This window comes from Burkholderia arboris (assembly GCF_902499125.1).
Lineage (GTDB): Bacteria > Pseudomonadota > Gammaproteobacteria > Burkholderiales > Burkholderiaceae > Burkholderia > Burkholderia arboris.
The window spans coordinates 172412-230082 of sequence record NZ_CABVPX010000009.1 but is presented as its reverse complement, the minus strand read 5'-3'; the positions used below and the strand labels follow the sequence as shown (position 1 = coordinate 230082).

The following is a 57671-nucleotide window of genomic DNA, read 5'->3' as shown; positions in this document are numbered from 1 at the left end:
CAATCCGCTGTCGTACCGGATTCCGAAGAGCGACCGCGCGAGCATCAAGCCCGAGCCTTACTCGGGCTTCCTGATCGCGTTCAACCCGTGCCGGCCGACGAGCCGCGGCATGATCGAGATCGCGTCCAACCGCGCGGAAGATGCCGCGAAGATCCACGTCAACGCGCTCACCACGCAGAAGGATCTCGACGAGGCCGTGCAGGGCAGCAAGGTGATTCGTGCACTGATGCGCGCACCGGCGCTGAAGTCGATGACCGTCGAGGAAATCTCGCCGGGGCCGCAGGTCGATTCCGACGACGCGATGCTGCAGTATTTCCGCGAGCAGTCGGGTTCGATCTACCACCTGTGCGGCTCGTGCGCGATGGGACCGGACGCGGCGACCTCGGTGGTCGATGCGTCGCTGCGCGTGCACGGGTTGCAGGCGCTGCGGATCGTCGATGCGTCGGTGTTTCCGAACATCACGTCGGGCAACATCAACGCGCCGACGATGATGGTCGCGGAGAAAGGCGCGGATCTGATTCTGGCGGATGCGAGGCACGGCGAAGCGTCTGCCGTGCGGGTAAGCGAACGGGAAACGGTCCCGCATTGAGGCGGCTGCGTTCCCGCCGATGCGGGCCGGCGCGCACGATGCGCTTGCATGCCGGCCCGCCGATCGGCGTCACGACGCAACTCAACGCAACGTCAACGCCACGACTACGCCCAATACGACAAGACGATCAACGGATCGCCGCCGTCCTTCGTCGCGCGCCAATTGATGAACGCGCTGCACGCGACGAGTGCGGCGAATATCTCCGGATTGCGATCCTTCAACGCTCCCGCGTCGTCGATCCGCAGCGACACGATGCCGTGCTCGTAGCAATAGTCGCTCATGCAATCGTTCCATGCGTCCATGTTCCGGCCGTAGTAACCCGGAAATCCGAATTCGCTCGCGAAGTAGTCGTGAAACTTCTTCCAGTCGCAAAGCGTTGTTCCGTCCACACTGAATCGATTCATCGAGCCCCCTCACTCCCTTGAGAATCGTTGCGACCATTCGGCGGACGACACGAAAGGCCCGTTCACCCGCAGCGGAATCGGATGCGCCTGCCGCACGAATCTCGTCGATCCCCAATGCATCGACGCGCGCCGCGCCTCATCCGTCGATGCACCCTCAATCCCCTGCCCCGCTCCGCCCCTCCACCTCGTCGAACACCCGCACGATGTGGTCGATCATCGCGCTCATCCGCGCGGTATGCCGCAAATCCTTGTGCGTCACCATCCAGACTTCGTAAGGACGCGCCGACGTACGTGCCGGCCACACGCGCACCAGCGCGTCGCGCTCCGCGATCGGCACCGGGAGTTCGGCGAGCCCGAGCCCGGCGCGCGCCGCCGCGCGCAACATCAGATTCGAATTCAGCCCCGACACGATCCGCCCCGCGCGCACCGGCTCGCCGACCACCGTGAGCGGGCTGCGCGCATTCAGGTGCGGCAGGAAGCACACGAGGTCATGCCCTTCGAAGCCGGTGCCGGGCACCGGCTCGCCATGCCGCTCCAGGTATTCCTCCGACGCGTACAACCCCGTCGGCCACGCGGCCAGCCGGCGCGTGAGCAGATCGGGATTGTCGGGCTTGATCGTGCGGATCGCGATGTCCGCCTCGCGCTTGGCCAGGTTCTCCACCTGCGTCGACGTGTTGAGCAGCACGCGCACGTCCGGATGCTCGTCGTGCAGGTCGCGCATCGCGCGCATCACGAATTCGAGCCCGATCGTATCGGTCGTCGTCACGCGCACGTCGCCCGCCAGGCGCCGGTCGACGCCCTGGGTCTGCCGCACCAGGTCGATCGCCGACTGCTCCATCTTCTCCACGTTGCGCAGCGCGACCTCGCCCACCGCGGTCAGCACATACCCGGCCGACGTGCGCAGGAACAGCGTCGCGCCGAGCGCGCGCTCGAGTGCCGCGAGCCGCCTGCCGACCGTCGCCTGGTCGAGCCCGACCGCCCGCGCGGCGCCGCGCAGGCTGCGTTCCCGGTGGATGGCGAGAAAGATCCGTGCGTCGTCCCAGTTCAAGCGGCTTCTCCGGTGTGATGCGAATTTGCATCGGTGGTTGTGAAAATCGCTGCGCGAATTCATCAATGCCCAAGCCTATACTTTTTTCACCGACCACTCACCTGTCTTTTGGAGGCAAACATGTCCGATACGCTTTCCCCCGTTCCCGCCGACATGGCGGCAGTCGAAATCACCCGGCCCGGCGGCCCCGACGTCCTCGCGACCGCACGTCGCCCGGTGCCGCGCCCGAAGGCCGACGAAGTGCTGATCCGGGTTCACGCCGCCGGCGTAAACGGCCCGGACGTGCTGCAACGCAAGGGGCTCTACAACCCGCCGCCCGGCGCATCCGACATCCTGGGCCTGGAAATCGCGGGCGAAGTCGTCGCGACCGGCGAAGCCGTGCACGGCTTCGCGCCGGGTGACCGGGTCAGCGCGCTGGTGACGGGCGGCGGCTATGCGGAATACGCGGTCGCCCATCACCTCACGACGATGAAGCTGCCGCCCGGCCTCGACATGATCGAAGCCGCGGCGATGCCGGAAACGTTCCTGACGGTCTGGCTGAACCTGATCCAGCGCGGGCGGCTGCAGGCGGGCGAATCGGTGCTGATTCACGGCGGCGCGTCGGGCATCGGCACCACCGCGACGATGATCGCGAAGGCGATGGGCGCATCGACCGTCATCACGACGGTCGGCTCGGACGCGCATCGCGCCGCGAGCCTGCGGCTCGGCGCGGATCACGCGGTGCACTACCGGGAAGAAGATTTCGTCGCCGAAGTCGACAGGATCACCGCCGGCAAAGGCGTGGACGTGATCCTCGACATCATCGCGGGCGACTACGTCGCGCGCAATTACCGGGCGGCGGCGATGAACGGGCGGATTCTGCAGGTCAGCGCGCTCAACGGGCCGGCGAAGGAACTCGACGTGTGGCCGATGATGACCAAGCGCCTCACGCACATCGGTTCGACGCTGCGCTCGCGCACGCCGGAGGAGAAGGGCGCGCTCATCGCCGAACTCGAACGGCACCTGTGGCCGCACGTCGCGGCGGGCACGGTCAGGCCGCAAGTGTTCCGCACCTTCCCGCTCGACGACGCACGCGGCGCGCACGTGCTGATCGACTCCGGCGTGCACGTCGGCAAGATCGTACTGACGACGTCCGCGCACCGCGCGCAGTGAGCGCGGTACGCGGCCTGGGCGGCGTGACGCGCGTCAGTTCACGCTCGTGCGCTTCTCGACGAACCGACGCACGTAATCGTCCGCCGGGCGCGACAGGATGTCGTCCGGCGTGCCGACCTGCACAAGCGTGCCGTCACGCAGGATCGCGATCCGGTCGCCGATGCGCAACGCTTCGTCGAGATCGTGCGTGATGAACACGATCGTCTTCGACAGCGTCGCCTGCAGTTCGAGCAGTTGATCCTGCATCTCGGTGCGGATCAGCGGATCGAGCGCGGAGAACGCCTCGTCCATCAGCAGCACGTCGGTATCGGCCGCCAGCGCGCGCGCCAGCCCGACACGCTGCCGCATCCCGCCCGACAGCTCGTCCGGGTAATGATCGCCGTAACCGTCGAGCCCGACCTTCGTCAGCCAGTTGCGCGCGGCATCAAGCGCGTCGTGCCGTTTCTCGCCGCGCGTGCGCAACGCATACGCGGCGTTGTCGAGCACGGTCTGGTGCGGCAGCAGCCCGAAGTTCTGGAACACCATGCTGACCTTGAAACGGCGCAGCTCGCGCAGCCCGTGCGCGTCGAGCTTGATCACGTCGCTGCCGTCGATCACGATCTCGCCGGCCGTCGGCTCGATCAGCCGGTTGAAGTGCCGCACGAGCGTCGATTTCCCGGAACCCGACAGCCCCATGATCACGAAGATCTCGCCCGACTCGATGCCGAGGCTCACGTCGTTGAGCCCGACGTTGCAGCCCGTTTCGGCCAGCACGTCGGCCTTGCGCTTGCCCGAGCGCAGCAGGTCGAGCACGCGCGCATGCGCGGCCTGCGGCCCGAACAGCTTGTACACGTGTTTGACGTCGATGGTCGTCATGTCTGCCTCCGTTCCTATGCGCGCGACGATTGCGTCGCCTGATTCGAATCGACGCCCGCCGACTGCGCCTTGCGCGGCAGCCGGTACGGCACGCGCGATGCGCCCTTCTGCCGGCGCTGCTGCGCGAGCCTGCGGCGCGCGCGCCGCTCCTGTCCGAAGCCCTGGCTGATCCGGTCGATCACGATCGCGAGGATCACGATCGCGAGGCCGGCCTGCGTGCCCTTGCCGACATCGAGCGTCTGGATGCCCGCGAGCACGTCCTCGCCGAGCCCGCGCGAGCCGATCATCGACGCGATCACGACCATCGACAGCGCCATCATCGTCGTCTGGTTGATGCCGGCCATGATGCTCGGCCGCGCAAGCGGCAACTGCACGTTGACGAGCAATTGCCAGCGCGTCGTGCCGAACGCACGCGCGGCTTCCGTCACGTCCGGATCGACCTGGCGGATGCCGAGATCGGTCAGGCGGATCAGCGGCGGCAGCGCGTAGATGATCGTCGCGAGAATCGCGGGCACCTTGCCGAGACCGAACAGCATCAGCACCGGGATCAGGTACACGAAGCTCGGCAGCGTCTGCATCACGTCGAGCACGGGCAGCAGCATCCGGCGCAGCCACGCGCTGCGCGACGCGAGGATGCCGACCGGCACGCCGATCGCGACCGACAGCACCGTCGCGACGAGCATCAGCGCGAGCGTCTGCATCAGCTTGTCCCACAGGCCGAAGCAGCCGATCGCGTAGAGCAGCAGCATGAAGAGCGCGCCGAGGCCGATACGGCGCGTCGCGTTCCACGCGATTGCGCCGACGACCAGCAGCACGAGCCACGGCGGCGCCACGCGCAGCGCGCCTTCGAGCGGCACGAGCAGGTAGCGCAACACGAGCACGCTGAAGTGATGGAAGCTGTCGCCGTATTGCGCGACGAACCTCTCGAGCGCGCTGTTCACCCAGTCGGCGATCGACAGGTGCAGAAAGAAGCCGTTCATGTTGATTCTCCGTCGCGCCGCGAAGGCGCGTGACGGCGGCGGCGAGCCCGAGCCCGGGCCCGCCGCCGCGCGCAGGTTACGCGCCCTTCAGGCTGCCGGCGATCTTCTGCGCGACGTCGGCCGGCACCCATTGCTTCCACATGTCCTGGCGGGTCTTCAGGAACTGCGTGGCCATCGCCGCGCCGTCGATCTTCTTCGTCGTCATCTCGAGGATCGTCTGGTTCAGGAAGTCCATCGGGAAACGCACCTTGCCGAATACGCCGACGAGATCGGGGTTCGCATCGGCGAACGGCTTCGACACGCCGACCGTCAGCCGCGACACCATGTACGACGACGCGCACTGGTGCGTGCTGCTCTCGTCGCGCAACGTCTTCCAGCATGCTTCGTTATAGGCCGGCATCTTCAGCGCGGTGAACTTGTATTTCGCCATCAGCGCGGCCGGGCCCCAGTAATAGAACACGATCGGCGCGCCGCGCTGGTACGCGGACGCGATCGCCGCGTCGAGGGCCGCGCCGGTGCCCGGATGGAAGTTCGTGTACGACTGATCGAGCTTCAGCACCTTCAGCAGGCGCGTGTTCACGCGCTCGCAGTCCCAGCCCGTCGGGCAGTTCAGGAAACGGCCCTTGTCCGGTTCCTCCTCGTCGGCGAACACCTGCTTGAACTTCGGCAGATCGTCGACCGACACGAGCCCGGGCGCGACCGGCTTGATGTTGCGCGCCGGATCGCCCTTCAACACGTAGTCGGGCACGAACCAGCCTTCGGTCGTGCCGCCCGGCAGCGTGTCGCCAATCAGCTTCACTGCGCCCGACGAGACGGCCTTCGCGGTGATCTCGCTGCGGCCCGTCCACTGCTCGGCCCAGATCTGCAGGTCGTTGCGCGCGAGCGCCGTTTCGGTCGCGGCCGTGCTGCCCGGCACGACGTCGGTCTTGCAGCCGTAGCCCTTCTCCATGATCTGCCGCAGCACTTCGGTCGCAAACGACCCGCTCTCCCACGTGATGCCTGCGAAATGGACCGTCTTGCCGTCGGCGCACGCGCCGCCGGCCGCGTGCGCCGCGGGCGCGGAAAGAATCGCCGCGGCGGCGAGAAGGACCGTTTTCAGTCGTCGAATCTGCATGGTGGGTCGTCTCCAAATCGAATCTGTTGTTTGTGCGTCGCGGCATGCGCGGCGACCGGCGAATCGTGCATCCCGCCACGTCCGGTCAGCCTGCATGTTTCCGTCGCCAATTTGTTTAGGGAAACGAGTAATTCCGATCAGTGCAATCGGCTGCGCCAATCGATCGCCGGACGGCCTGCCAGGCAGGCTGGACGGGCGTCGGCCGGGATTCCGGGAGGCGCAAGCCCCCGCCCGGACCGCATCGTGGCGCTGGCCCGGCCAGCCTTGAACCACCGCGCCGCGCACACCGTTTCGACTGTCGAAACGAGCTGTCGCGCCCCCATTGGCGAACCCGATCCCATCCATCGAAATTACTCGCTTTCGATTCCTTTTCGGCTTCGGAAGAATGCGCGGAGTCATCGGAGGAGACACGACCCGTCGCAGCCGGTCGCCGCGCCGCCGCGCATCGCGCGTTTCCGGCGCCGCGCGCGCTGCGCCGGAAACGCCCCGGATGACGGGGCGCGCCTCGCCGGACGCGCTCACGACAACCGATACAAGCTGGACATCCCGGAGATCTCTCAATGAAAAAGACCCTGACGGCGCTCGCCGTAACGGCAACCTTCGCAGCCCCCGTGTTCGCGCAAAGCAGCGTCACGCTGTACGGCGTGATCGACGAAGGCCTGAACTACACGAACAACGTCGGCACCGGCCACGTCTACGAGATGGCGAGCGGCTACGCGCAGGGCAGCCGCTGGGGCCTGAAGGGCAGCGAGGATCTTGGCGGCGGCATGAAGGCGATCTTCCAGCTCGAGAACGGCTTCGACGTGAACACCGGCCGGCTCAACCAGGGCGGCCGCATGTTCGGCCGCCAGGCGTACGTCGGCCTGAGCCAGACGCAGTACGGCACGCTGACGTTCGGCCGCCAGTACGATTCCGTGGTCGACTATCTCGCGCCGACCACGGCCAACGGCAACTGGGGCGGCTACCTGCTTGCGCACCCGTTCGACAACGACAACACCGACAACTCGTTCCGCCTCGACAACACGGTGAAGTACGCGAGCCCGAACTTCGGCGGCTTCCAGTTCGGCGGCGCGTACAGCTTCAGCAACAGCACGAACTTCTCGGACAACCGCGCGTACAGCTTCGGCGCGCAATACCAGAACAACGGCCTGCTGATCGGCGCCGCGTACCTGCAGGCGAACCATCCGGGCGATGGCTCGGCCGGCGCGATCACCGCGAACGACGCGAGCTACATCGCCGAGCGCATGCGCGTGTTCGGCGCGGGCATCAACTACACGTTCGGGCCCGCGACGGTCGGTTTCGCGTACACGAACTCGAACTACAAGAACCCGACCGGCAACGGCTACCTCGGCACGCCGGGCGCGATCATCGCACCGGGCGCGACGGTCAGCGCGATCAAGTACCAGAACTTCGAGGTGAACGGTTCGTACCAGATCACGCCGGCGTTCATGGTCGGCGCACAGTACGTGCTGTCGCTCGAGAAATACGACGCATCGACCGGCGACGCGAAGCCGAAGATCCACTCGGTCGGGCTGATGGCCGACTACAACCTGTCGAAGCGCACCGACGTGTACGTGCAGGCCGCGTACCAGCACATCGCCGGCGACAAGACGAACTCGATCCTCGACAACGCGTTCATCCCCGGCACCGACGCGCCGTCGTCGACGTCGAACCAGGTGGCCGTGCGGCTCGCGCTGCGCCACAAGTTCTGACGCAACCCGGCGCTCCGTTCTTCACGCGACACCCGCGCCGATCGGCTCGAGGTGTCTTCGCCCGCCCGCAGGCGCCAGCCTGCCGGCGGGCTTTTTCATGCGCGCCGCCACGCGCGACGGGCCATTGCCGCCGGCAACGGGTAACGGGCACGCAATTGCCCCGTCAACCGTGACAGGTCAACGAACGACGATCCGTCGATACACTGTGGGCCTACGCAACTGCCGCCATCCCCGCCTTCCTCGATGCCGGCCGTCGCCTTCCTTGCGCACGGCCTGCCGCCTTTCGCCCGCGCCGTGCGCCTGCTGCCCATCCCCGAGGAGTGTCACTTGAAGCCCTGGCGCCGCGCGCTGTTCACCTTCGCCGCCGGCCTCCTGGCCGCCGCGTCCTCTCACGCCCATCCGGTCTGCACCGTCGTCGCCGACGCCGCCACCGGCCAGGTGCTCGTGCAGCAAGGCGACTGCGCGGCCCGCGTGACGTCCGCATCGACGTTCAAGGTCGCGATCAGCCTGATGGGCTTCGACGCCGGCGTGCTGAAGGACGAGCACACGCCCACGCTCGACTTCCACGCCGGCTACCCCGACTGGGGCGGTGCGCCGTGGCGCGAGCCGACCGACCCGGCCCGCTGGATGAAGCTGTCGATCTTCTGGTATTCGGAGCAGGTCGCGCAGGCGCTCGGGCAGGCACGCTTCCAGCAGTACACGAGCGCGTTCGGCTACGGCAACGCCGACGTGACCAGCAAGCAGGGCGAACTGAGCGGCGTGATGGGCGCATGGGCCAACTCGTCGCTGCGGATCTCGCCGCTCGAACAGGTTGCGTTCATGCGCAAGATCGTGCGCCGCACGCTGCCCGTCAGCGCGCATGCGTACGACATGACCGAGCGCATCACGCTGATCGACGCGCAACCGGGCGGCTGGACCGTGCACGGCAAGACCGGCACCGGCTCGCCGGGCCTCAAGTACGACGGCGCGCACGCGTATGGCTGGTTCGTCGGCTGGGCGACGAAGGGGCCGCGCACGCTGGTGTTCGCGAACCTGATCCAGGACGACAAGCGGCAGACGCCGAATGCCGGCCTGCGCTCGCGCGACACGTTCCTCGCGGCGCTGCCGGCGCTCGCCGAGCCGGGCCAGCCGCAATGAGCACTGGACCGCGCAACGCCCGCATCGACCTGCTGCGCGGCGTGTCGATCCTGCTCGTCCTGCTGCATCACTTCAACATCGCGTACTCGCTGCGCGACACCGCGCTCGCGCGCGTGCTCGGCTGGGACACGCTCCACGCAATCGTGCGCAACGGCAACTACGGCGTGACGATGTTCTTCGCGATCTCGGGCTACCTGATCACGTCGAACGCGCGCCGCCGCTGGGGCAGCCTCGGCGCACTCGACGTACGCGCGTTCTACGTGTCGCGTATCGCACGCATCGTCCCGTGCCTGCTTCTGCTGCTCGCGCTCGTCAACGGCCTCGCGGCGGCCGGCGTGCCGATCTTCACGAACCATGCGCCGCAGGGCGTCGCCGTGTCGTACTGGCTCGTGAATCTCGCGTCGCTCACGTTCTGGATGAATGTGCTGATCGGCACCTACGGATGGGTCAACTACGCGCTCGGCGTGTTGTGGTCGCTGTCGGTCGAGGAGGTGTTCTACCTGTCGTTCCCGCTGCTGTGCATCGCGCTGCGCCGCGACGCGCGGCTGTTCGCGTTCTGGCTGCTGATCGCCGCGATCGGTCCCGTGTACCGCTACACGCATCCAGGCGACGAAGGCGGCTTCCTCTACGCGTACTTTGCGTGCTTCGACGGCATCGCGATCGGCTGCTGCACCGCGCTGCTGGCCGAACGCGCACGCTGGCAGGCGCTCGCGGCAGCGCCGGTGCAATGGATTACGGCAACGTCGATGGTGGTGCTGTATCTCGCATGGCCGATCGCCGAAAGCCATGTGCCCGGCGTCTCCGCGATGGCGCTCGGCACGGCCGTGCTGCTGATCGGCGCGCATGCGGAGCGCGAACGCACGCACGGCCGCATGCTCGCACCGCTGCGCTGGAGCGGCCGGCTCAGTTACGAGCTGTATCTGTTCCACCTGATCGTGCTCGGTGCGCTGCGCACGTTCTGGCCGCCTTCGGCGATGCATGGCGACGGCAAGCTGGCGTTGCTCGTCGCGTATCTGGTGCTGTCGGCCGGATTGAGCGCGATCATCGCGCGCGGCTATGCGACGCCGCTCGACCGCTTGATCAAGCGGGTCGCGTTACGGCCTGCGGTGCAAGTGACGGACAGCGCGCGCGTGTAGCTTCCCGCGCACGTCGGCGAGGAAAGAAAAATCGGCCAGGACCCGACCGTATCGCGGAACGATACGGCCTGCCTGACCGCAAGCCCCGCCTACGACACTTCGATCAATCGAGATAGTCCGCGTATTCCTTGCGCGAATAACCGGCGAGCGTCTGCCACGGCAACGTCTCGCGCCGCGCGGCCGCCGCCGGGGTCAGCGTCAGCTTGCGCATGACGCGCCCATCGGCACTCCGGTATTCGACCGACAGCGGCGCCTGCAGCCGCTCGCTCCACAGGATCCGGTTCACCCCGCGCGCGCCGGGCGTATCGACGGCCTGCTCGTACCAGAGCGTACCGGGCGCGTCGCCGCGCCTGGCGACCGCGAGCCGCTTCAGCTGCGAAGGCGGCGTCACGTAATACGCGTTGTCCCACGAGCCGTCGAAGCCCGTGGTTTCGTACTCGGCCGGCGGCACGCTGACGACCGTCCGGTTCGTTGCATCGACGTACTCGATGCGCGCCGCCTTGCCGTCGTACGTGACGTGCCGCGCGGCCGCCTGGAAGTTGAAGTGCTTGTGCCCGGCGTGTGCCGCAGCCGGCTGCACGCCGGCGCGGCGGCCCGCGTCATGGTCGTGGTCATGGTCGTGATCGTCGCCATGACCGCCGCCGGCCGCCGCGGCGGGCAGCACGCGCTCGACCCATACGTGCCCGTCGCGCCGCACCATCCGTTCGCGATACAGCGTCGTGCGTGTCACGCCGTCGGCCGTGACCGTGCGGCTCTCGTGCAGCAGCACGGCGTCGAGGTCCGCCGCTGCAAAAGCCGGCAGTGCAGCCATCCCGCAGGCGAGCGCACAGAGGATCTGACGTTTCATCGGGCATTCCCGTTCGTCATGCAATCACTAGGCTCAGAAACCGAACGCCGAACGGACGAGACCGAACACCTTCGTGTTGTCGATCGTGCCCTTGAACGCCTTCGCATCCGCGCCGTCGGCAAACAGCATCACGTCGCCGCCGCCATGCGTCTCCGAACCCGCGCTGCCCATCCGCACGCCCACTTCCTGCAGATACGCCTCGTTCATCGCGGTGGCCGAATCGACCGACGTACGCACGTTCGGCCGGTTCGCGCCGTTGCCGAACACCAGCGTCGTGTAGGTATTGCCGTCGGCATCCTTGCTCGGCTGGCCGTCGCGATAATTGCGGCTGATGTCGAGAATCGGATTGCCGCGCTTCGAATAGCCGTTGATCGTCATCGTGTGGTCGTGGTCGGCCGTCACGACGATCAGCGTATTCGACAGGTCGACCTTCGACAGCGCGACGCGGATCGCTTCGTCGAACGCCGCCGTATCCTCGAGCGCGCGCTTCGCGTTGGTCCCGTGCAGCGCGTGATCGATCCGGCCGCCTTCGACCATCAGGAAATAGCCGTTCGAATTCTTCGACAGCACGTCGATCGCCTTCGACGTCATGTCGGCCAGGCTCGGCTGCGTCGGCCCTTCGCCCTTGCCCGCGACACGGTCGAGTTCGTACTCGAGATGGCTCGTCGAGCTGAAAAGGCCCACCAGCTTGCCGTTGCCGGCTTGCGCGAGCTGATCCTTGGTGGCAACAACCGTGTAGCCCTTTGCCTTCATCTCGTTGAGCAGGTTGCGCCCGTCCGCGCGCCCGCGCTTGTTCGACACCGAATCGAACGGCGTCCAGTGGTTGCGGCCGCCGCCCATCAGCACGTCGACGCCGTCGCCGAGCGCCGCGTTGTAGCCGGCGCCGCCCGGTGCCGCCTGCGCAGCGATGTCGTACTGCGCATCGCGATGGCAGATGTGCGAATAGGTTGCGGCCGGCGTCGCATGCGTGAGCTCGGTCGTCGTGATCGCGCCGACCGCCTTGCCGCGTGCCTTCGCCAGTTCCAGCAGTGTCGACACCGGCTGGCCGTTGCCCGGCGCGCAGTTGTTGACGGTCTTGTTGCCATTGGCGTCGTTGCCGGGCGCCACGGCGCGCGTGTCGGACGACATCGACAGCACTTCGTTGTTCATCTTTACGCCGGTCATGTACGCGGCCATCGACGGCGCGCTGTCGGTCGTCTGCGCGTCGTTCGAGAAGGTCTTGACGCGCGCGGTGCGCGCCAGCTTCTCCATCGTCAGTTGTCCCGACTCGCCGACCTTGTAGATCCGGCTCGCCGTCACGGTCGTCGGCCCCATGCCGTCGCCGAGAAAGAAAATCACGTTCTTCGCCTGGCCGGCGGCCTGCGCCGCGCCGCACGCGAAACCCGCGACGGCCAGCGCCGCCGCGATGCACTTGATGGTCGACATCCTGTATTCCCCTGTACCCGTGTTGTCGGCGCTCAAAGCTGCACCGCGTTGCGCACCAGCTCGAACACCTTGTTGTTCTCGATCACGCCGTGGAACGCATCCGCGCCGCGACCGATCGCACCGAGGAACACATCGGTGCCGCCGTGCGTCTCGTTGCCCTTGTCCATCCGCACGACCGCCTCCTGGCGATAGTCGTCGGCGCCCGTCACCGCATCGGTGAGCGCGGTGCCCGCGCGGCTGCCCTGCACGCGGTTCTCGCCGTTGCCGAAGCCGATGATCGTGTACGGCGCGCCGTCCGCGTCCTTCGCGATCGCGCCCGTCTGGTAGCTGCGCAGCACGCCCAGCACGCCGGGCTTGCCCGCTTCGGTCTTGCCCGTGCGCGCCGCATAGCCGTTCAGCACCAGCGTGTGGTCGTGATCGGCCGTGACGACGATCAGCGTGTTCTTCAGGTCGGGATCGGTCTTGCGGACCTTGTCGAGCGTCGCCTTGATCGCGTTGTCGAACGCGACCGTGTCCTGCAGCGCGCGCTTCGCATTGGTGTCGTGCAGCGCGTGATCGATCCGGCCGCCCTCGACCATCAGGAAATAGCCGTTCGGGTTGTTCTGCAGCACGTCGAGCGCGCGCGTCGCCATGTCGGTGAGGCTCGGTTCCTTGGTCGCGCCGCGATCGAGGTCGTAGCTCATGTGGCTCGACGAGAACAGGCCGACCAGCTTGCCGCTCTTCGTCGCATCGGCGGCCAGCAGGTCGTCGCGGTTCTGCGCGACCGCATAGCCCTTCGCCTTCAGTTCGTTGACCAGGTGGCGGCCGTCGGTGCGCTTGCCGCCGCCGTCCTTCGGCACGAAGAACTGCGTGCCGCCGCCGAGCACGACGTCGACGCCGTCGCCCAGCGCGCCGTTGTAGCCCGCGCCGCCCGGCACGAGCTGCGCGGCGATGTCGCTCTCGGCATCGCGATGGCACACGTGCGCGTAGGTTGCAGCAGGCGTCGCGTGCGTGACGCGCGTGGTCGTCACGACGCCGGTGGCCATCCCCTTCGCCTTCGCGATTTCGAGCAGCGTCGACACCGACTTGCCGTTGTTCGCGCCGCAGTTGCCGGTGAGGCCGGCGCTCGGCTCGATCGCCTTCGTGTCGGGCGACATCGAGATCACTTCGTTGTTGGTCTTGACGCCGGTCATGTACGCCGACATCGACGGCGCGCTGTCCGTCACCTGCGCGTCGTTCGAATACGTCTTGATGAACGCGGTTTCCGGCAGCGTGTCGATCGTGAGCGCGCCGTCTTCACCGACACCGTAGATGCGCGCGGCCGTCAGCGTCGTCATCCCCATCCCGTCGCCGAGGAAGAAGATCACGTTGCGCGCCGCTGCCTTCACGGGGGCGGGCGTCGAGCTGGTCGGGCCGTCGTCGCTGCCGCAGCCGGCCAGCGCAAAGGCGCCGGCACACAGCAGCGCCGCCATTTTGATTCGATTCATGTTGCCGGTTCTCCCCGCCGTTGATGCTTTCGAAATGAAAGGCGATGGTAGGAACCTGATGTGACGGCACGATGAATGGAAATTGGAAGGATCGGTATGACTTATGAAAGGATGCGGCAGGCCGCCGCGTCCGGATGCCCCGCGCGTGGCCGCGTCACTCCGCGTGTTCGGCAGTGGCGCTGCGCACGGTCACGATGCGCGCGGGCGGAATATTTGCCCAGACGATCCGGCTGCCGCGGGCAACGAATGCCGAATCGCCGAGCGGATGACGGCCGGGCGGCCGCAGATCGTACGTGAACTGAATCATCACGCCGTCAGCCGACAGCACGCGACGACATTGATCGACGATCGCCGTCACGGCCTCGCGCGGCAGCGTGCGCAACGGCAGGCACGACACGATCGCATCGACGCGCGCATCGGGCGGCAACAGCCGCTCGAGCTGCCGCGCATCGCCCGATACGATCGAGATCCCGGGAAAGCGTCGTCGCAGGTGCTGCACGAACGCCGGTGAACGCTCGACCACGACGAGGCGCCGTGGCGCGACGCCGCGTTCGAGCAACGCCGCGGTGATCGCGCCGGTGCCGCCGCCAAGCTCGACGACCAGCCCGTCACCGTCCGGCACCGCATCGGCCATCTCGCGCGCCAGGTGCCGCGAACTCGGGCACAACGCGCCCACCGCGGCCGGACGGCCGACCCACTCGCGCACGAACAGTGCCGAGACACGCCACGCATTCGGCCACATCATGGGCAGCCCTTGAGCAGTTGCGCCGCCCGCGGCGACGTGCCGAAGACTTGATGGAACAGGGCTACGGCGACACGGGGCTTTGGCATGCGCATCCTCCTGGACGAATCGGTCCGCCGCAGGAAGAGCGACGATCAAATCGATTCTAGGAAACGCAAACTTAAGGCGACGTGAAGATTGACCCTGATTCCCCTGATCAATTCGTGCCCGATCAGCCGCCGGACGCGTTCAGCGATCGACGCGCTGCTGCAAGTGCGCGGGATAACGTTCGCCGACGATCCGGATCTGCTGCAGCGCGGCCTCGATCGCGGCGAGATCGTCGGCCGTCAGCGTGACGGCGGCCGCACCGACGTTCTCGTCGAGCCGGTGCAGCTTCGTCGTGCCCGGAATCGGCACGATCCACGGCTTGCGGGCCAGCAGCCAGGCCAGCGCGATCTGCGCGCGCGTCGCGCCTTTATCGGTCGCAATGCGGCCGAGCAGATCGACGAGGCCCGCGTTCGCCTTGCGGTTTTCCTCGGAGAAACGCGGCACGAGATTGCGGAAATCGTCGGCGGCGAACGTCGTGTTCGCATCGATCGCGCCGGTCAGGAAACCTTTACCGAGAGGGCTGAACGGCACGAAGCCGATGCCGAGTTCCTCGAGCGTCGGCAGGATCCGCGCTTCCGGCTCGCGCCACCACAGCGAGTACTCGCTTTGCAGCGCGGCGACCGGCTGCACCGCGTGTGCGCGGCGAATCGTCTGCTCGCCGGCTTCCGACAGTCCGAAGTGCGCGACCTTGCCCTCGCGGATCAGGTCCTTGACCGTGCCGGCCACGTCTTCGATCGGCACGTTCGGATCGACGCGATGCTGATAGAACAGATCGATGCGGTCGATCTTCAGCCGCTTCAGCGCCGCATCGGCTACTTCGCGGATACGCGACGGCCGGCTGTCGACGCCCTTCATCGCCTGCCCGTCCTCGAAGCCGAACTTGGTCGCGATCGCGACCTGGTCGCGAAACGGCGCAACCGCCTCGCCGACCAGCGCCTCGTTGACGAACGGGCCATACGCTTCCGCCGTATCGAAGAACGTCACGCCGCGCTCGAACGCGGCACGGATCAGCGCGATGCCGCTGGCCTTGTCGGTGGCCGGGCCGTAGCCGTAACTCAATCCCATGCAGCCGAGCCCGATTGCCGAGACTTCGAGGCCGCTGTTTCCCAGTGCACGCTTTTGCATGAATGGCTCCTGCTGAAAATGAAGGCGAATGCCGAGGAAGCCAGTGTAGGTTGATGGATTCTGCTCAACAATCGGCGTACCATTTCATGCGTTATTGAGGGAATCTCACAAATGCTGCACACCGGCATCGGCGAACTGACGACTTTCATCACGATCGCGGAGCAGCGCAGCTTCAGCGGCGCGGCGCGTATCCTGGGCGTATCGCCGTCGGCGCTGAGCCACGCGATCCGCCACCTCGAAGCGCGGCTCGGCGTGCGGCTGTTCAACCGCACGACGCGTTCCGTCGCGCTGACGGAAGCCGGCGAACAACTGCTGCTGCGCGTCCGGCCCGCGGTGGCCGATCTCGAGGATGCGCTGAACGACGCCGCGACCGCCCGCAACCGGCCGTCCGGCCAGATCCGGATCAGCGCGTCGGAAGCGGCATCGCGCCCGCTGATCCTGCACGTGCTGCCGGCGTTCGCCGCGCGCTATCCGGACATCCACGTCGAATTCGTCGTCGATTCGCGGCTGATCGACATCGTCGAGCACGGCTTCGACGCGGGCATCCGCGTGCATGAAGACGTGCCGCGCGACATGATCGCGGTGCGCTTCGGCGATCCGCTGCGCTTCATCGCGGTTGCATCGCCCGGCTACCTGACGCGGCACGCCGCGCCGGAGAGCCCGCAGGATCTCGCGCGTCATGCGTGCATCCGCTACCGGTTCGAAAGCGGCACGCTCCTTCGCTGGGACCTGATGCGCGACGGCAGGCGCGTGACCGTCGATGTCGACGGGCCGCTGACACTCGGCAACCAGAACCTGATGATCGACGCGGCGCTGGGCGGCCTCGGGATCGCGTGGGTCACGGCATCGCGTGTCGCCGACCACGTGGCCGCCGGGCGGCTCGTGCACGTGCTGCCGCAATGGGGCCAGGACTTCGGCGCGCTGTGCCTCTACTATCCGGCGAACCGGCATCCGCCAGCCGCGTTGCGGCTGTTCGTCGAGGCCGTGCGTGAGTGGGCCGCTGCCGGACGCGAAGCGGCGACGGACTGAACGCACGCGGCACGCCGAGCCTGCCTGCGCACTCAGCGCGTCGAACGCATCCGGATGTTCGCGAACGGCAGGCCTTCGTCGTCTTCGTCGCGCCGCGAGACTGCCTCGAAACCGAGCCGTCCGTAGAACGCGCGGGCGTCGCGATTGTCGGCATACACCTCCAGGTCGAGCGCGCCCTTGATCGCGAGCGCGTGCTCGACCAGTGCGCGACCGATCCCGTGGCCGTGCATCGCCGGCGCGACGAACAACCCGCCGATCGACCCGTCGAGCAGGCCGATGAAACCGACCGGCTCGTCCGCGCGACAGGCAACCCAGGTTTCCGAGCGAGGCAGGTAGATGTCCTCGACGAGCGCGCGCTGCTGGCGCAGGCGCGCGTTGCCGAGGAATGGATGCGCGAGCATCGATGCGTCGAACCAGATGGCCGACAGTGCGTGCAGGTCGGATGGTTGGTAGGTGCGAATCAGGATATCCATGCTTCCGGGTCGTTCGACCGGCAACGCAAAACGGGCGCGGCCACGACGCGCCCCGTACCGCATCACCGCAGGTTGGTTCTCGCAAGCTCGACGATCTCGTCGCCGCGCCCGCTGAGGATCGCGCGCAGCATGAACAGGCTGAAGCCCTTCGCATGCGCGAACTCGATCTTCGGCGGCATCGCCAGCTCGTACTTCGACGTCACGACGTCGACAACGGCCGGCCCGTCGTGCGCGAACGCCATGCGCAGCGCTTCCTCGACGTTCTCCGAATGCTCGACGCGCACGCTGAAGATGCCCGCCCCCTTCGCGATCGCCGCGAAATCGGTCGGACTCAGGTCGACGTTCGTATCGAGATAGCCGGCCGCCTTCAGCTCCATCGACACGAAGCCGAGCAGGCTGTTGTTGTACACGACGATCTTGATCGGCAGGTTGAGCTGGCGCGCGCTCAGCAGATCGCCGAGCAGCATCGACAGCCCGCCGTCGCCGGACAGCGACACGACCTGCCGCCCGGGATGCGCGCCTTGCGCGCCGAGCGCCTGCGGCATCGCGTTCGCCATCGACCCGTGATTGAACGAGCCGTGCAGTTGCCGCTGGCCGTTCATCGTCAGGTAGCGCGCGGCCCACAGCGTCGGCGTGCCGACGTCGGCCGTGAAGATCGCGTCGTCGGCCGCGACTTCGTCGACGATCTTCGTCAGGTACTGCGGATGAATCGCGCGGCCCGGCGGCTCGGCCACCGCGAGATCGTCGAGCCCCTTGCGCGCCGCCGCGTAGTGCTTCAGCGCATTCTCGAGGAAGCGCCGCTGCGTCTTGCGTGTCAGGCGCGGCAGCAGCGCCGCGATCGTTTCCTTCACCGTGCCGACGAGGCCGAGCGCAAGCGGCGCGCGATGGCCGAGCTGCGAGCCCTTCCAGTCGATCTGCGCGATCTTCGCGTTCGTCGGATAGAACGGCCGGTACGGGAAATCCGTGCCGAGCATCAGCAGCGTGTCGCACGATTCCATCGCGTGATAGCCGGAGCTGAAACCGATCAGCCCCGTCATCCCGACGTCGAACGGGTTGTCCCATTCGACGAACTGCTTGCCGCGCAGCGCATGCACGACCGGCGCGCCGAGCATGTCGGCCAGCGCGACCACTTCGTCATGCGCGCCCTGCGTGCCGCTGCCGCACAGCAGCGTGACCGCGTCGGATGCGTTGAGCAGCGCCGCGAGCCGGTCGAGATCGGCATCGGCCGGCAGGATCGACGGCGGCGTGGAATCGCTCCATGCCGGCGCCTCTTCCGGGCCGTCGCCGAGCGCGATGTCGCCCGGCAGCACGATCACCGCAACGCCGCGCGCCTCGATCGCGGTGCGCATCGCCCGCGCGAGCACGCGCGGAAACTGCGACGCATTCGTCACGAGTTCGACGAAGTGGCTGCACTCGCGGAACAGTTCCTGCGGATGGGTTTCCTGGAAGTAGCCAAGGCCGATCTCGGTGGACGGGATGTGCGCGGCGATCGCGAGCACCGGCTGGTGATTGCGGTGACAGTCGTACAGCCCGTTGATCAGGTGCAGGTTGCCGGGGCCGCAACTGCCCGCGCACACCGCGAGCCGCCCGGTCGACGCGGCATCGGCGCCGGCCGCGAACGCGGCGCTCTCCTCGTGCCGCGTATGCATCCAGCGGATCGAGCCGATCTGGCTCAGGCTGAACGACAGGCCGTTCAGACTGTCGCCCGTCACGCCCCAGATGCGCTCGACGCCCGCTGCCGCCAGCGTCTTCGCCAGGTATTCCGCCATCGATTGTCTTGCCATGATGCCCTCGCTGTTGATGGATCGAGACACGCATGAGCCGGACGTGCATGCGCAGCCGGCAGCGACCGAACGAGCATACGCGATTGGTCCGCGCCGCGTCGTGACGGCGCAAGCGGGCCGACTGCCGTAGGACGCGCTGGCGCGCGACGGGTTCGATCCGGTGCGGCGAGCGTCATGGTTCCGTCACCGCGCCGTCAGCGAACGGACCGGCGGACAGGTCGTGCGCTCAGCTCCAGTCGGACGCCGATTCGTCCGGATCGACGAGCGTGAGCCCCGCCGCCGGCAGCGGCAACGCGGTCTTGTAGCGCACCTGCTTCAGCGCGAAGCTCGACCGGATGTTCGACACGCCCGGAATCGTCGTCAGCCGCTCGATGATGAAGCGTTCGAGCGTGCGCATGTCCGGCATCACGACGCGCAGCAGGTAGTCGGCGTCGCCCGACATCAGGTAGCACTCCATCACCTCGGGCCGCTGCGAGATCGCCTCCTCGAAGCGCTGCAACGCGTCCTCGACCTGCTTCTCGAGGCTGACCTGGATGAACACGTTGATCCGCAGGCCGAGCGGCTCGGGATCCAGCAGCGTGACCTGCTGCCGGAACAACCCCAGCTTCTCGAGCGCGCGCACGCGGTTGAAGCACGGCGTCGTCGACAGGTTCACCGCGCGCGCCAGTTCCGCGTTCGTGATCCGCGCGTTCTGCTGAAGCTGGTTCAGGATGCCGATGTCGATGCGGTCGAGCCGCTTCGGGGAGGTGCTCATGGCCTGAATATTCCTTATCTCGCGACGATTCCAGAATATTTACACTATCCAGACACAAATTCCCAATGAAATCAGACGCATATTCTGCGGATCGGCGCGTAGCATGAGTCCCATTGATGCGTGCCGCCGCCGGCGCGCGAGGAGACTGGCATGACGGATCTGTCGAACGGTATCGAACACGCGCAGCGCGCGGCCCTCGCGCGCGTCGATGCGGACCCGGAAGAAACCGCCGAATGGCTCGAGGCGCTCGACGCGGTGGTTGCACACGTCGGCCGCGACCGCGCGCAATACCTGTTCGACCGGCTCGCCGAGCATGCGCGCGCGACGGGCCTCGCATCGTCGCGCACACCCGTCACGCGCTACCTGAACACGATTGCGCTCGCCGAGCAGCCGCCGTATCCGGGCGATCTCGACCTGGAGGAACGGCTGTCGGCCGCGCTGCGCTGGAACGCGCTTGCGATGGTCGTGCGCGCGAACCGCGCGTACGGCGAGCTTGGCGGCCACATCGCGAGTTATGCGTCGGCGTCCGACCTGTTCGAAACCGGCTTCAACCACTTCTTCCGCGCGGCGCCGCCCGAGACCGGCGATGCAACGGGCACGGCCAGCGGCGATCTCGTGTACTTCCAGCCGCATTCGTCGCCGGGCGTCTATGCGCGCGCGTATCTCGAAGGTTTCCTCACCGAGGATCACCTGAAGCACTATCGCCGCGAAATCGCCGGCCCGGGCCTGTGCTCGTATCCGCACCCGTGGCTGATGCCCGATTTCTGGCAATTCCCGACCGGCTCGATGGGGATCGGCCCGATCAACGCGATCTACCAGGCGCGCTTCATGCGCTACCTGCAGCATCGCGGCCTCGCGAACACCGCGGGCCGCACCGTGTGGGGCTTCTTCGGCGACGGCGAGATGGACGAACCCGAATCGCTCGGCGCGCTGTCGCTCGCCGCGCGCGAAGGGCTCGACAACCTCGTGTTCGTGATCAACTGCAACCTGCAGCGGCTCGACGGCCCGGTGCGCGGCAACGGCCGCGTGATCGACGAGCTCGAAGCGCAGTTCGCGGGCGCCGGCTGGAACGTGATCAAGGTGTTGTGGGGCTCCGACTGGGATCCGCTGTTCGCGCGCGATCACGCGGGCGCGCTCGCGCGTGCGTTCGCCGGCACCGTCGACGGACAGTTCCAGACCTTCTCCGCGAACGACGGCGCATACAACCGCGCGCGCTTTTTCAGCCAGGATCCCGCACTCGAAGCGCTCGCCGCGCAGCTCACCGATGCGGAGATCGACCGCCTGCGCCGCGGCGGCCACGACGCGCGCAAGCTGCACGCCGCGTATGCGCGTGCGCTCGCGCACCGCGGCCAGCCAACGGTGATTCTCGCGAAGACGATGAAGGGTTACGGGATGGGCGCGGCCGGCCAGGGCCGGATGACGACCCATCAGCAGAAGAAGCTCGACGTCGACGATCTGAAGGCGTTCCGCGACCGCTTCCGGTTGCCGCTGTCGGACAGCGACGTCGAGCAACTGAAGTTTTACAAGCCAGCGGAAGACAGCCCGGAAATGCGTTACCTGCATGCCCGCCGGGCTGCCCTGGGAGGCTATCTGCCCAGAAGGCGGATGGCGGCATCGAAGGGGCTGACCGTCCCTTCGATGCCGGCCTGGGGAGCGTTCGCGCTGGACGCGGCCGGCCGCGAGATGTCGACGACGATGGCGCTCGTGCGCATGCTCGCCGCGTTGATCAAGGATCGCGACGTCGGCTCGCGCGTCGTGCCGATCGTGGCCGACGAAGCGCGCACGTTCGGCATGGCCAGCCTGTTCCGGCAGGTCGGCATCTACTCGCCGCTCGGCCAGCGTTACGAGCCGGAAGACCTCGGTTCGATGCTCTATTACCGCGAGGACACGCGCGGCCAGATTCTCGAGGAAGGCATCTCGGAGGCGGGCGCGATCTCGTCGTGGATCGCGGCCGCGACGTCGTACAGCGTGCACGACCTGCCGATGCTGCCGTTCTACATCTACTACTCGATGTTCGGCTTCCAGCGCATCGGCGACCTGATCTGGGCCGCCGCCGACCAGCGCTCGCGCGGCTTCCTCGTCGGCGCGACGTCCGGGCGCACCACGCTCGGCGGCGAGGGGTTGCAGCATCAGGACGGCAGCAGCCATCTCGCCGCGTCGACGATCCCGAACTGCCGCGCGTACGATCCGGCGTTCGCGTATGAAGTCGCGGCGATCGTCGATGCCGGCATGCGCGAAATGGTCGAACAGCAGCGCGACGTGTTCTATTACGTGACGGTCACGAACGAGAACTACGCGCAACCGTCCGCGCCGGACGGCGATCCCGACGCGCTGCGCGAAGGCATCCTGAAGGGCATTCATCTGCTGCCGGCCGAATCGAATGCGCGCGCGCGCGTGCAGTTGCTCGGCGCGGGCGCGATCCTCGGCGAGGTGCTCGCCGCGCAACGGATGCTGAAGGACGACTGGGGGATCGACGCGGCCGTGTGGAGCGTCACGAGCTTCACCGAACTGCAGCGCGACGGGATGGAAGCCGAGCGACTCACGCGGCTTGGTGAGGATACCGGCACGATGCCTTACGTGACCGCCGCGCTCGCCGCAACGCGCGGGCCCGTGATTGCCGCGACCGACTACGTGCGCGCGGTGCCGGAACTGATCCGCGCGTACTTGCCGCGCCGCTACGTGACGCTGGGCACCGACGGGTTCGGGCGCAGCGACACGCGCGACGCGCTGCGTGCGTTCTTCGAAGTCGATCGCGCGAGCATCGTGCTCGCCGCGCTGAAGGCGCTGGCGGACGATGGGGAACTCGATGCGGCTGTCGTGCGCGACGCGCGAGCGCGTCTCGGCAAGCCCGCGCAGCCAGGCGTCGCGCCATGGCAGCGCTGACCGGACGACGCGACCGCCCGGCACTCGACGACTGTTCGTCGATCCAGGCAAACCAACCGGTTAGCCAAAGAGGCCAGGATCCAGCGCGAACGCTTCCTTGCTGAACACTTTCACACTCGAAGCAAAATCCGCATGCAGCGGGTTCAGCAACACGTTGAAGTCGGTCGGGCAAACGATTGACGGTACGCGCATCGCCAACGGCTCGCCCGCTTCAAGCCAGACCTGCCCGATCCGGGCGGTCGACTCCGGATCCTGCGACAGTACCGCCCAATCGTCCGGCAGGTCCGGCTGGTACGCGTTGTCATGGACGGTGTCGGGCACTTCCAGCGTCACCAGAAAAAATCCGCCAGCGGGAAGCAAGCCGGACAGATGGACGAGCGCCTCGAGCAACGACGTCGACGCATGGCAGCAGGTGAACAGCACACGCATGCCGCGCGGATTCCAGCGGCCACCTGCGATCGCCGCGCCGTTCCCGCTCAGGTCGTCGGCCAGGTAGTGCCCCTTTCGTTCTTTCGCGAGACGATACAACCTCACGCGGCGACCCCGAACTGGGCACGGTTCAGAATGTCGCGCACCCGGTCGTAGCCGGGCTGGACGTCGAGCACTTCGAGCGGCTTCAACCGTTCGAGCTCCGCGTTCGCCCGGCTCATCCACACCGCTGCGCGCTCGCGGTCTTCAAACAGATCGGTAGCGAGATCCAGCACATAGAGCACGCGCGCAACGCGATCGGACTCGCCTTGCGACAACCGGCCGTGTTTGGCGATTTTCCGCAGAATGGTCGAGCTGGGAAGGCTCAGCGCGCTCAGGAGGGACTGAACCGGCACGCCAAGCAACTCGCGCGCGACGCGCTCGATGATGACCGCATCGAAACCCTCCGCGATCGTGCGCCGCTGCAACATCGGCGCCATCCGGCGAAAGGTGTCGAAATCGCCCTTGCCGGCGCCCAGACCGTTCGAACTGCCCGCCGGCGCCGCGGGTGTGGTCGCCGTCATTGCGACTCCCAAATGGGTCAATGTGAATTCCCATTGCATGCAACCAATCGAGAACTTCCAATCAACCAAATGGCATAGCCGTCACTACCGGGAACCGCCCGCGCGCCGCGCTACACCGGCAGCGCGTGCGTCGACAGGATCTCCTTGAGTACCATGAACGAGCGTACCTGCCGCACGCCCGGCAGGTAGATCAGCTGCTCCGCGTGCAGCCGGTTGAAGCTCTCGTTGTCGCGCGTGCGCACCAGCATGAAGTAATCGAATTCGCCGGTCACGACGTGGCACTCCACGCACCCCGACACCTTCTGAGCGGCCTTCTCGAACGCGGCGAACGCTTCCGGCGTCGAGCGGTCGAGCACGAACCCGATCACGACGAGCATGCCGGCCCCGAGCGGTTTCGGGTCGAGCAGCGCGACGATCCCGCGAATCATCCCCATCTCCTTGAGCCGCTCGACGCGCCGCAGGCACGCCGGCGCGCTCAGCTTCACCTTCGCGGCGAGGCTCACGTTCGAGATCGACGCGTCCTGCTGAAGCTGCCTGAGGATCGCGCGATCGATGCGATCGAGCGCGGGTGCGGCGTCAGCCGACGAAGCCGAACGTCCACTTAATTTCATTGCGTCTTCCTCCGTTTCTGTGAACTCAAATTTCGATATTGATGTTCGAATCATTATCAACGTAGGCCGACGATATTTATTTCGCAAGCTCATTTCTCGCCTGCATGCCTATCATTTTTTATCGGGAGACGCCGTGCCGGTTGCTCCCGAGCGCACCGATTCCCATGCACATTCCGCCTTACCGGAGACCGCTTCGATGAACCTGCAACGCTTCCCCCGTTATCCGCTGACGTTCGGCCCGACGCCGATCCAGCCGCTCAAGCGCCTGAGCGCGCACCTCGGCGGCAAGGTCGAGCTGTATGCGAAGCGCGAGGACTGCAACAGCGGCCTCGCGTTCGGCGGCAACAAGACCCGCAAGCTCGAATACCTGATCCCGGACGCGCTCGCGCAGGGCGCGGACACGCTGGTGTCGATCGGCGGCGTCCAGTCGAACCAGACCCGGCAGGTCGCGGCGGTCGCCGCGCATCTCGGCATGAAATGCGTGCTGGTGCAGGAGCACTGGGTCAACTATGAAGACCCCGTCTACGATCGCGTCGGCAACATCCAGCTGTCGCGCATGATGGGCGCCGACGTGCGGCTCGTCGCGGACGGTTTCGACATCGGCATTCGCCGGAGCTGGGAAGAAGCGATGGAAAGCGTGCGGCAGGCGGGCGGCAAGCCGTATCCGATTCCGGCCGGATGCTCCGAGCATCCGCTCGGCGGGCTCGGGTTCGTCGGCTTCGCCGAGGAGGTACGCCAGCAGGAAGCCGAGCTCGGCTTCAAGTTCGACTACATCGTCGTGTGCTCGGTGACGGGCAGCACGCAGGCCGGCATGGTCGTCGGCTTCGCGGCCGACGGGCGCGCGGATCGCGTGATCGGCATCGACGCGTCCGCAACGCCGGAAAAAACGCATGCGCAGATCACGCGCATCGCACGGCATACCGCTGAAATCGTCGAACTCGGGCGTCGCATCGACGAGCGCGAAGTCGTGCTCGACACGCGCTACGCGGGCCCCGAGTATGGGTTGCCGAATGACGGCACGCTCGAAGCGATCCGGCTGTGCGCGCGACTCGAAGGCGTGCTGACCGATCCGGTCTATGAAGGCAAGTCGATGCACGGGATGATCGACAAGGTGCGGCGCGGGGAATTCGAGCCGGGGTCGAAGGTGCTGTATGCACACCTCGGTGGCGTGCCGGCGTTGAGTGCGTATTCGGAGATTTTCCGGCAGGGGTGATGGGGGCCGGGCGGAGGCGTGGTGCGCACTGTTAGCGCCAGTTCCAAGCCTCTGCCGAATAGGTTTCAGACGGCGCGGTTCGTCGATGCCGCGCGTCGTCCGTTTTAAACCTCGATCGAACCGCTCTGCAGGCCCGCGCGTCAGATCGTTGCAGCACGCGTGCGGCAAGAACGCGTCTACCGGGCATTGACCGCTCCTTTGCGCCGAAACCACCGCGACATATACGCACTCGTCAGCATCACGAGGAACCGGCTGTTGGTCGACAGATAGCGCTTCCACATCCGCTCCGGTTCCTGGAATATGCGAAACACCCACTCCAGACCGCTGCGCTGCATCCACGGCGGCGCCCGCTTCACCTTCCCCGCCACCACGTCGAACGTCCCGCCCACGCCCATCACGAAATCAACGCCTAACTGCGATTTCCAGCGATTGATGAAGTTCTCCTTGCGCGGCGACGTGATTGCGACGAACAGGAGCTTCGCGCCTGACGCACGAATCTGGTCGACGACGGTACGCTCATCATCCCAGAAGTAGCCGTGATGAGTCCCAGCAATCCGCAGCGTCGGGTATTTTGCGGAGACGACACAGCCCGCTGTGCGCACGACGGCCTCGGTGCCACCCAGCATGAAAACGGGCAGCCCGTCCTGCTGGGCCATGTCAAGCAAGCGATCGAACAGATCGACGCCGGCGACGCGCTCCGGAACGTGATGGCCAAGCAGCCGGGCACCCCACACGACACCCATCCCATCGATGTTGACGATATCGCAGCCACGTATCGAGGTAGCCAGTTCCGCATCGGTCTGCATGTTGACCAGTTTGGCAACGTTGACAACCACGTGCTGCGTGAATTGCTCACGCGCAATGCGATCGCGAATCAGTTCGACGGTTTCGGACATAGTGCCGACGTTCATCGAACAGCCGAACAGTTCGATGCGTTTCATGCACGCGCTCTCAGGGACAGGGAATGGGAAGAAGGAGCCTTGGGCTGAATATGGTTCGCAAGCAGGCCGATCGAGTAGAACGCCCAAGCCTGCGTCCATCGCAGGTAGTCGACACGATTGAAGGAGCGCGCAGTACGTTGATAGGCGAAGCGGCGTTCGCCAGGCAGGTAGAGCGTCTGCATCGCGCGGTCGAACACGCGCCGCGCCAGCGGACGATCGGACTCCAACGGCGACACCGTCAGCAACGTGATCAGCGCTTGCGCGAAAGAATGCATGTCAAGCGGCCAGATTCGGTCGGCGTAATATTTCGCGGTGCCATCGGGCGTGAAGAACGTGTTCCGATAGTACTCGAGGCCCCGATCGATCGCATCGTCGAAACGCCGCGTGTCGGCCGCCTGTCTCAAGCGATGCAACGCCTCGAGGTTGTAGCCTGTGTGGAAGCCGTCGATAAAGGTGTGATGGCTGCGCAGGCCGTACGCCCATGCGCCGTCGTCGTGCTGCATCGACACGCTGAGCGCCGCCGCGCGCAACGCACGTTCGAGCATCGATGAGTCGCCGCTTCGGCGAACTGTCTCGGCAACGAATGCAGTCACCCACAGGTTCGCGTTATGGACGAAGGCCGATTCGCCCGGGATGTACGCGTAGTATCCGGAACCGTCGCGTTCCATATAAAGCGAATCGAGAAAGTATCCAGCATCGACAGCCGTATCAATGAAACGCGAATCTCCGGTCGCCTCACCGAGCGCGTATAGCGCTCGCGCGGCGTAGCACGTCGTAATCGCGTTGGGCATGCCGACCGGCACGAAGAAGGCTCGCGCCGCCCAATCGAAGTGGTACCCCCATGCGCTATGCCGCCACTGCACCCGGTCGACACGTTGTTCCAGCAGCCAGTTGCCGAGAGCGCGCGCTTCCGTGACACTCGCTCCGTCGCCGACCCGGTACTCACGTTCAAGCAGACCGAGAATGATCAGCGCGATTCCTTTTGGGTTGCGCTTGCGTGGAACGCCGGTCAGGCCACGCAGATTGATCGGGCTGCGCTTGTGAAACTGAAGCCATGCGATGCGTGCGAGCGGCAAACGAGACAGGCCAGAATGTCGAAACAGGCGGCTGTTGAGGCCATCGAACGGATCGTGGCCGGCGTAGTCATGGCGCTGGCAATGCGCGAGCAAACCGTCGGCGACGGCGGCGGGATCGGGAAATGCTGTCATCAATCGTTTCTCTTGGCTTCCACGGAGACATCGCCGAAGTACACGGTGAGCGCATCGACGTCAGTGGGATAGGTTTGCCAACTCGGTTTATAAATACCGAACTTGAGATAGCTGTGCCGATCGCCGACATACGCGTTCGGTATGCCATTCGCATCGAAAACGGCGAGCTTATCCTTCCATACCTGAGTAATCGCCTGTCGACCCGATGAATCGGGCGCATAACGGATCATCCAGTCAACCCATCTTCCTCGGTCATTTGTGGCGCAGCAGAGACGCTTTTGTGTGTCGTGCGTCGTATCGCGCCCGCCGCGGACGGATATGACGTATTCCGATCCGAACAATTGCAGCATGACCGGAGGCGAGCCGCTATGCTCGCCCTGGTGAATCTGAGTGATGATCGCGAATTGCTCGCTGTCGAACCGGAGATCGTTCGGAAGATAGGTACGCCACCTGATCAAATATTCATGACCAGGAGCCAGCCGGATATCGCGCGGCAACAGAAACTCTGCCCTCGGCAACCGGTTGATCAGACGAGAAAAATCTTCACTCTTTCGAAGTTCGACTCGAATCGCCCGACGACCGGAGGCGACCGGATCATCAACGAGCGTGATATTCGTTGGCGTGGTTTGCTGGAACGTCAGGCCATCCAGACCGTTATGCCACGAGCTCGAATAAACGAATTGATAATCGGCGGCCCTCACGCGAGTCGCCGTTGCCGTTGCACAAGCCGCGAGCAGTATCGATCCGAGTCCTGCCGCAATCAGCACAATGCCGAACTTCACGGGCTTGCCGAATTTCATACGGAGGCTCCGTTCGTGACGTCGCGATAGCAACGAACATACTGCTCCGAAATCGTCTTGGCGGTGTAGTCCTGTTTTGCCCGGGACAGCGCGGCAGCTTTCATGCGTGTCGCCAGCATCGGATTTTCGAGTAGTTGCCGGACACGACAAGCAAGTGCCTCGGCGTCATTGGGCGGGACAAGATACCCGGTTACACCTTCGCTGATCAGATCTTGCAGCCCGCCAACCCGCGTGGCGACGACGGGCACACCACAGAACATGGCCTCCAGTGCGGCAATACCGAACGCTTCGAACTGGCTAGGCAGACAGAACACGAAGGCGTTTCGATAGAAAGAGAGCTTGTCGTCGCCGTCGAGCCATCCCTCGAAATAGACTCGATCAATCACGCCGTGGGCACCTGCAACGCTACGCCAATGCCCCACGTCGCCTTCGCCCGCCAGCCTCAATGTGAGATCGAATCCCTGCCTCGCGAGCAGGCCGAGCGCCTCGATCAGCACGTCGACGCCTTTCTGGGTCGACAGGCGACCCGCAAACGCGATATATGGTCGAACGCAGACCTGTGAGCGATCATGCGAATGGCCGTGCATTGCACCGTATTCCGCGACAGTCGCGAAGTTGGCAATGATGCTTGTATCGTCAGCGTTGCCCCGGAACTGATTCAACAGTCGCATAGACGCGGAAGACGTGCCGATTACCAAGTCAGCACCTCCGATGAACTGACGCATTGCCGCACGCGTCAGGCCGTCGGCACTCGCGAAAAATCGGCCGAAATTGCCGGAGTGCAAATGGAACACTACCCGCCTTCTCATCACTTTCGCGATCATATAGAGGGTGAATTTTCGGTAAAAGGATCCGCGCTCCGAAACGTGGAAATGCACAATGTCGGCCCCCCTAGCCACACGGATGAATTTCGGTACGTCAGACGAAAAGAACTGCAGTGACGAACCAGCGCTCCGGAAGCCATGTGTTTCGAAGATCGTCGTTCCGATGCCGGCACGCTCGAAGCTGGCCCGTCGAGCGGCCAACTCCCCAAGTACCGACGCAATGCCGCCGCGTTGACCATATCCGGGGCCGACGTGCAACACGTCGATCCGGTTTGCGTTGGAAATCCCAGCGTCATTCACCTCGTACCTCATTCGATTCTCCCTTCGATGACCCGCCACTCACGGAAAACACATACATCATCAGCAACGCAGAAAACACATAAGACGGCGAGAGAAATGCCATCGAGAACAGATTGTCGAAACAGAATGCAAGAACGACATACATCCAGATCATGCTTTTCCTTCTGGTTTGCCAGTAGAAAAGCATGAACGCAAGCCAAAGGATCGCTCCAAACAAACCCATTTCGACAAACAAATGCGGGTAGAACGTATCGGTCGTCTTCAACACGCCGCCGAGCCCATACCAGTTGAAGTGATAGGTCTGATACAGCGTTGAGTTGTACCTCACCGACGCCGGGCCGCCGAAACTACCGAGACCCTCGCCAAGCAAATTGCCATTCAACAGGGATTCGAACATCACCCGATAGGACTCCGCGCGCGCCGAGTTACCAGAGAGGATGTAGAACGACAGCTTTGCCATCGCGACTCGCGCAAGCGAGTCGAATAATCCGACCAGAACGAACATCGCTCCGGTTAACACCGCGAGAAGCGACACCATCCAGACCTTAATATCTCTCCAACCAAGAAATACCGGATAGAGAATGATCGCGACGAACATCTTGAAAGAAAATCCGAGCAGCGAGAACAGCAGAAATATCCACGACCACTTCAGCCTGGACGAATTGCGAAAATGGAAGCGGCACAGCAGAAACGCACAAAAATTGATGAAGCTGAACTCCGAAAAGAACCCCATCCACCCTTGAGCACGCAGGAACAGTCCGGAGTCGATCCGCACCGGCATGAACAGCGGCAACCCGGTCGCATACGACACGTAGAAATACAGCTGGAACAGGTCGTTGCTCACGACCACAGCGATGAACGTTCTGAGCAGCACGTCGAGCCGGTCTCGGTACGGGAAGATCGCCACCGTGATCGCGACCGGAAAGAGGAAACGGACGAGTTCCTCGATCCCGGCACGGACGTTGAACGACAACAGCATCCCGATGCAGAGCGACACGGCGATGGGGAGCACGACGACGGCCAGCCGATGAAAGCGCGGGCGCAAGAGCATTGCCGCGAACACGAGGCCGAACGCGCCCATCTTGACGGCTTGCGAACGATCGTCGTCGAGCGTGAGCAGCGTGTCGCTGACGCAGAAGACGAAGTACGCGAGCGCCAGCAGTCCGGCGCCCACGTCGGCTACGCGCGACCGACGATGTGGCGCGATCGCCGGGAATCGGGCCGCCACGTTCATGAACGGGCCCCCGACGACGCCGGCACCGTTTTCCGATCGGCAACGTCCACCGCCCCGATCGAGCCTGCATAGGCCGCACACACCCGCCGCGCCTGCATCACGACGATCGCGTTCCGGATCAGCGTGACGATCACGGCTGACGCCAGCATGCAGAAGAACCCTGCGTCGCCGCCGATCGCGATGCTGCCGCCGAGCAGCGCGACGAACAGCGACGACGTGCCGATGTTGATTCGCGCGGTGATCGCGCTCTCCTCGAACGCCATCATCACGTTGCTGCTGACGACGCCGAGCACGCCCGCCGCGCACTGGATCGCCAGCAGCACGCCGCCCGCGAACACCACGTACACGCCGTCGCCGTCGAGCCCATAGCGGTAGGTCAGCCCCGCCACCATCGCAACGTTCGCGACGAGTACAACCAGATTCGACACGCCGATATTGCGCCGCATCGCGCCCAGCGTTGCGTCGAGCGGCGCCCTGTCCTTCTTCCGCTTCACGAGGTCCGGTAATTGCGCGATCGAAATGGCGCGCGGCAGCAGGTTGCCAACTGCGGTCACCGAAGCGAACAACGACAGCATTCCCGCGAACGACGCACCGCACATCGCCTTCGCCGCCGGCACCGTCACCAGCGCAACACCGCCGGACAGGAAATTGGTCAGCCCGAACTGCAGCCCCTTCACGTCGATGCGCATCGAGAACGCGCGACGATCGGGCACCCCGATCGCGGCAAACATCGCGACAGCCACCCCGACCAACGCAACGGCCAGGCACGACGACGCGGAATAGCCGTGGCGCATCCCGACCCATAGCATCGCGCACGAACCCGCGATCAGCAGGCCGTCGAATGCGATCGTGATCCGGTAGCGGCGGTACGACACGAAAAAATGTCGCGCGAGCTGATACACGGCCCAACCCCACGTCAGCGCGACCACGCCGCCGAGATCGAACGCGGCGAGGCCGGTCGCGGACACCAGCACGCAGGCGACCGTGGCGGCCACGGCGGTCCATCCCGCCATCGACACCAGCGCGTAGAACGCGTCACGCGCCGCCTGCTTCCCGTCGGTTGCCGGTACGCGTACCAGAATCAGCGTCGCCCAGCCGATCGCCGTGAAGAAGCCGATCATCTGTGCGATCGACAGGTTGGACGCCGCCTGTCCGAGCTCGTCCAGCGAATAAATTCGCTGGACGAGCCAGAATGTCAGCACGCGATAAAGGCCGGGCGCGCCGGTGCAGACAAGCGCCTCGACACGGCCCTGCAGCTTTTTGGCGTCGGTATTCCGCAGCATGGCTGTCGCGCACCTACCTGTTACCCGCGCGCCAGCACGCCGCGCGTGTCGATCACGACCTTGGTCTGCAGCCGCACCGGGTCCATGCGCCGAAACGACGCGTGGTCGACGAGGATCGCGATCACGTCGGCTTCGGCCAGCGCGGTGTTCAGGTCGCACAGCCGGGTCTTCGCTTCGAGCGAAGCCGGCAGCGCCGCGATGTTGGGTTCGACGACCAGCAGCGTCGCGCCGGCGTTCTCCGCCAGCGCTTCGACGATTTTCACTGCCGGGCTCTCGCGCAGATCGTCGATATCCGCCTTGAATGCAAGCCCGAGACACGCGATCACCGGGTCGCGGAACCGGCTCGCCGCCTGCCGCACGCGCTCGTAGACGAAGTGCGGCTGGTCGTCGTTCACGTGGCGCGCGGTACGGATCAACCGAGCGTGCTCCGGCGCCGAATCGACGATGAACCACGGATCGACCGCGATGCAATGGCCACCCACGCCCGGCCCCGGCTGCAGCACGCTGACACGCGGATGGCGGTTCGCCAGCCGGATCAGTTCCCAGACGTTGATGTCCAGCCGGTCGCAAATTACCGACAGCTCGTTCGCGAACGCGATGTTCACGTCGCGGAACGCATTCTCGGTCAGCTTGCACATTTCGGCCGTGCGCACATCGGTCAGGATGCATTCGCCTCGCACGAACACCTCGTACAGCGCCTGCGCACGCGTGCCGCATCTGCGCGTCATCCCGCCGATCACGCGGTCGTTCTCCACAAGCTCGCGCACGACATGGCCCGGCAGCACACGCTCGGGGCAATGCGCGATACGGATGTCCGAGCGCTCGCCGGCCTGTTGCGGGAATGTCAGGTCCGGGCGTTGCGCGGCGAGCCATGCGGCCAGTTTTTCGGTCGCGCCGACCGGCGAAGTCGACTCCAGCACCACCAGATCGCCCTTCTTCAGCACGGGCGCGATCGACCGGCCCGCGGCCTCGATGTAGCTCAGGTCCGGCTTGTTGCCGTCGGCAAACGGTGTCGGTACCGCGATCAGGAACGCATCGGCCGGCTCGGGCGCTCGCGTCGCGCGCAGGTAGCCTTGCGCCACGGCGGCATGCACGAGCATGTCCAGATCGGGTTCGACGATATGGATTTCGCCGCGATTGATCGTGTCGACCGCGTGCTGCGATACGTCGACGCCGATCACGCTTTTACGGCGCGCAGCAAAGGCCGCCGCGGTGGGCAGGCCGATATAGCCCAGTCCGATGACGGAAACGGTTTCGAATGACATGAATGAGGTTCTCAGGACGTCGGGGGATTCAGCAGAGCGAGCCGGCCGGGAATGCCGGCCCCTGCGTCAGGACCGGCGGCGAGACCAGCAGATCCGCGATCCGCTCGCTCGCACGGCCGTCGCCATACGGGTTGTGCGCGCGGCTCATCGCGCGATAGGCGCGGCCGTCTTCCCACAGCTCGACCACCGCGCCGACCAGCTGGTCGACCCCGGTGCCGACCAGCCGCACCGTGCCGGCCGCGACGGCTTCCGGCCGCTCGGTGGTGTCGCGCATCACCAGCACCGGCTTGCCGAGCGACGGCGCCTCTTCCTGGATTCCGCCGGAGTCGGTCAGGATCAGCCATGCGCGGCTCATCAGATAGACGAACGGCAAATACGCCTGCGGCTCGATCAGCACGACGTTGCCGATATCGCCGAGCAGCCGCAGGACGGGTTCGCGCACGTTCGGATTCAGGTGCATCGGGTAGACGATGCGGCACTCCGGATAGCGCTTCGCGATGGTCGCGATCGCTTCGCACATCTGCTCGAACCCGCGTCCGAAGTTCTCGCGGCGGTGGCCGGTCACGAGGATCATGCGCCGCTCGTCGTCGACGAACGGGAACCGCTCGTGCATTTGCCGCACCAGTGCCCGGTCGTGCTCGAGGCGCCCGGTGATCGTCAGCAATGCGTCGATCACGGTGTTGCCGGTCACATGCACGCGATCGGCTTCGACGCCTTCGGCCAGCAGGTTCGCCCGTGAGGTTTCGGTGGGCGCGAAGTGATGCAGCGCGAGCGCACCCGTCACCTTCCGGTTCGCCTCTTCCGGCCACGGCGAGTACAGGTCGCCGGTGCGCAGCCCGGCTTCCACGTGACCGACCGGAATGCGCCGGTAGTACGCCGCGAGCGTCGCGCCGAGCGTCGTGGTCGTATCGCCGTGCACAAGCACGAGATCGGGACGGAACGATGCCAGCACCGGGTCGAGCGCATTGAGAATGTGCCCGGTCAGGCTGCCGAGCGTCTGCCCGGCGCGCATCAGGTCGAGATCGAAATCCGGCACGATGCCGAACAGGTCGAGCACCTGATCGAGCATCTGGCGATGCTGGGCCGTCACGCAGACACCGCATCGCACGCCTTCGCGGGCACGCAGCGCGTGGACGAGCGGCGCCATCTTGATGGCTTCCGGGCGCGTGCCGAACGTAACGAGAATGTTTTCGTGGCGATGAGTCATCGGATTCTCCATCGGCGGATCACGCGCGATCCGCAGCGGTTTGCACATCGGCGCCGTCATACGCATACGCGCCGTAGTTGCCGTACCGAGCGGAGCGCAGCCCCGGCCGGAAGCCGTTGAACACGACCGCCGTCGGTCGCACGCCGACGCGTTCGATCCGCTTCACCGATTCCAGCAGCTCGCCCGAGGTCGTCACGCCGGCGCGCGCCGCGAGCAGGATCGTGTCCGCGTGCGCGGCCAGCACGACCGCGTCCGTCACCGGCAACAGCGGCGGCGCGTCGACCAGCACGACGTCGTAATCGCGCGCAGCTTGCGTCAGCAGCGCCGGCAGACGATCCGACGACAGCAGCTCGACAGGCCGGTCGGTGCGCGGCCCGGACGGCAGCAGGTCGACGTTCGGCGCGACGTCGCGCACGATGGCGTCGGCGGCGCTCACGCCGCCGCGAAGGACGCTCGACAGGCCGATACGCGGCTGCATGCCGAAGCGCGTCGCCAGTTCGCCGCGACGCAGGTCGCCGTCGATCAGCAGCACGCGCTTGCCCGACCGTCCGAGCAGCGCGGCCGTGTTGGCCGACACGAACGATTTCCCGACTCCCGCGGAAGGTCCGGTGATCAGCACGCGGTTGCCCTCGGGCCGGTCCAGCAACTGGAACCGCAGTGCCGTGCACAGGCTCTGCAGCGCCTCGACAGCGGGCTCCCCCGGTCGCGCCAGCGCCAGAACCGTTGCTCCGCCTGCCGCAGCGCAGCGCTGCGCGACCCGGCGTTGAGCAGCACTGTGTGGAATCGTCGCCATCACGTTCAGGTTCGTCTCTCGCTCGATCTCCGCCGGATCGGTCACGCCGCCGAACAACACCGCGCGGCCGATGACGGCGCACGTGCCGAGCACGAGCCCCACCAGCGCGGCAATCGCGGCGACCAGCACCGGCTTCGGACGCACGGGCTCGTCCGGCACGATCGCCCGGTCGATCACGCGCACGTTGCCGATCTTGCTCGCGGTCGCCACGCGAAGCTGCTGGATGCTGTTCAGCAAGCCGACATAGATCTCCGTTTGCACGGTCGCGTCGCGGCGCAGGCGCACGACGTTCTGCTGCGCGTCCGGCAAGCGCCGGATCGTGTCGTTGATCGTCCCGATCTGCGCCTTGGCGGCGGCAATCTGCCGGTCGACCGCCGCGAGCTCCGGGTGCGCCGGCGTCAGCGTTGACGCCAGCGCCAGCCGCTTCTGTTCGAGCTCGAACAGCGACGTCTGCGCGGCGGTCGATTGCGTCAGCATCGCCTTTGCCTGTTCGGTCAGGTCCACGATTTCATGGCGGGCCTGGTATGCATTGAGGCGATCTTCGGCCGCGCGCAACTGCCGCTCCACGGTCGGGATCTGGTCGCTCAGGAACGCCAGCGACTTCTCGGCGGTAGCCGCCTTGCGGTTCGCGTTCTGCCGCACGTAGTTGTCGGCGATCGCATTCAGCACGGTGGCCGCGCGCACCGGATCATGGCTTTCGTACGACACGCCGATCACGCCGGACTGATCCTTGCCGCGGTTCGCTATCGTCAGTTGCTTCTGCAGTTCGGCGAGCACGACCTGCTTCGAATCGGCCTTCACGACGAACTGCGCGCCCGCCGCGGCTTCGATGCCGGCCACCTGCAGCGTCACGTCGCCGGCGCCCGTCTTCACGCGCAGCAGTTCGCCGGTCGCGCCTTCCACATCGCGATCGAGATCGCCGCCGGACAGGCGATAGCGCCCGTGGCCCAGCGTCGTGACGATGAATGCGTGCTCCACGAAGTCGCGCGGCACGTCGAAAGTCGGAACATCGATGCGCTCGCTGCCCCAGACGAATCCGCCGATCCCGAACAGGCCGGGTGCCGACTGCCCGCGATTGAAGCGCGCGACGATGGAGCCGATCACGGGCACACGGCGCGGACGCGCTTCGATGTGCAGATGCTGGCCGTCGACGACCGGTTCGGTCACGAGCCGCGAGCGGATGATTTCCATCTCGCCGTCGTCGGTCGACTTCACGTTGAACAACGCGCCGAGGCCGCCGACGAGCCCGCCTTCCGCCGTGCTGCGCAGGTCCGAGCTGCCGCTTTCCACCTGCACGACGATGTCTGCCTTGTAGACCGGCTTCGCGACGAACGCACAACCGGCGCCGAGCGCCGCACACGTCACCGTGACCGCGACGATGCGGCCCGCGTGCCGGATCAGCACGTCGAGGAGGCCGCGGACGTCGAGTTCATCGGCGTCGCGTAAATGAGGTTGGCGTAGGTTCGATGCATTCATTTGAGGTTCACTGCGATTGTTCCGGCGCATCCACGCCGGTATCCGGACACTGCGGCCGGTTCGGTTCCAACGTCGCGATCCGCGCAGCCCAATCGGCAACGCCGTGCTCGATCAGCTTCGTCGCATAGTCGTAGACGTAGCGGCTACGGCGATACGGATCCGGAACGTCGGTCTGGTAGCGCTCGGTAAGGCGATACACACGGCCGCGCGTCACCGGGTACGTCCGCTCGATCAGTCGGCGATGCGCGCTCTCCATGACCAGGATCAGGTCTGCCCACTGGCAGGTCCGGTCACCGATGCGCCGGGCCCGATGCGCGGAAAGGTCGAAACCGCGCGCGGTCAGCAACTCGTTCATCACGGGGTCGACCACCGTCCCGTCGATCGCCGCGACGCCGGCCGACTGCACCGTGCGCCCGAGCAGCGCATGCGACAACAACGCCTGTGCGGCCGGGCTGCGGCATACGTTGCCGGTGCACACCACCAGGATCCGCTGCATCATTTCGTGACGATCGCGGCAGTCAGGCCCGCGTTGATGGCCGGCAGCAGCTGCGCGAGCACGCGGCCAAAGCGCGCCAGCTTCGTGCTGTCGACGTACACGACGTCGCGCGGCTGCAGCTCGAACTCATCGGCGAGCACCATCGACACCGGCGAGCTGCCATCCAGATGAAACACCTGCGCCCGACGATCCGCGCCGGCGCGAATCACGTAGGTTTGCTTCGGGTCGGCCGTTCCCTGGTTCACGCTGCCGGCCTGAGACAGCGCGTCGGCCAGCGTAAGCCGGCCGTTGCGCAGCGGCAGTGCCGTCATCGGCTTGTTGACCTCGCCCATCACGTACACGCCGAACTGGTCGCGCGCGCCGACCTGCAGCAGGTCGCCGTTGCGCAGCACGATGCGCGACGGATCGAAGCGCTCGCGAATCAGCGCCGGCAGATCGACCGGATAGGCGGTACCGGCACGCACGAGCGTCATCCGGCTCTGGTCGGCATCGGCCGTGAAGCCCCCCGCGCGCCCAACGGCCTCGAGCAGCGTCATCGGCACGTCGTTGAGCGGTTGCGCGCCCGGCGCACGGACCTCGCCGTCGACATAGACGCGATTCCCGCGATACGACGCGACCCTTACCGTCACCTGCGGCGCGACGAACCACTTCGAGAGCCGCGCACGCAGCGCCGCCTGAATCCCGCTCGTACGCATACCGGCAACGTGCAGTTCACCCACGTACGGAAACGACACGCTTCCGGCCTGATCGACGACGAAGCCCGCCGGCGGATCGGCGGGGCGTACCTGCTGATTGCCCGGATTGCCCTGTGCCGCGGCCAGCTCGGGGTGATCCCACACGGTGATCTGCAGCACATCGCCCGCGTCGACCACGTAGGGCGCCGGCTTGGCGAAGAGCGCCGCGCGCGTGCGTTCGCCCTGTGTGCGTGCGTCGCGCCGCTGGGCTGCGATCAGCGCGCCGTCGATCGGCCCGATCGGCACCGGCGCCGCTTCGCGCGGCGCAGGCTCACGTTGCGACTGATCGAGCAGGGCCGCATCGATGCGATGCATCGACACCGTCACGCCACCGTCATGCGTCCGCGTGAGACCGGCATCCTGCTGCGTATCGTTCGCGAGGTTCATGTGCATGCCTGGCTCGACCGCGCAAGCGGACAGCAGCATGACGGGCAAACCCGTCAGCACCGATCGCAGACGTTGCGCCGATGAGCGCGACCATTTTCCAGTTTCCATTTCCGTTATCCAGACCGCCTGCGGCGACGCGTCGTTCAATAGGCATTGCGATGCGTGAATCCGCGCAGAACGGTGGCCGCCACAATCCGCACGTCCAGCGCAAACGACCAGTTGTTCAGGTAATAAAGATCGTGTTCGACCCGCTTCTGCATCTTCTCGATGCGATCCGTTTCGCCTCGATACCCGTTGACCTGGGCCCAGCCCGTGATGCCCGGCTTGATCCGGTAGCGCTGGATGTAGCCGTCGACGAGAGGCTGGTAGAAGCGGTCATGCTCCACCGCATGCGGGCGCGGCCCGACCACCGACATGTCGCCCTTCAGCACGTTGAAGAACTGCGGCAGTTCGTCGAGGCTCGTGCGCCGCAACAGCGCGCCGATTCGCGTGACGCGCGGGTCGCCTTGCGTCGCCTGCCTGACCTCGCCCTGTTCGCCCGCATCGTGCCGGTGCATCGTCCGGAATTTGTAGATCGTGAAGATGCGCCCGTAGGCGCCTCGGCGCTGCTGCCGGAACAGCACCGGCCCCGGCGACGACCCCTTCACCGCGATCGCGATGAGGGCCATCAACGGTGCGATCACGACCAGCGCCAGGCCGGCGAATGCACGATCGAACATCGCCTTGCCTGCCAGCGCCCGCGCCGATAGCGGCGACGCGACGAGATCGAGCGCATGACCGCGATTCGCCCGATGCGGATGAAGCGGCGTCATGCCGGTCAGGTCCGGCATGAAGCGGATGTCCACCAGATCCTCTGCGAACGCACGAACGATCTCGCCGACGCGATCGGCCGCCGACAGCGGCAGCACGATCCAGACTTCCCCGATGTGGGCGCGGCGCACGCTATCGACAAACGCGGCCAGATCGCGATGGACTTCCGGTTCATCCGGGCCGACCGGCGACGAACCGGACATATCGAAGATCGCGGCCACCTGGAACGGACTGCCCGCTTCCCGTGCGTCGGGACGGGTGACCGCCCGACAGCGTTCGCGATATCCGGCGAGCGCAATCGGCTTGCGCCGGAGATGCCGAGCCGCCGCGCGAACGCCCAGCCATCGCCTCAATGCCTGCGACGCGGCGAGCGCAACCGCCGACAGCGCAAACCAGCCGATCACCCACCCGAGCGCCACCTCGGACTGCTCGTCGAGCGTGGTGACGCAAACCGCACCGACACACAACGCGACGGCCAGGCCGGCCGGGGCCAGCCATACGCGGTGCCGCGGTGCGCCGCGTCCTGGATCGCCGTACAGACCGAGCAGCGAGAACAAGGCCAGCGCACAAACGATCGAGATGGCGATCTGCACGGAGTCGGCTCGCGCGTACGACGAGCCGCCGAACCAGCTTCTCGCCGCCCATGCGGTAGCGACAAGCAGGCCGGCGTCCACCAGCCCGAACCGGTAAACCTTCCTGCGCGCGACGGAGACGTATCTGGCGTGGTTCAACGAAGACATAACCCTGATCGATCACCCGTCACAATCGAGCGACGACAGGACAGCAACGTGCCTACACGCCGCACACGTCATGCCGGAACGAATCGATGATCGGGTGTAGAGCGATTCCTGAAAATTATTTAGCGATACGAATCTTTTTTCATGGATGCTGGCTAACCGCCAAACTTCATGAACCGTCAAATTTCAAACTCCGGTGACAGGATCGGCACACCTCGGATGGACTGCCGCCTGCGGCTTGCCGGCGAGCTCAATGCTGACCGAGACGAAGCAAACCCGAATATTGCCAGCACGATCTTCCGGTTTAAATCGGTCACGTCCCAAAAGGTCATAAATAAGGACGAGTCTTGTCCGATTTTTCGATGAAGTGCATTTACGTACCTGACGGATTGATGGTGGTCAATGATCGACCGAGCCCTGCAATGTGTGTCCGCCCGCCTTCGCGCAACGACCTGCGGATGAACATCGCCGCGACGCACCGCTCATCCGCTGCCGTGCCTGCCGGCACGCCCGGTTCGGGAACACGGGTTGCACGTTCGTTTTCCGGCCGAAATGGCAACATCTGCAGCGCCCACCGAAATTGCGCGTGCCGAGGCGATCACGCATTCGCGCGAGTACTTGCCCGATTTCGAAGCGTGCGGCCCTTTCGCGATATCCCAGAGATCGTCAACGGGTCGGTGCGGATGCATAGGATCGACCCATGCTCTTTGATCCGGGACGGGATAGACATCTCGACCGCCGCATTCGGGCACCGATGATCTCGATCGCGGCTTTGCGTTGCGCGACGGCAATCCGGATCCGGATACGTTGCTCAACGGCATGCTCGACGCGATCCACCCGCGTACGAGGCTAGAGAGCGCACCGACCGTTCTGGTTTGCGACGGAAACGATGCAAGAAATGACCGACACGGTGCCGCGCGGGGAATTCGAGCCGGGGTCGAAGGTGCTGTATGCGCAGTCGGGCGGGGTGCCGGCTTCGAGCGCGTATGCGGAGATCTTCAGGAACGGCTAACGGCGGCCAGCATCACACCGGCGCGCCGTCAACGCGCATCGCCGCCGCGGCACGCCGGCTGCCCTGGAATCTCCACGACGCGCCCTTGCAGCATCCTGGGCACGCCCGGGTAGACATTGAAGCGCTCGACCGCGCGCCCGTCGACCCGGGCGCCTTTCACCTCGTAGCGCACGTTTCCCGCGGCCGTCAGGCGGGCGCCGGATGCGTCGCACGCGACGGACAATTTTTCTTCCGGGCGAGCGGGCAACTGACGGACCAGCGCGCTGAACCCCAGATTGACGACGACGTTGCCGACAGCCTTCTGCTGCTCCGTGCCCAACACCTTGATTTCCGGCCTGACGTCCAGCCGGTAGACCGTCTCCGCATCGACCGGACTCAACGGCTTCAGCACGATGGTCTTGGTCTGCCCGGGCCCGAGGCTCAACCTGAACGGCGACGCGTAGAGCGTCGGCCTGGCCGCGTTGCCTACCGGCTCGAGTTTTTCCTCGTCCAGCGGCACGCCCGGATTGAGCAGGCGCGACAGTGAAATGGTCACGTACTCGGCGCGGCCGCCGTTGTTCATGACCTGCACCGTGGCTGTGTCCGAGCCGATCGACAACTCTTTCGGCAACACATCGATTGTGGCCCCGGCGTGATCGGGGCCAAATGTGGCGATCATCGTCACGAGCAGGAAAAGAAAAGGGCGCATTTTCACGGCTTCGCCACGAGCGGTTCGAAGACCAGCGACAAGGTGCCCGTATACGTCCCCGCCGTGCTCTTGAAATCGCCCACCGGCGGATAGGCGGAAACAGCGAGGTTGTAATAGCCCTCGGAGTCGACGTTAGGCAACGGCGCCGCCGGGTTCTGGAAATCGACGCCGTGCCCGACGACGAGCGGCTTGCGCTCGGCGCCTTCGGCGCCGAGACTGACCGCCGGCGACCGGAAGACCACGGCTGGCTTCGCCTGGGTCCTGATGTCCAGCGGTTCGTCCATCCGGACCCGGAACCGTCCCGTCGTCGATACGACACGCAGCCGCGCCTGCACTTCGTAGGCCGTATCCCAGCCGCCGAGTTGCTGCATCGTCAGACCGCTGCCGAACCAGCCGCCCTTGTCGTCGGTCACGATCAGGTTGTCCGCGCGCACCACGCGAGCCGTGACCTTGCTCACGGTCTTGCCCTTGATCTCCTGCGCCGCCGCGCACATCGGCAGGCAAGCCGACGCCGCAAGCAGGCAACCCCAGATGTGCTGCTTCATTCAGACTCCTAGGTTTTGGTCATGACCGTGAACGACAGCACATCGCTGTAGTCGCCGGGCTCGGTGGACATGTCCACCGACGTCTTGAACGTCGGAATGAAACAGGTGCGCATCGCCTTGTTCAGTCTCACGCCCGCACTGCCCGTGTTCGGCAACGGGAACCGTTCGGTGCCGCTGTCGAGCGTCAGGCTGTACGGAATGCTCTGGGCCGGCTGGCGAACGTTCCGAAGCAGATAGCGATTTCCGGCGACGCCGTTTGCGCTCGTCGCGTCGATGACGAAATTCCGGAAGCCGTCTTCGCCCATATAGGTAAAGCACAGCTGATCCGCGGGCTTGGCGAGCGTGACTTCATGTTCGCCCCGCTGCAGTTCGCCGAGGTTCCAGTCCGGAGCGGCCATGTCGACGGTGACGATGGGCGGCGGCTTGGGCGGCCGGATGCCAGGATCGATCTTGCGACACGCGCCGTCCCCCATGTCGCTGACATAAAGCGCCGCATAATCAAAGACATGGCCGCTCTTCGTGCGGTTGCCGGCGCCCACGCCGACTGCGGGCCAGTCCTTGATCTTCGCGTCGTTGATCAGAATCCGGACAGTGACGTCCCGGAAACCTCCGAAATCCCACCCAGGAACAGGACCGGCCACGGTGCTTCCGTCATAAACCCGAGCCGTGTCGACAGCTCCGGCACCCACGTGGTAAGTGCCATTCATCGTCACCAATGTGGCCGCCGCCGCCTGAGGGCCTGGATCCGGCTTCCCGGTGCTGTCGTACGTATATACCCGCACGAGCCTGGAGGTGAACCAGCTATCTGGCCGGAACGCTCCCGACGGGTCCTTGCCCAGTGCGTCTCTAATCGGCAGGTAAAAGACATTCAGATCGATCGTGCTGGTTCCGTCACCGTTGCTCCTCCATGTGCATTTGGTGAAGGAGCCCATGACGTTTCCATACTCGAGCGTCGCCGACGCACCACGCGAGAACAAGGCAAGTGCCAATGCCAATGCCAATGCACCGGATTGCCGCCACCTCGCCATTCCGATTAACCCAATCGCTCTTTTCATGTCGCTCCAGTCATGTTGCAGTCTCTCGTCACAACGAACCTGTTCGCATTCCTGCCTATTCCTTCCCGGTCGCGCGCTGGTAAATCACCACGCCGTACCCGATCTTGACGAACAGCGGCGCCGCCGCGCCCTTACGCTCGCCACCTTCGACGCGTACCCGCTCGTTCGGCCGAAACGTGACCCGCCATACCTGGGGCCGTGACGGCACACTCAGTTCTTTCAGCACCATCCTGTACCGCTGCCCCGGTGCGAGCGAGAGCCGGCCGGGCAGCACCAGCAAGCTCGGCCGTGCCACTTCGGCAATCGGCACCCGCCGCTCCGGCGCCTCTCCCGGATTGGTCAGCAGGTGCTGCTCGACATCCAGGTAGAGCGGCGTATCACCGACGTTCTCGACATACAGTTCGCCCGGTGGCCGGCCCGGCTCCAGCGTCAGTTCCACACGCGACAGCTTCAGCACGCCGGCGGCCACGCTGCTGCCCGCACACGCCAGCCCTGCCAGCATGCCCATCGCCATCCGGGCGCGGCGGGTCGTCACGGACACTGCAGTGTCCGAGGTTTGTCGTCGACCCGCAGCGTCATCCGCTTCGTGGCGAACCGCTGCGGCGTGCCCGGAAACACGGCGACGGTTTGCGCGGCAGGCGCCTTGTCGTATGTCAAGTCCGTGAAGACCTGTCGCACGTTGCCGGTGTTTTCGAGCGTCAGCCCGCCGCCGTCACACCGATGCGCCCATCCGCTGCGCTGCTTTCCCGGGGGCGGCATCAGCCGGACGAGCACGCCGTATCCGACGGAAACCGACATCGGCGCGGTGATCTTGTCTTGCGGCGCATCGTCCACCTTCAGCGATTTCACGGGCACGATGTACAGCCGGTACAGTTCCTCGTTCCCGGGCTCCGCAAGCGACTTCAGCGAGATCGAGCGATCCTGGTTCGGCCCGAGCGTCAGTTTGTCGGGGCTCGCGAGGATGCCCGGATGCGGCAGATCGCCGAGCGCTACCTTCGTTTCGGGCGTCATGCCCGGATTCGTGACCTTCTGCACGGAAACGGACAGATAAAGCGGCGCATCGCCGAGGTTGCGCACCGTCACTTTCTGCTCGTGCCCATCGAATACCTTGACGGTGGCCGGCATCACCATCAGTTCGCCTTCCGCGTGTGCCGAAAGCGCGGTTGCCAGCCAAAGACCGCCCGCTGCGATGCGTGCGATTCGCCATTTCCGATTCATGTGTCCATCCGTAAAGTTCATTGTCGAAGCCGTCATTCGCAACGGAAGTAGTTGCCGTCCGGCTGCTTCAGGTTGCAGGTGCGCCGCTGGCCGCCGGAATCGAGCGTGATCGTCGACAGCATCGCCTTGCTGACGATCGAGAACAGCCCGTTCGGGTGCACGGTGTCGCCCGTCTCGACGATCTTCCCGCTGACGGGCTGGCCAGCCGTATCCGTCAGGAAGCCGCTGTAGATCATGTTGATGTCGATCCGTGCCTTCGCGGAATACACCTGCCCGGGGTGCGCGCGAACGATGTTCGCGGGCACCTCGATGTTCATGTCGACGCCTTCGCTGTTGCTCAGCACGCGCGCGAACGGCACGTCGCGATACGCGTTCAACGGCACCGCATAGGTGCCGCCATCGCCGACGGGGCTGCCCTCGACGTTGAAACCGTACGACAGACCTTCGAGAGCGGGCGTCTTCAGCAGCATCGCGCTGCCGCTCTGGCTGTAACGCCCGAATGCGATGCCGTCACGGCCGGCCGCGATCATGCCTCGATAGTTGAAATCGACGTTGCTGCCCGCACTGCTGTGGCCGAGGTTCAGCGATGCGTCGCCGCGCGTGCCCGCGCGCGTGCCGTATACGTTGAGGCTGTATTCGTTGCCGATGCGCGCGCCGGTGAGCCCGGCCGTGGTCGACCCGAAGCTGTCTATGAACTCCTTGCGGACGTCGCCGCTCAACTGTGTCTTCCCGCCCGCATAGGTCGCGTTGACGGTGCCTTGCACACGATCGAGCATCATCGTCATGTTGAAGTACACGCCGTAGCCGTTGCTGCGGTTCGGCTGGAAGCCGCCCTTCTGCACGCCGAGCGCGAACGAGCCCCACAGGCCGTTCGGCCGGTAGTTCCAGCGCGCCTCGGCCTGCTGCGATTCGCCGGAATTCGACTTCTGGTAGTTGTAGCCGAACGTCACCCCGCGCACGTTGCGGCTATAGGACACGGCCGTGCTCGGCTGCCCCGCATAGAAACGCGACACGTTGGTATTCTGGTACCGGCTCACCGACAGGCTGCCGAGCGCTTCGCTCGCGGTCGAGATATTGATATACGCGCCGGTGCTGCGTTCGCCGCTCAGCACGCCGAGCGTCGGCGCGACGTCGACGCCGGCGATCTGCATCGGGCGCGTGACGTTCACTTCGGCCGCCCACTTGCCGCCGCGCCCGGCAATCGCCGACGCGTTCATGTAGAACAGCTTCAGGTTCCGGCTCATCGCGGCCTCGAGCAGATATCCGCCCTCGCTCATCTCCTTGCCGGCCGTCACATGCCACGAATTACCGTTGCTCGCGCCGAAATTGAGGTTGTTGATCTCGCGCGTCTCGCGATTGATCACGTTGCCGTTCCGGTCGACGAGGCGCACGTCGACCGGGTAATAGCCGCCCGGCAGGTCGGCGAAATTGATTTCGTTGCGGCCGAGCATGGCCGGACGCTTCAGGATCAGACGGCCGCCGCGATAGAATTCGTAGTTGCCTTCCGCCGTCGCGTACAGGATCAGCGATCCCGCGCGCGTGTCGGCTTGCAGGTGGGTCTGGCTGCCGAGCGTCACGAACTGGTCGAAGCTCGGCGTCAGCAGCGTGCTGACCGACCCGGCCGCGTAATCGATGCTGCTCTGCTTGCCCGCCCGCATGTAGGTGCTGGCGAAATTCTTCTGCAGGTAATACGACGACACGCCTTTCGTACTGCTGTTGTAACTGCGCGTCTCGGTGTGGCTGGCATACCAGCTGACATACCCGAAGCTCTGGAACGGCAGTCCGACCCAGGTATTGCCATTGACGTTGACCGTGCGGTACCCGTCGGACGCCGCGCGCAAATCGAGCGACTGGTTGTTGACGATGCCGACGCCCGTCTGCGGTGCGATGGTGTCCTCGCCCGCGTCGCGAATGGCGATCGAGCGTCTCAGCTTGTCGACGGTGACGTGATAGCCGGCGATGTCGAGATCGCAGCCGCGACTGCACTCCTTGTAGTCGAGCTGCGACACGACACGGCGAAGCGTGTCGATGTCGTCGCGCGAAATGCCGTTCGCTTCGTACTTTTCCTCGTCGAAGACAAGCGCAGCCGCTTCCGGCGAGTAGCCGATGAAACCCGGCAACGTCCGGCCGTTGAACGTCGCCACGTAATTCGCGGTATCGTCGAGCTCGGCCGCGCTGAATCCATCAGGCACGCCATACGATACTTTCAGTTCTGCATACGAGTGCGATGAAATGAAAAGACACGCGCCCAGCCACAGCTTGTTGACGCGAAACGGAGCTTGATAGGCGGACACGCTATTTTCTTCTGACGTGATTCTTGACGGGCGGGCACGGTGCGATGACCGTGCCGTGAAGGGGACAACGAGCCCCGCCGGAAGCGGGGCTCGTTCGTGGGTTACGGCGTGCCCGACGCAGCGGCAGGCTCGAACACCATCACGAGATCGCCGCTATAGCTGCCGTTGGTGCTGATCGAGCCGAGCTGGGCCGGTGCGTCGACGTCGATCTTCAGGTTGTGGATCTCGTCGAAGCCGCCGTTGCCGGGCGTCGTCTGCGTGATCTTCTGGACCGCGCCGAACTTGACCTCGGACGGGCCCGCGTTGGACGACAGCGTGACCTTCGCATTCTTCATTTCGTACGCGCCGCTCGACATCTTCAGCGGCTGCGCCAGCGAAATGTTGAAATCGGCGTTCTTCGTGAACACGCGCACCGGCAGCGTCTTCGTGAACTTCGACTGCGTGTAGTCGGTCGGTGCCAGCTCTTCGGTGTTGTACCAGGACGAGCCGTCCGGCTTCGACACGAAGATCGCGTCGTTGATCTGTGCGGTCAGCGTGATTTTCTTCGACACGGCTTCGGCCTGCGCCGTTTGCACGACGCCGAACACCGCGCCGCCAACGCCGAGCGCCAGAATGAGTTTGCTGAGTTTCATCGATTGGTCTCTATCAAGAATAGGCTTCGAACAAGCGACTCCCGGCGTTTTAAATTCACACCGGAAATCCGTACGTGGATAATTCAATTCCACGACACGAATATTGCCAGCCGACCCTACATGACGGTCAATAGAACTTGTTCGTCAATATTCGAAAATATCACTAGGACTTTTACGAAATCAGAATTTCCAAAAAATCCGTCAAAAGCACTGCATGCATGGCCGACCCTGTCCATGCGGTGCCGACGCCGATGCCGGCCCGGCCAGGCAAGACTCACCGGATAGTGGGTGCACAGCCTGATTTGTCTTATTCGACTTCCGGATTTTCACGACTCGCCTTCATATTTTTTTAATTTTACGAATCCGACCAGGGATATCGCACCCCTTAAATTTATCCTTTCGGACTATGCAGAATGACTGACTTACGATTCATCACCCCCTAGGGACCGGAGGCTGTCCGATTGTCTTCGGCACGGAGACCCGAATCAGCATAACCCGCTGATTTAAAAATGTTAAATCCATCGAACAATTTCACCTCGCAACCCCGCAAACCACACCATAAATTCCGATTTAGTACTTGTACTATTAAATCAACAATCAATCTCGTTCGAATCCCATTTCATCCACTGGTCGAACTCTCGACAATCGTTCCTGATTCGTACCTCGCCATTCCAAGACTTGCCATGCCCCAAATGTGCACTGTCAAAAAGCGGCTTTCGTGCGTTTCACAACATCAACCACCGTTTGAGATCAAGACTATGAAACTCGCAAGCACCAAACTCATTTCAACGCTGCTCGCCGTGGCTGGCCTTGGCCTGGCGTCGGCCGCCCATGCGGCGGACGGCACGATCACGTTCACCGGCAACGTCACCGCGGCAACCTGCAAGATCGACGGTACCGATGCCGGCAGCACGTCCAACAAGGCCGTCCAGATGCCGACGGTCAGCGCCGGCTCGCTGAACGCCGCCGGCTCGGTGGCCGGTCGCACGGCGTTCGGCTTCAAGCTGTCGGGCTGCGCGGTGGATGGTGAATCCAGCTCGGGCAATCCGACCAAGGTTCAGGTCTCGTTCGAAAACGCGACCAACGTGACGGCGGACGGCAAGCTGTCGCTCGACAAGGGCACGGCAGAGAATCCCGAGGCGCAAAACGTCGTTCTCCAGATCCTGAACGACGGCCAGAGCCCGATCGTGGTCGGCGCGAACGCGCCCGACCAGCAATCGCAAGTGGTCTCGATCGGCGCGGACGGCACCGCGCAGCTGAACTTCTTCGCCGAGTACCTGGCGACCGGCGTGGCAATCGGCGGCCCGGCAAATTCGAAGGTCCAGTACTCGCTGGTCTATCAGTAATCCTCCGCTCGACCAGGCCCCGCTTGCGCAGGAGGCCTTCCGGCGGCGTGCGGCGCACGCCGCCGCTTCGTCCCACCGATCGACGACAACGATCGGCAACCCTATCCGGCTCGCCATGAACGTCATCCTCAAATCGCTTCAAGCCATCGCGCTGACTACCACCTTGATCGCTTCGCATGCGTATGCGAACGTCGTGATCTCGGGTACCCGCGTCATTTTCCCCGGCGACGATCGCGAGGTGACGATCAAACTCACGAACGACGGGTCCGCGCCGGCGCTGGTGCAGACCTGGATCGACAAGGGCGACGCGGACGCATCGCCCGATACCATCGACGTCCCTTTCACCTTGACGCCGGCGATGTTCCGGATGGAGCCGCAGAAAGGTCAGACGCTGCGGCTCATCTATACGAACGAACCGCTTCCGGCCGACAAGGAGTCGCTGTTCTGGCTCAACGTGCTCGAAATTCCGCCGAAAGCGGCCGGCAACGCCGATCGCAACCAGCTTCAGATCGCGTTCCGGTCACGCATCAAGATCATGTTCCGCCCCCGCGATCTGCCCGGCAACGCGCAAGGCGCGCCCGCACAGATGCGCTGGCAGGTCGCGCGCGGCGCGGAAGGTAAATATGTCCTGCAGGCGACGAATCCGACGCCGTATGTCGTCAATATCGGCAGCGTGCTGTTGCATTCCGGCGGCAATAAATACGACGCCGGCGCCGGTTACGTGCTGCCGGGCACCACGCAGTCATTCCCGATCGCCGCGCTCAAGACCCAGCCCGCCGCCGGCGCAATGGTCCAGTTCGGCAGCATCAACGACTGGGGCGCGTCGACCAACAACGAACAGCCGGTGTCCATGCAGCCGTAACGCCGTGCGGGTTGCCCGCGCGTCCCCACCCGACCGCCTAGCCTCGCGACGTGGCCACACGGCCACGCATGCGGACGACCGGCGAGCCCATACCCACGTTGTCCGCATCGACCTCACGACCGGTTCGTGCAATTGCGCACGCCGCCACGCATCCTCTCCACCCGAGGCTCATCCACCATGACTCAGCCCATCCAGCATCCGCTCAAGGATGCGCCGTCTACCACGCGCCTCAAACCGATGTGCGCCTTGGTGCTGTCGAGCCTCGCCGCGTGGGCAGGTGAAGGACATGCCGACGGCGGCCTCCCCGAGACAGGCGTGTCCGATACGATGCAGATCGCGCAGGTCGAGTTCGATCCGGGCTTCCTGAACAACGGCAACGGGCAGCCGGTCGACATCACGCGCTTCGCGCGGGGCAACCTCGTCGAGCCGGCCACCTATAGCGTCGACCTCATGGTCGGGCCGCGCTGGATCGGGCGCTACGACATCGCGTTCGCGGCCGTCCCCGGCATGCCGGACGCGCAACCCTGCTTCGACGAAAAACTGCTGCGCCGTATCGGCGTCGATTTCACGAAGCTGCCCGCGGAGACCGTGGCCGCGATCACCGTCAAAGGCGAGTGCCGCCGCATTGGCCAGATCGTGCCTGAGGCGAGCGCGTCGTTCGACTTCGGCGAGCAGCGCCTGACGCTCGCCGTTCCGCAGGCGTCGCTCGTTCGCCAGGCACGCGGGCATGTCAGCCGGGATCAGTGGGATGCCGGCGTGCCCGTCGGGATGCTCGACTACAACCTCAACGTCTACAGCTCGAAGCCGAGGGGCAGCCGCACCGACACGCAAGCCTATCTCGGCCTGAACGGCGGCATCAATATCGGCAACTGGCACTTCCGCCACAACGGTTCGTACACGTGGTCGGAACGCGGCGGCAGCCGGTATCAGGACATCTCGACTTATGTACAGCGGGATCTGCCGTCGCTTTCGTCGCAACTGGTGATCGGCGAAACCTTCACGTCCGGGGAACTGTTCGACTCGACGCAGTTCCGCGGCGTGCGCCTGTCGACCGACGACCGGATGCTGCCTGACTCGCTGCGCGGCTATGCGCCGGTCGTGCGCGGCGTCGCGAACACCAATGCGAAGGTCACGATCCGGCAAAACGACGTGACGCTGTACGAAACGACCGTCTCGCCCGGCCCGTTCGAGATCAATGATCTGTATCCGACGGGCTACGGCGGCGACCTGCGCGTGTCCGTCACGGAAGCGGACGGCTCCGTGCACACGTTCTCGGTGCCGTATGCGGCGGTGCCGCTGTCGCTGCGGCCCGGCATCCAGCGCTACAGCTTCGTCGCGGGCACGCTGCGCAACCAGCAGAACTCGGGCCACCCATTGTTCGCGCAAGCGACCTACCAGCGCGGCCTCACGAACCTGGTCACCGGGTATGGCGGCGTCACGATCGCGGCCGGCTATGCGTCCGCGATGCTGGGCGGTGCATTCAACACGCGCTTCGGCGCGCTCGGCCTCGACTTCACGCAGGCCGCCACGTCGATCCCCGGCGTGAAGCGCTTCAGCGGCTCGAGCCTGCGCGTCAGCTATGCGAAATCCGTCGCGGCGACGGGCACCGACGTGTCGATCGCCGCGTACCGCTACTCGACGAACGGCTATTTCAACCTGAACGACGCGATGAACGCGCGCGATACGGTGCGCAACGGCCAATCGGTCGACACCGTCTGGCGGCAGCGCAGCCGTGCGTCGCTGATGGTCAGCCAGCGTCTCGGCGAGAAAGGCGGCCAGTTGAGCCTGACCGCGTCCGCCGCCAACTACTGGAATCGCCCCGGCTCGGACATCAACTACTCGGCCGGTTACAACAATTCGTTCCGGAACATCTCATACAGCCTGTCTGCAACGCGCCAGCGCGATTTCGGCGGCGCCATGAGCACGCTGTACTACGCGAGCGTGACGATTCCGCTCGGCAAGTCCAGCCCGACGATGCTGACGAGCAACGTGTCGCGCGATACGCAAGGCCGCACGCAGGTGCAGTCGATGGTATCCGGCTCGCTCGGCGAGGACAACGCGTTGTCGTACAGCGTCGGCGCCAACTATACGAACAACCGCGGCAACGCGAACACCGACGGCAGCGGCAACCTCACGTATCGCGCGCGCGTCGCCGAGTTCAATGTCAGCGCCGGCGGCAGCTCGAACTACCAGCAGGGTTCGATCGGCATCCGCGGCGCGGCGGTCGCGCACCCGGGCGGCGTCACGCTGTCGCAGCCGCTGTCGGAGACCTTCGGCATCGTCGAGGCGAAGGGGGCGGAAGGCGCGCGGCTCACGAACGCATCCGGGGTGCGGGTCGACAGCCGCGGCTACGCGATCGTGCCTTACCTCACGCCGTACAACATGAACACGGTCGAGCTCGACCCGAAGGGCATTTCGATGGACGTCGAGCTGAAGGAAACGAGCCAGCAGGTCGCGCCGCGCGCCGGCGCGGTGCCGCTGCTCAAGTTCGACACCGACAGCGGGCGCGCGGCCGTGATCCAGGCGCGCAAGCCGGATGGCACGCCGCTGCCGTTCGGCGCCGCGGTCACCGACGAAACCGGCAAGAGCCTCGGCGTCGTCGGTCAGGCGAGCAAGATCTTCGTTCGCGGCCTGAAGGACAACGGCGCGCTCACGGTCACGTGGGGCAACGATGCGGGTTCGATCTGCCGGATCGAATACAACCTTCCGGTCAAGGCGGGCAAGCGTCGCTCGGCCGGGCTGGAACAGGTCGGCGGCGTATGCAGGACGAATGCGACCTGACACGCCGTCCGACTCCCGAACGACCCCGTTCCGGCGAATGCGCCGCCTTGACCGGCCGGCCAGTGCTCGCGGCAACGGAAACCCAACCGACATCTCATCGCAGAGGCACACCATGACACGCAATTCGACTCGCACTTCTCGCCACTTCGTTCTTCTGATCGTCGGTACACTCGCGGTGCTGATCGCCCCGTCCGCCGTGCATGCGGTTTGCGTCTCCATTCCCGGCAACGCCTTCCCGCGTCCTACGATTCCCGCAAGTATCTCCAGCGCGCGGGATGCCCAGATTCCCGGCACCCTGGTCGAGGCCGGTTCGTTGAGCAACACCACGGCCCCCGGAGGATTGACGGAAGACTGCAATCCGAACAAATGGGACGCCAAATTGCTCGGCACCAGCGCGCTCGTCCCCAACGTCACCTATCTTTTCGAAGGGCAATCGGTTCCGGTCTATGAAACGGGGATTCCCGGCATCGGCTTTGCCGCAATGGTCCGGCTGAAACACCCGTCGGTCGTCGGGCCATGGCATGCGCTTACATCGGAGACCCGCTCGGAACCCACTCCCGCCAACGGCAACGGCAACAAGCAGGTAGGGCCCGAGTTCCGGCTCGCACTCGTTTTCAGCGGGTCGCTCGTTACCGGTTCCTACAAGAATCCGCAAAAGACGATCGGCCAAAGCGGCATCTACTCTTCAACCCAGAATACGACTCACACCCTGTATTTGCCGGCCCTTTCGGTCAACGTGACGACCGACGGCTGCTCGCTGACTTCCGGCACACATAACACGATCCCCCTTCCCGGCATCTACGGCGGCGCACTCAAGGCCGTCGGCGACGTCTCCGATGCTTCGAAGAATCTTTCCGTGAGCGTCGCCTGCCGCGGAAAGGTGAGTGTTCATGTAACGATGACCGATATCAACCAGCCCGCGAACACCGGCAACACGCTGAGCCTGTCCCCGACGTCGGGGGCGAGCGGCGTAGGCGTTCAGCTGTTCCGCCAGGGCAACGCGACACCGATTCGCTTCGGCCCCGACTCCGCGGCAAAGGGCAACACCAACCAATGGTTCGTCGACGAGGTCAACGACGGCGGCACGGTGACGATTCCGCTGGTGGCCAAGTATGTGAAAACGGCGTCGACCATCACCCCGGGAACAGTCGACGCGCGCGCGTCGTTCACGTTCTCCTATCAATAGCGGCCCGCGCTTGACAGGCCGCGTATCGCGGCAAACCGGATCATGGCATGTTCATCCGGCATCGTCGGGGCAACGCGCGCGGCCCGCCATCCATCCGGAGGACCCGCCAGCGCGGATCATGCCGGCGCTCGACCGACATCAGGTATCGATCGACGAGGGCCCGTCCGCCAGCCGGTCAAGCGCTTCCTCGACCGCGTGCCGAACCGTCGGCCAGATCGGCGCGAGTGCATCGAGGCCGCCGTCATGAACCGCGTGCTCGGCGCGCGCGCACGCGTCCATCGCCTCCGCGTATCCGGCCAGCGCGAAACCGCCACGCATCGAGTGCAATTCGATCTTGACCTGATCGGCATCGCCATTCGACAAACCGCTTTCGATCATCGTCAACGAGCGCATCGAGGCCGCATGCAGTGCCTGCCTGATCTCGTCCGTCATCACGACATCCGAACGCCCGTTATCCGAGCGCTCGCCGTGCCCGGCATGTCTTCGCAATACTTCGTCGAGCGCATCGATCGACAACGGCTTCAACACGACCTCCACGACCCCAACCTGCACGCAGCGCCGGCGATCCTCGTCGGTCGCGTGCGCCGTCATCGCGATCACCGGTATCTTCGCCCCCTGCTCGCGCAGGAAATTCGCCAGCGCGAAGCCGTCGAGTTCGGGCATCCCGAGATCGGTCAACACGACATCGTACTGCCGCTCGAAAAATGCACGCATCGCCTCCACGCCGTTTGCGACGATCGTCGCATCGAAGCGCAGCGCGTCAAGCTGGTCGCGCAGCAGCGCGCGGCTCGCGGGGTGATCCTCGGCTACCAGCACGCGCAATGGCACCGCGTCGTCAGCGGGGATTGTTGCCGCTCCCTCGTCGGAAAACGGCTCGCCGTCGACGTGCATACCGGATGCCGGTTGCTCCGCGCACCAGCCGGGCGGCGCCTCCGGCAGCGGCAGCGCGGCGACGAACATCGAACCTTCGCCGGGCCGGCTGCTGACGGACAGCTCGCCGTCCATCAGCTTCACGATGCGCCGGCACAGCGGCAACCCGAGCCCGGTGCCGCCAAAGCGCCGGTAGATCGACGCATCGGCCTGGATATACACGTCGAACAGCGTCGGCATCGCGTCCTCGGGAATGCCGACCCCCGTGTCGGTCACGACGATCTCGACGCCTGGCCCGCCCGCGCCCGCCGCCGCCGCGCGCCGCGCGTCGATCGTCACGCCGCCGCGCTTCGTGAACTTGATCGCGTTGCTGACGAGATTCGTGACGAGTTGCTGGAGCCGCACGGGATCGCCGACGTAGCCGTCGGCCAGCTCGGGCGCCAGCCGGCACACGAGCGTCAGATGCTTTGCGTCCGCGAGCGGCCGGAAGATCGCGGCGACATCGCGCAACACGCCGCGCAGGTCGAACGGAATATGCTCGAGCGCCATCTGGTTCGACTCGGCTTTCGACAGGTCGAGCACGTCGTTGATCACGCGCAGCAGCGCATTGGACGACGACATGATCGTACCGAGCCGACGGCGCAGGGGCGCCGCCATCGACGCACGCTCCATCAGCTCCAGGTTGCCGATGATCGCGTTGAGCGGCGTGCGGATCTCGTGGCTCATCGTCGCGAGGAACGTCGACTTCGCCTTGTTCGCATGCTCGGCCGCTTCGCGCGCGGCGCGCAACGCCTCCTCCGCCTGCTTGCGCGCCGTGATGTCGAGCAGCGTGCACAGCAACACATCGATCCCGCGATACTTGGTGCGCATGATGTGCACGGCCAGATACGCGGTGCCGAACCCCGTGCGTTCGACCGCCAGTTCGTGCGTGACGAGCGCGCGGCCGCCGTCGCGCGGAAGCGCGGGCACGTGATCTCGATAAGCACGCCAGAGCCGCTTGCCGAGCGGCTCGCCCGACACGTCCCGATCGTATGCGGTCATCACCTCGTTGCGCACGATCGTGTCGCCGTCGGCAAACGACAGCAAGGCGAGCCCGGCCGGCGCCGTGCGGATCAGCGTCCGGTTGAGCGCCTCGCTCTCGATCAGGCGAATCGCACGGCGGTTCGCGGTGCGCAGCGCGCGTCGATCGAACGTGACGATCACGAACCACAGAACCGCGATCGCGAACAAGGCCGCGGCGGCCGTCAGGCTCGCGGACGCGGCGACGGCCGCCAGTACGCTGCGCCACGAGAATGTCGTCATCAGCACGAGACCCGTATCGGGCAGGCGGTCGCCGATCACGAAACGGCTGCCGATGCGACGCGGGGCGACATGGTCGCCCCGCGCATCTCGCGCTGCATCCAGCGCGTGCGCAATCATCGCCCGGTCAGGCTGCCCGCCGGCCACGACGTCGCCATCCTGATCGACCAGTGCGAACGCCTGATCGACCTCCTGCGACGCCATCAGATCGTCGATGCGGGGGCGGGCGTTGAACACGAGCCAGCCGACCGGGTGGCCGTCCGCGTCGCGAAACGGTTCCGCGACGCGCAGCACCGACCGGCCGAGCAACGGATCGACGCGGGCGTCCACGATCGTATCGCTGTCGCCCACCGGCGCCACCGGCAGCGCGCGGTCATCGCGCGGCGTCAACTGGCGCAACAACGCCGCGAGATCGAAACCGGGCGGCAGCGCGAGCGCCCGCTGCGCGAGCCTGCGGCCCGCCACGCCAAGAAACTCGCCATCCAATCCGATCAGATAGGCGTTGATCCCGGAATCCCTGGCCTCCTGCGTCGGCAGGACCGTCACTTCGGCCTGCCGCAGCACGATCGCGAGATACCGCGAATAGCTTGCGACCGGATGCGTCGGCGTCACGCGCGCGAACGCGACGAAGGTCGCCTGTCCGTTGCGATTGCGAAACACCCGCTTGTCGCCGGAAGGCGCAAAGCGGGCAAGCGCGTCCGGCGATGCCTGTTCGCCGCGCCGCCACAGCAGTTCCAGGTTGTCCACATGGCGGTTCAGCAGCACCGTCGTCACCTGCAGCTCGGCGTACAGCTCGGCCTTGCGCCCGAGGAAGGCCGAACGCGTGCGCGCGAGATAGTCGGTGACGTCGAGCCGCATCACGAGCATCGCACAGAGCACGATAAACGCCGTGATCGCAATGCCGCCCCCGTACAGCAACGCTTGCTGCTGGCGCCGCACGCGGCCGGGATCGAAGGGTTTGCCGCCCACCGCGGCGACTTGCGCGGCGTGCCGTTTCAGTTTTGCTGGCATCGTTCCGTTGCTGAGGGTCGACCGGGGGCGACGGGGCGGGCAAGTCTTGCGAGATGGCCGCGCATGAACGCGTGCCGCGTATCCACGCTATTCGCTCGCGTCCGACGCGCCCGGTACCGGTTGAAGCCTTTCGTCGTCGGCGTAGCGGATCAGATCGGCATCGCGGACGATCCCGAGCTTCTTCATCGCGCTCGACTTCTGCGAACTGATGGTCTGCTTGCTGCGATGGAGCTGCGCGGCGATCTCGCCCACCGTATAGCCCGCGCAGAACAACCGGACGACCTCGATCTCGCGCGTCGTCAGCGCACGCGCGACCGGCGCGAGATCGCCGTCCTGCAGAAGCTGCTTGATGTATGGCGACAGATAGTTCCCGCCCACGTACGCGGCGTGCACCGCGCCGATCAGGTGCGAGATCGCATCCGACTTGCTGAGGATGCAATTCACGCCGTGCCTGCCGATCGCGCGCAGCACGCTCGGACTGTCGATCATCGTGATCGACACGATATGCAGCGCGGGATAGCGGCGCTGCAGGAACGACAGCAGCGCGAGACCGTCGCCGTACTTGCCGCTCGGCATCACGTAGTCGAGCACGAGCACGTCGCTCTGTTGCGCGTCGAGCGCCGCGACCAGGTCCGTCGAATTCGAAACGGCGCCCACGAGCTTGATCGTGCTGCTTCCCTGCAGCGCTTGCGACATCCCGAGCGCGGACGCCGGATGGTCGTCCGCCACCATTACGCGCACAAAGAATTCGTCCATGTTCCTGTTTCCCCGAGGCTTTCCGTCACGCATCCGGTTCCCCGCCCAGGCGGGGGCGTGCAA

General features: G+C 65.4%; 49 protein-coding genes (1 of these 49 cut by a window edge). 12 read left to right on the top strand and 37 right to left on the bottom strand.

Going from position 1 to position 57671, the window contains the following annotated elements:
- A protein-coding gene (locus BLA15945_RS13955) for a GMC family oxidoreductase (RefSeq protein ID WP_059237824.1) crosses the window boundary here: on the top strand, nt 1-589 show its 3' end. 1079 nt of this gene lie to the left of the window's left edge; the window shows 589 of its 1668 coding nt (coding positions 1080-1668); its start codon lies off the left edge, out of view; it ends in the stop codon at nt 587-589.
- Nucleotides 590-693: 104 nt separating this feature from the next.
- On the opposite strand, the gene BLA15945_RS13950 is transcribed toward BLA15945_RS13955, so the two are convergent.
- Both BLA15945_RS13950 and BLA15945_RS13945 read right to left on the bottom strand, forming a co-directional pair.
- Entirely contained in the window at nt 694-993 is a 300-nt protein-coding gene (locus BLA15945_RS13950) for a barstar family protein (RefSeq protein WP_174992658.1), read from the bottom strand.
- 154 nt (nt 994-1147) lie between these two features.
- Complete coding sequence (locus tag BLA15945_RS13945; protein ID WP_174992657.1) at nt 1148-2041, bottom strand: LysR family transcriptional regulator; 894 nt, start codon at nt 2039-2041, stop codon at nt 1148-1150.
- A gap of 120 nt (nt 2042-2161) precedes the next feature.
- Between BLA15945_RS13945 and BLA15945_RS13940 the strand changes: the two genes are divergently transcribed.
- Nucleotides 2162-3193: an NAD(P)H-quinone oxidoreductase gene (locus tag BLA15945_RS13940; RefSeq protein WP_059237827.1), complete on the top strand. Its 1032-nt coding sequence runs from the start codon at nt 2162-2164 to the stop codon at nt 3191-3193.
- A gap of 33 nt (nt 3194-3226) precedes the next feature.
- Here BLA15945_RS13940 and BLA15945_RS13935 read toward each other — a convergent pair whose 3' ends face one another.
- The 3 genes from BLA15945_RS13935 to BLA15945_RS13925 all read right to left on the bottom strand — a co-directional run bounded on the left by BLA15945_RS13935 (nt 3227) and on the right by BLA15945_RS13925 (nt 6142).
- Nucleotides 3227-4048 (bottom strand): quaternary amine ABC transporter ATP-binding protein, encoded by an 822-nt coding sequence (locus BLA15945_RS13935; RefSeq protein ID WP_059237828.1) that lies wholly within the window; start codon nt 4046-4048, stop codon nt 3227-3229.
- A 14-nt stretch (nt 4049-4062) separates the two neighbouring features.
- On the bottom strand, nt 4063-5028 hold the full coding sequence (locus BLA15945_RS13930) for an ABC transporter permease (protein WP_174992656.1): 966 nt from the start codon (nt 5026-5028) through the stop codon (nt 4063-4065).
- Nucleotides 5029-5104: 76 nt separating this feature from the next.
- On the bottom strand, nt 5105-6142 hold the full coding sequence (locus tag BLA15945_RS13925) for an ABC transporter substrate-binding protein (protein ID WP_059237830.1): 1038 nt from the start codon (nt 6140-6142) through the stop codon (nt 5105-5107).
- A gap of 560 nt (nt 6143-6702) precedes the next feature.
- Here BLA15945_RS13925 and BLA15945_RS13920 point away from each other — a divergent pair.
- From BLA15945_RS13920 to BLA15945_RS13910, 3 genes are all read left to right on the top strand, one after another.
- The gene (locus tag BLA15945_RS13920; protein ID WP_011356436.1) at nt 6703-7854 is read left to right on the top strand and encodes a porin; all 1152 of its coding nucleotides are present in this window, start codon (nt 6703-6705) and stop codon (nt 7852-7854) included.
- Between the two features lie 327 nt (nt 7855-8181).
- Complete coding sequence (blaOXA, locus tag BLA15945_RS13915; RefSeq protein WP_174992655.1) at nt 8182-8991, top strand: OXA-1043 family class D beta-lactamase; 810 nt, start codon at nt 8182-8184, stop codon at nt 8989-8991.
- Nucleotides 8988-10127, top strand: coding sequence for an acyltransferase family protein (locus BLA15945_RS13910; RefSeq protein WP_174992654.1), 1140 nt, complete (start codon nt 8988-8990; stop codon nt 10125-10127). Before blaOXA ends, BLA15945_RS13910 begins: the two co-directional genes overlap by 4 nt.
- Before the next feature lie 103 nt (nt 10128-10230).
- Here the strand turns inward: BLA15945_RS13910 and BLA15945_RS13905 are convergent, their stop codons facing one another.
- From BLA15945_RS13905 to BLA15945_RS13885, 5 genes are all read right to left on the bottom strand, one after another.
- Nucleotides 10231-10974, bottom strand: coding sequence for a hypothetical protein (locus tag BLA15945_RS13905; protein WP_174992653.1), 744 nt, complete (start codon nt 10972-10974; stop codon nt 10231-10233).
- Between the two features lie 33 nt (nt 10975-11007).
- Nucleotides 11008-12399 carry an alkaline phosphatase gene (locus tag BLA15945_RS13900; RefSeq protein ID WP_059237833.1) on the bottom strand — a complete coding sequence of 464 codons (1392 nt, stop codon included), beginning with the start codon at nt 12397-12399 and terminating at the stop codon, nt 11008-11010.
- Nucleotides 12400-12431: 32 nt separating this feature from the next.
- A complete protein-coding gene (locus BLA15945_RS13895) occupies nt 12432-13865 on the bottom strand; it encodes an alkaline phosphatase (protein WP_174992652.1) in 1434 nt (477 codons plus the stop codon).
- 154 nt (nt 13866-14019) lie between these two features.
- Nucleotides 14020-14610 carry a class I SAM-dependent methyltransferase gene (locus BLA15945_RS13890; protein ID WP_174992651.1) on the bottom strand — a complete coding sequence of 197 codons (591 nt, stop codon included), beginning with the start codon at nt 14608-14610 and terminating at the stop codon, nt 14020-14022.
- Between the two features lie 225 nt (nt 14611-14835).
- Complete coding sequence (locus BLA15945_RS13885; protein ID WP_174992650.1) at nt 14836-15819, bottom strand: aldo/keto reductase; 984 nt, start codon at nt 15817-15819, stop codon at nt 14836-14838.
- A gap of 111 nt (nt 15820-15930) precedes the next feature.
- Here BLA15945_RS13885 and BLA15945_RS13880 point away from each other — a divergent pair, with 111 nt between their 5' ends.
- Nucleotides 15931-16848, top strand: a complete 918-nt coding sequence (locus BLA15945_RS13880; RefSeq protein ID WP_174992649.1) for a LysR family transcriptional regulator — start codon at nt 15931-15933, stop codon at nt 16846-16848.
- A gap of 32 nt (nt 16849-16880) precedes the next feature.
- On the opposite strand, the gene BLA15945_RS13875 is transcribed toward BLA15945_RS13880, so the two are convergent.
- The 3 genes from BLA15945_RS13875 to BLA15945_RS13865 all read right to left on the bottom strand — a co-directional run bounded on the left by BLA15945_RS13875 (nt 16881) and on the right by BLA15945_RS13865 (nt 19859).
- Nucleotides 16881-17321, bottom strand: coding sequence for a GNAT family N-acetyltransferase (locus BLA15945_RS13875; RefSeq protein WP_174992648.1), 441 nt, complete (start codon nt 17319-17321; stop codon nt 16881-16883).
- Between the two features lie 62 nt (nt 17322-17383).
- A complete protein-coding gene (gene poxB, locus BLA15945_RS13870) occupies nt 17384-19105 on the bottom strand; it encodes a ubiquinone-dependent pyruvate dehydrogenase (RefSeq protein WP_174992647.1) in 1722 nt (573 codons plus the stop codon).
- A 226-nt stretch (nt 19106-19331) separates the two neighbouring features.
- Nucleotides 19332-19859 carry an Lrp/AsnC family transcriptional regulator gene (locus tag BLA15945_RS13865; RefSeq protein ID WP_047901851.1) on the bottom strand — a complete coding sequence of 176 codons (528 nt, stop codon included), beginning with the start codon at nt 19857-19859 and terminating at the stop codon, nt 19332-19334.
- A 150-nt stretch (nt 19860-20009) separates the two neighbouring features.
- On the opposite strand from BLA15945_RS13865, the gene mdeB reads away from it, so the two are divergent.
- The gene (gene mdeB / locus BLA15945_RS13860) at nt 20010-22742 is read left to right on the top strand and encodes an alpha-ketoglutarate dehydrogenase (RefSeq protein ID WP_174992646.1); all 2733 of its coding nucleotides are present in this window, start codon (nt 20010-20012) and stop codon (nt 22740-22742) included.
- Between the two features lie 60 nt (nt 22743-22802).
- Here mdeB and BLA15945_RS13855 read toward each other — a convergent pair whose 3' ends face one another.
- From BLA15945_RS13855 to BLA15945_RS13845, 3 genes are all read right to left on the bottom strand, one after another.
- Nucleotides 22803-23276: an RES family NAD+ phosphorylase gene (locus BLA15945_RS13855; protein ID WP_174992645.1), complete on the bottom strand. Its 474-nt coding sequence runs from the start codon at nt 23274-23276 to the stop codon at nt 22803-22805.
- Entirely contained in the window at nt 23273-23773 is a 501-nt protein-coding gene (locus BLA15945_RS13850) for an antitoxin Xre/MbcA/ParS toxin-binding domain-containing protein (protein ID WP_404823534.1), read from the bottom strand. Before BLA15945_RS13850 ends, BLA15945_RS13855 begins: the two co-directional genes overlap by 4 nt.
- A 71-nt stretch (nt 23774-23844) precedes the next feature.
- Complete coding sequence (locus tag BLA15945_RS13845; RefSeq protein WP_048249817.1) at nt 23845-24345, bottom strand: Lrp/AsnC family transcriptional regulator; 501 nt, start codon at nt 24343-24345, stop codon at nt 23845-23847.
- 196 nt (nt 24346-24541) lie between these two features.
- Here BLA15945_RS13845 and BLA15945_RS13840 point away from each other — a divergent pair, with 196 nt between their 5' ends.
- Nucleotides 24542-25558, top strand: a complete 1017-nt coding sequence (locus BLA15945_RS13840) for a 1-aminocyclopropane-1-carboxylate deaminase (RefSeq protein WP_059237843.1) — start codon at nt 24542-24544, stop codon at nt 25556-25558.
- Between the two features lie 176 nt (nt 25559-25734).
- Here BLA15945_RS13840 and BLA15945_RS13835 read toward each other — a convergent pair whose 3' ends face one another.
- The 19 genes from BLA15945_RS13835 to BLA15945_RS13745 form a co-directional block, all read right to left on the bottom strand.
- Nucleotides 25735-26499: a WecB/TagA/CpsF family glycosyltransferase gene (locus BLA15945_RS13835; protein ID WP_059237844.1), complete on the bottom strand. Its 765-nt coding sequence runs from the start codon at nt 26497-26499 to the stop codon at nt 25735-25737.
- On the bottom strand, nt 26496-27707 hold the full coding sequence (locus BLA15945_RS13830; RefSeq protein WP_059237845.1) for a prenyltransferase/squalene oxidase repeat-containing protein: 1212 nt from the start codon (nt 27705-27707) through the stop codon (nt 26496-26498). The genes BLA15945_RS13835 and BLA15945_RS13830 overlap by 4 nt, the downstream gene beginning before the upstream one ends.
- A complete protein-coding gene (locus BLA15945_RS13825; RefSeq protein WP_059237846.1) occupies nt 27707-28507 on the bottom strand; it encodes a polysaccharide lyase in 801 nt (266 codons plus the stop codon). The genes BLA15945_RS13830 and BLA15945_RS13825 overlap by 1 nt, the downstream gene beginning before the upstream one ends.
- A complete protein-coding gene (locus BLA15945_RS13820; protein WP_174992644.1) occupies nt 28504-29643 on the bottom strand; it encodes a glycosyltransferase family 4 protein in 1140 nt (379 codons plus the stop codon). Before BLA15945_RS13820 ends, BLA15945_RS13825 begins: the two co-directional genes overlap by 4 nt.
- Nucleotides 29624-30865, bottom strand: coding sequence for a hypothetical protein (locus BLA15945_RS13815; protein ID WP_174992643.1), 1242 nt, complete (start codon nt 30863-30865; stop codon nt 29624-29626). Before BLA15945_RS13815 ends, BLA15945_RS13820 begins: the two co-directional genes overlap by 20 nt.
- The gene (locus BLA15945_RS13810; protein ID WP_174992642.1) at nt 30862-32148 is read right to left on the bottom strand and encodes a hypothetical protein; all 1287 of its coding nucleotides are present in this window, start codon (nt 32146-32148) and stop codon (nt 30862-30864) included. Before BLA15945_RS13810 ends, BLA15945_RS13815 begins: the two co-directional genes overlap by 4 nt.
- A 20-nt stretch (nt 32149-32168) precedes the next feature.
- Nucleotides 32169-33413 (bottom strand): UDP-N-acetyl-D-mannosamine dehydrogenase, encoded by a 1245-nt coding sequence (gene wecC / locus BLA15945_RS13805; protein ID WP_174992641.1) that lies wholly within the window; start codon nt 33411-33413, stop codon nt 32169-32171.
- Between the two features lie 28 nt (nt 33414-33441).
- The gene (wecB, locus tag BLA15945_RS13800; RefSeq protein WP_174992640.1) at nt 33442-34620 is read right to left on the bottom strand and encodes a non-hydrolyzing UDP-N-acetylglucosamine 2-epimerase; all 1179 of its coding nucleotides are present in this window, start codon (nt 34618-34620) and stop codon (nt 33442-33444) included.
- A 19-nt stretch (nt 34621-34639) separates the two neighbouring features.
- A complete protein-coding gene (locus tag BLA15945_RS13795) occupies nt 34640-36889 on the bottom strand; it encodes a polysaccharide biosynthesis tyrosine autokinase (RefSeq protein WP_174992639.1) in 2250 nt (749 codons plus the stop codon).
- A gap of 7 nt (nt 36890-36896) precedes the next feature.
- Complete coding sequence (locus tag BLA15945_RS13790; protein WP_320205721.1) at nt 36897-37385, bottom strand: low molecular weight protein-tyrosine-phosphatase; 489 nt, start codon at nt 37383-37385, stop codon at nt 36897-36899.
- The gene (locus BLA15945_RS13785) at nt 37385-38614 is read right to left on the bottom strand and encodes a polysaccharide biosynthesis/export family protein (protein WP_233464215.1); all 1230 of its coding nucleotides are present in this window, start codon (nt 38612-38614) and stop codon (nt 37385-37387) included. Before BLA15945_RS13785 ends, BLA15945_RS13790 begins: the two co-directional genes overlap by 1 nt.
- Nucleotides 38615-38649: 35 nt before the next feature.
- Complete coding sequence (locus tag BLA15945_RS13780) at nt 38650-40056, bottom strand: undecaprenyl-phosphate glucose phosphotransferase (RefSeq protein ID WP_174992637.1); 1407 nt, start codon at nt 40054-40056, stop codon at nt 38650-38652.
- Between the two features lie 1037 nt (nt 40057-41093).
- Complete coding sequence (locus BLA15945_RS13775) at nt 41094-41753, bottom strand: hypothetical protein (protein WP_407045102.1); 660 nt, start codon at nt 41751-41753, stop codon at nt 41094-41096.
- Nucleotides 41754-41755: 2 nt separating this feature from the next.
- Nucleotides 41756-42298, bottom strand: coding sequence for a hypothetical protein (locus tag BLA15945_RS13770; protein WP_174992636.1), 543 nt, complete (start codon nt 42296-42298; stop codon nt 41756-41758).
- An 8-nt stretch (nt 42299-42306) separates the two neighbouring features.
- Nucleotides 42307-43353 carry a hypothetical protein gene (locus BLA15945_RS13765; protein WP_174992635.1) on the bottom strand — a complete coding sequence of 349 codons (1047 nt, stop codon included), beginning with the start codon at nt 43351-43353 and terminating at the stop codon, nt 42307-42309.
- A gap of 55 nt (nt 43354-43408) precedes the next feature.
- Entirely contained in the window at nt 43409-43867 is a 459-nt protein-coding gene (locus tag BLA15945_RS13760) for a hypothetical protein (RefSeq protein WP_059237854.1), read from the bottom strand.
- A 17-nt stretch (nt 43868-43884) separates the two neighbouring features.
- The gene (locus BLA15945_RS13755; protein ID WP_059237855.1) at nt 43885-44571 is read right to left on the bottom strand and encodes a hypothetical protein; all 687 of its coding nucleotides are present in this window, start codon (nt 44569-44571) and stop codon (nt 43885-43887) included.
- A gap of 32 nt (nt 44572-44603) precedes the next feature.
- The gene (locus tag BLA15945_RS13750) at nt 44604-46865 is read right to left on the bottom strand and encodes a TcfC E-set like domain-containing protein (protein ID WP_174992634.1); all 2262 of its coding nucleotides are present in this window, start codon (nt 46863-46865) and stop codon (nt 44604-44606) included.
- A gap of 101 nt (nt 46866-46966) precedes the next feature.
- Nucleotides 46967-47497 (bottom strand): CS1 type fimbrial major subunit, encoded by a 531-nt coding sequence (locus BLA15945_RS13745; protein WP_059237857.1) that lies wholly within the window; start codon nt 47495-47497, stop codon nt 46967-46969.
- Nucleotides 47498-48180: 683 nt separating this feature from the next.
- On the opposite strand from BLA15945_RS13745, the gene BLA15945_RS13740 reads away from it, so the two are divergent.
- From BLA15945_RS13740 to BLA15945_RS13725, 4 genes are all read left to right on the top strand, one after another.
- Nucleotides 48181-48843: a fimbrial protein gene (locus BLA15945_RS13740; RefSeq protein ID WP_233464213.1), complete on the top strand. Its 663-nt coding sequence runs from the start codon at nt 48181-48183 to the stop codon at nt 48841-48843.
- Nucleotides 48844-48958: 115 nt separating this feature from the next.
- Complete coding sequence (locus BLA15945_RS13735) at nt 48959-49705, top strand: fimbrial biogenesis chaperone (protein WP_174992633.1); 747 nt, start codon at nt 48959-48961, stop codon at nt 49703-49705.
- Between the two features lie 177 nt (nt 49706-49882).
- Nucleotides 49883-52486, top strand: coding sequence for a fimbria/pilus outer membrane usher protein (locus BLA15945_RS13730; protein ID WP_174992632.1), 2604 nt, complete (start codon nt 49883-49885; stop codon nt 52484-52486).
- A gap of 112 nt (nt 52487-52598) precedes the next feature.
- Nucleotides 52599-53672: a fimbrial protein gene (locus BLA15945_RS13725; protein WP_174992631.1), complete on the top strand. Its 1074-nt coding sequence runs from the start codon at nt 52599-52601 to the stop codon at nt 53670-53672.
- Between the two features lie 138 nt (nt 53673-53810).
- On the opposite strand, the gene BLA15945_RS13720 is transcribed toward BLA15945_RS13725, so the two are convergent.
- Nucleotides 53811-56852 (bottom strand): hybrid sensor histidine kinase/response regulator, encoded by a 3042-nt coding sequence (locus tag BLA15945_RS13720; protein ID WP_174992630.1) that lies wholly within the window; start codon nt 56850-56852, stop codon nt 53811-53813.
- Between the two features lie 87 nt (nt 56853-56939).
- Entirely contained in the window at nt 56940-57608 is a 669-nt protein-coding gene (locus BLA15945_RS13715; RefSeq protein WP_059237863.1) for a response regulator transcription factor, read from the bottom strand.
- Nucleotides 57609-57671: the final 63 nt, after the last annotated feature.

Bases quoted from the DNA above. Each gene is read 5' to 3' on its own strand.
- BLA15945_RS13950 (WP_174992658.1), bottom strand. From the start codon at position 993: ATGAATCGATTCAGTGTGGACGGAACAACGCTTTGCGACTGGAAGAAG.
- BLA15945_RS13940 (WP_059237827.1), top strand. From the start codon at position 2,162: ATGTCCGATACGCTTTCCCCCGTTCCCGCCGACATGGCGGCAGTCGAA.
- BLA15945_RS13935 (WP_059237828.1), bottom strand. From the start codon at position 4,048: ATGACGACCATCGACGTCAAACACGTGTACAAGCTGTTCGGGCCGCAG.
- BLA15945_RS13930 (WP_174992656.1), bottom strand. From the start codon at position 5,028: ATGAACGGCTTCTTTCTGCACCTGTCGATCGCCGACTGGGTGAACAGC.
- BLA15945_RS13925 (WP_059237830.1), bottom strand. From the start codon at position 6,142: ATGCAGATTCGACGACTGAAAACGGTCCTTCTCGCCGCCGCGGCGATT.
- BLA15945_RS13920 (WP_011356436.1), top strand. From the start codon at position 6,703: ATGAAAAAGACCCTGACGGCGCTCGCCGTAACGGCAACCTTCGCAGCC.
- BLA15945_RS13910 (WP_174992654.1), top strand. From the start codon at position 8,988: ATGAGCACTGGACCGCGCAACGCCCGCATCGACCTGCTGCGCGGCGTG.
- BLA15945_RS13905 (WP_174992653.1), bottom strand. From the start codon at position 10,974: ATGAAACGTCAGATCCTCTGTGCGCTCGCCTGCGGGATGGCTGCACTG.
- BLA15945_RS13900 (WP_059237833.1), bottom strand. From the start codon at position 12,399: ATGTCGACCATCAAGTGCATCGCGGCGGCGCTGGCCGTCGCGGGTTTC.
- BLA15945_RS13895 (WP_174992652.1), bottom strand. From the start codon at position 13,865: ATGAATCGAATCAAAATGGCGGCGCTGCTGTGTGCCGGCGCCTTTGCG.
- BLA15945_RS13890 (WP_174992651.1), bottom strand. From the start codon at position 14,610: ATGATGTGGCCGAATGCGTGGCGTGTCTCGGCACTGTTCGTGCGCGAG.
- BLA15945_RS13885 (WP_174992650.1), bottom strand. From the start codon at position 15,819: ATGCAAAAGCGTGCACTGGGAAACAGCGGCCTCGAAGTCTCGGCAATC.
- BLA15945_RS13880 (WP_174992649.1), top strand. From the start codon at position 15,931: ATGCTGCACACCGGCATCGGCGAACTGACGACTTTCATCACGATCGCG.
- BLA15945_RS13875 (WP_174992648.1), bottom strand. From the start codon at position 17,321: ATGGATATCCTGATTCGCACCTACCAACCATCCGACCTGCACGCACTG.
- poxB (WP_174992647.1), bottom strand. From the start codon at position 19,105: ATGGCAAGACAATCGATGGCGGAATACCTGGCGAAGACGCTGGCGGCA.
- BLA15945_RS13865 (WP_047901851.1), bottom strand. From the start codon at position 19,859: ATGAGCACCTCCCCGAAGCGGCTCGACCGCATCGACATCGGCATCCTG.
- mdeB (WP_174992646.1), top strand. From the start codon at position 20,010: ATGACGGATCTGTCGAACGGTATCGAACACGCGCAGCGCGCGGCCCTC.
- BLA15945_RS13850 (WP_404823534.1), bottom strand. From the start codon at position 23,773: ATGCAATGGGAATTCACATTGACCCATTTGGGAGTCGCAATGACGGCG.
- BLA15945_RS13845 (WP_048249817.1), bottom strand. From the start codon at position 24,345: ATGAAATTAAGTGGACGTTCGGCTTCGTCGGCTGACGCCGCACCCGCG.
- BLA15945_RS13840 (WP_059237843.1), top strand. From the start codon at position 24,542: ATGAACCTGCAACGCTTCCCCCGTTATCCGCTGACGTTCGGCCCGACG.
- BLA15945_RS13835 (WP_059237844.1), bottom strand. From the start codon at position 26,499: ATGAAACGCATCGAACTGTTCGGCTGTTCGATGAACGTCGGCACTATG.
- BLA15945_RS13830 (WP_059237845.1), bottom strand. From the start codon at position 27,707: ATGACAGCATTTCCCGATCCCGCCGCCGTCGCCGACGGTTTGCTCGCG.
- BLA15945_RS13825 (WP_059237846.1), bottom strand. From the start codon at position 28,507: ATGAAATTCGGCAAGCCCGTGAAGTTCGGCATTGTGCTGATTGCGGCA.
- BLA15945_RS13820 (WP_174992644.1), bottom strand. From the start codon at position 29,643: ATGAGGTACGAGGTGAATGACGCTGGGATTTCCAACGCAAACCGGATC.
- BLA15945_RS13815 (WP_174992643.1), bottom strand. From the start codon at position 30,865: ATGAACGTGGCGGCCCGATTCCCGGCGATCGCGCCACATCGTCGGTCG.
- BLA15945_RS13810 (WP_174992642.1), bottom strand. From the start codon at position 32,148: ATGCTGCGGAATACCGACGCCAAAAAGCTGCAGGGCCGTGTCGAGGCG.
- wecC (WP_174992641.1), bottom strand. From the start codon at position 33,413: ATGTCATTCGAAACCGTTTCCGTCATCGGACTGGGCTATATCGGCCTG.
- wecB (WP_174992640.1), bottom strand. From the start codon at position 34,620: ATGACTCATCGCCACGAAAACATTCTCGTTACGTTCGGCACGCGCCCG.
- BLA15945_RS13795 (WP_174992639.1), bottom strand. From the start codon at position 36,889: ATGAATGCATCGAACCTACGCCAACCTCATTTACGCGACGCCGATGAA.
- BLA15945_RS13790 (WP_320205721.1), bottom strand. From the start codon at position 37,385: ATGCAGCGGATCCTGGTGGTGTGCACCGGCAACGTATGCCGCAGCCCG.
- BLA15945_RS13785 (WP_233464215.1), bottom strand. From the start codon at position 38,614: ATGGAAACTGGAAAATGGTCGCGCTCATCGGCGCAACGTCTGCGATCG.
- BLA15945_RS13780 (WP_174992637.1), bottom strand. From the start codon at position 40,056: ATGTCTTCGTTGAACCACGCCAGATACGTCTCCGTCGCGCGCAGGAAG.
- BLA15945_RS13775 (WP_407045102.1), bottom strand. From the start codon at position 41,753: ATGCGCCCTTTTCTTTTCCTGCTCGTGACGATGATCGCCACATTTGGC.
- BLA15945_RS13770 (WP_174992636.1), bottom strand. From the start codon at position 42,298: ATGAAGCAGCACATCTGGGGTTGCCTGCTTGCGGCGTCGGCTTGCCTG.
- BLA15945_RS13765 (WP_174992635.1), bottom strand. From the start codon at position 43,353: ATGAAAAGAGCGATTGGGTTAATCGGAATGGCGAGGTGGCGGCAATCC.
- BLA15945_RS13760 (WP_059237854.1), bottom strand. From the start codon at position 43,867: ATGGCGATGGGCATGCTGGCAGGGCTGGCGTGTGCGGGCAGCAGCGTG.
- BLA15945_RS13755 (WP_059237855.1), bottom strand. From the start codon at position 44,571: ATGAATCGGAAATGGCGAATCGCACGCATCGCAGCGGGCGGTCTTTGG.
- BLA15945_RS13745 (WP_059237857.1), bottom strand. From the start codon at position 47,497: ATGAAACTCAGCAAACTCATTCTGGCGCTCGGCGTTGGCGGCGCGGTG.
- BLA15945_RS13740 (WP_233464213.1), top strand. From the start codon at position 48,181: ATGCCCCAAATGTGCACTGTCAAAAAGCGGCTTTCGTGCGTTTCACAA.
- BLA15945_RS13735 (WP_174992633.1), top strand. From the start codon at position 48,959: ATGAACGTCATCCTCAAATCGCTTCAAGCCATCGCGCTGACTACCACC.
- BLA15945_RS13730 (WP_174992632.1), top strand. From the start codon at position 49,883: ATGACTCAGCCCATCCAGCATCCGCTCAAGGATGCGCCGTCTACCACG.
- BLA15945_RS13725 (WP_174992631.1), top strand. From the start codon at position 52,599: ATGACACGCAATTCGACTCGCACTTCTCGCCACTTCGTTCTTCTGATC.
- BLA15945_RS13720 (WP_174992630.1), bottom strand. From the start codon at position 56,852: ATGCCAGCAAAACTGAAACGGCACGCCGCGCAAGTCGCCGCGGTGGGC.
- BLA15945_RS13715 (WP_059237863.1), bottom strand. From the start codon at position 57,608: ATGGACGAATTCTTTGTGCGCGTAATGGTGGCGGACGACCATCCGGCG.